This is a genomic window from Kineothrix alysoides, assembly GCF_000732725.1.
In the GTDB taxonomy this organism is placed as follows: Bacteria; Bacillota; Clostridia; order Lachnospirales; family Lachnospiraceae; genus Kineothrix; species Kineothrix alysoides.
In genome coordinates this window covers 346,030-403,700 of sequence record NZ_JPNB01000002.1, presented here as the reverse complement: position 1 = coordinate 403,700, position 57,671 = coordinate 346,030, and the positions used below count along the sequence as shown (strand labels likewise).

49 protein-coding genes and 1 riboswitch (2 of these 50 only partly in view) are annotated in these 57,671 nt (G+C 45.1%); of the genes, 38 read left to right on the top strand and 11 right to left on the bottom strand.

Annotated elements, in window-relative coordinates; genetic code table 11:
- The 4 genes from CC90_RS23205 to CC90_RS0112845 form a co-directional block, all read left to right on the top strand.
- Positions 1-407: the final stretch of an ABC transporter permease subunit gene (locus CC90_RS23205; protein ID WP_031391174.1), read on the top strand. 1,045 nt of this gene lie to the left of the window's left edge; only the last 407 of its 1,452 coding nucleotides appear in the window; its start codon lies off the left edge, out of view; the stop codon is at positions 405-407.
- A gap of 11 nt (positions 408-418) precedes the next feature.
- Positions 419-1,384: a carbohydrate ABC transporter permease gene (locus tag CC90_RS0112855; RefSeq protein ID WP_031391173.1), complete on the top strand. Its 966-nt coding sequence runs from the start codon at positions 419-421 to the stop codon at positions 1,382-1,384.
- A gap of 79 nt (positions 1,385-1,463) precedes the next feature.
- The gene (locus tag CC90_RS0112850; protein WP_031391172.1) at positions 1,464-3,257 is read left to right on the top strand and encodes a type 2 periplasmic-binding domain-containing protein; all 1,794 of its coding nucleotides are present in this window, start codon (positions 1,464-1,466) and stop codon (positions 3,255-3,257) included.
- 82 nt (positions 3,258-3,339) lie between these two features.
- Complete coding sequence (locus tag CC90_RS0112845; RefSeq protein ID WP_031391171.1) at positions 3,340-3,963, top strand: YesL family protein; 624 nt, start codon at positions 3,340-3,342, stop codon at positions 3,961-3,963.
- A gap of 79 nt (positions 3,964-4,042) precedes the next feature.
- On the opposite strand, the gene CC90_RS0112840 is transcribed toward CC90_RS0112845, so the two are convergent.
- A complete protein-coding gene (locus tag CC90_RS0112840; RefSeq protein ID WP_031391170.1) occupies positions 4,043-5,620 on the bottom strand; it encodes a response regulator in 1,578 nt (525 codons plus the stop codon).
- A gap of 169 nt (positions 5,621-5,789) precedes the next feature.
- Here CC90_RS0112840 and CC90_RS0112835 point away from each other — a divergent pair, with 169 nt between their 5' ends.
- The 14 genes from CC90_RS0112835 to CC90_RS0112765 all read left to right on the top strand — a co-directional run bounded on the left by CC90_RS0112835 (position 5,790) and on the right by CC90_RS0112765 (position 22,835).
- Complete coding sequence (locus tag CC90_RS0112835) at positions 5,790-7,520, top strand: type 2 periplasmic-binding domain-containing protein (protein WP_108702642.1); 1,731 nt, start codon at positions 5,790-5,792, stop codon at positions 7,518-7,520.
- On the top strand, positions 7,504-9,546 hold the full coding sequence (locus CC90_RS0112830; RefSeq protein WP_031391168.1) for a beta-galactosidase: 2,043 nt from the start codon (positions 7,504-7,506) through the stop codon (positions 9,544-9,546). Before CC90_RS0112835 ends, CC90_RS0112830 begins: the two co-directional genes overlap by 17 nt.
- Before the next feature lie 792 nt (positions 9,547-10,338).
- Positions 10,339-11,814, top strand: coding sequence for an alpha-L-fucosidase (locus CC90_RS0112820; RefSeq protein WP_031391167.1), 1,476 nt, complete (start codon positions 10,339-10,341; stop codon positions 11,812-11,814).
- Positions 11,815-11,846: 32 nt separating this feature from the next.
- Positions 11,847-14,033, top strand: a complete 2,187-nt coding sequence (locus CC90_RS0112815) for a glycoside hydrolase family 3 protein (RefSeq protein ID WP_031391166.1) — start codon at positions 11,847-11,849, stop codon at positions 14,031-14,033.
- Positions 14,034-14,409: 376 nt separating this feature from the next.
- Entirely contained in the window at positions 14,410-15,099 is a 690-nt protein-coding gene (locus tag CC90_RS0112810) for a F0F1 ATP synthase subunit A (protein ID WP_031391165.1), read from the top strand.
- A gap of 39 nt (positions 15,100-15,138) precedes the next feature.
- Positions 15,139-15,369: an ATP synthase F0 subunit C gene (gene atpE, locus CC90_RS0112805; RefSeq protein WP_031391164.1), complete on the top strand. Its 231-nt coding sequence runs from the start codon at positions 15,139-15,141 to the stop codon at positions 15,367-15,369.
- Positions 15,370-15,475: 106 nt separating this feature from the next.
- Positions 15,476-15,925, top strand: coding sequence for a F0F1 ATP synthase subunit B (atpF, locus tag CC90_RS0112800; protein WP_031391163.1), 450 nt, complete (start codon positions 15,476-15,478; stop codon positions 15,923-15,925).
- Positions 15,906-16,409 (top strand): ATP synthase F1 subunit delta, encoded by a 504-nt coding sequence (gene atpH / locus CC90_RS0112795; RefSeq protein ID WP_031391162.1) that lies wholly within the window; start codon positions 15,906-15,908, stop codon positions 16,407-16,409. The genes atpF and atpH overlap by 20 nt, the downstream gene beginning before the upstream one ends.
- A gap of 5 nt (positions 16,410-16,414) precedes the next feature.
- A complete protein-coding gene (gene atpA / locus CC90_RS0112790) occupies positions 16,415-17,917 on the top strand; it encodes a F0F1 ATP synthase subunit alpha (RefSeq protein ID WP_031391161.1) in 1,503 nt (500 codons plus the stop codon).
- A 6-nt stretch (positions 17,918-17,923) separates the two neighbouring features.
- Positions 17,924-18,817: an ATP synthase F1 subunit gamma gene (atpG, locus tag CC90_RS0112785; protein WP_031391160.1), complete on the top strand. Its 894-nt coding sequence runs from the start codon at positions 17,924-17,926 to the stop codon at positions 18,815-18,817.
- Between the two features lie 12 nt (positions 18,818-18,829).
- The gene (gene atpD, locus CC90_RS0112780) at positions 18,830-20,221 is read left to right on the top strand and encodes a F0F1 ATP synthase subunit beta (RefSeq protein WP_031391159.1); all 1,392 of its coding nucleotides are present in this window, start codon (positions 18,830-18,832) and stop codon (positions 20,219-20,221) included.
- A gap of 15 nt (positions 20,222-20,236) precedes the next feature.
- On the top strand, positions 20,237-20,644 hold the full coding sequence (gene atpC, locus CC90_RS0112775) for an ATP synthase F1 subunit epsilon (RefSeq protein WP_031391158.1): 408 nt from the start codon (positions 20,237-20,239) through the stop codon (positions 20,642-20,644).
- 366 nt (positions 20,645-21,010) lie between these two features.
- Positions 21,011-21,448 (top strand): MarR family winged helix-turn-helix transcriptional regulator, encoded by a 438-nt coding sequence (locus CC90_RS0112770; RefSeq protein WP_031391157.1) that lies wholly within the window; start codon positions 21,011-21,013, stop codon positions 21,446-21,448.
- 22 nt (positions 21,449-21,470) lie between these two features.
- Positions 21,471-22,835 carry a citrate/2-methylcitrate synthase gene (locus CC90_RS0112765; protein ID WP_031391156.1) on the top strand — a complete coding sequence of 455 codons (1,365 nt, stop codon included), beginning with the start codon at positions 21,471-21,473 and terminating at the stop codon, positions 22,833-22,835.
- A gap of 5 nt (positions 22,836-22,840) precedes the next feature.
- On the opposite strand, the gene CC90_RS0112760 is transcribed toward CC90_RS0112765, so the two are convergent.
- From CC90_RS0112760 to CC90_RS0112735, 6 genes are all read right to left on the bottom strand, one after another.
- Positions 22,841-23,980, bottom strand: a complete 1,140-nt coding sequence (locus tag CC90_RS0112760) for a glycosyl hydrolase family 18 protein (RefSeq protein WP_031391155.1) — start codon at positions 23,978-23,980, stop codon at positions 22,841-22,843.
- 133 nt (positions 23,981-24,113) lie between these two features.
- Positions 24,114-24,266 carry a hypothetical protein gene (locus CC90_RS22395; protein ID WP_035315704.1) on the bottom strand — a complete coding sequence of 51 codons (153 nt, stop codon included), beginning with the start codon at positions 24,264-24,266 and terminating at the stop codon, positions 24,114-24,116.
- A gap of 85 nt (positions 24,267-24,351) precedes the next feature.
- On the bottom strand, positions 24,352-24,978 hold the full coding sequence (locus tag CC90_RS0112750; protein ID WP_031391154.1) for a nitroreductase family protein: 627 nt from the start codon (positions 24,976-24,978) through the stop codon (positions 24,352-24,354).
- A 32-nt stretch (positions 24,979-25,010) separates the two neighbouring features.
- Positions 25,011-25,442, bottom strand: a complete 432-nt coding sequence (locus CC90_RS0112745) for a pyridoxamine 5'-phosphate oxidase family protein (protein ID WP_031391153.1) — start codon at positions 25,440-25,442, stop codon at positions 25,011-25,013.
- Between the two features lie 2 nt (positions 25,443-25,444).
- Complete coding sequence (locus CC90_RS0112740) at positions 25,445-25,918, bottom strand: MarR family transcriptional regulator (protein ID WP_051869541.1); 474 nt, start codon at positions 25,916-25,918, stop codon at positions 25,445-25,447.
- 183 nt (positions 25,919-26,101) lie between these two features.
- Positions 26,102-27,085, bottom strand: a complete 984-nt coding sequence (locus CC90_RS0112735; protein WP_051869825.1) for a CgeB family protein — start codon at positions 27,083-27,085, stop codon at positions 26,102-26,104.
- Positions 27,086-27,401: 316 nt separating this feature from the next.
- Between CC90_RS0112735 and CC90_RS0112730 the strand changes: the two genes are divergently transcribed.
- From CC90_RS0112730 to galE, 3 genes are all read left to right on the top strand, one after another.
- Complete coding sequence (locus tag CC90_RS0112730; protein ID WP_051869539.1) at positions 27,402-29,441, top strand: methyl-accepting chemotaxis protein; 2,040 nt, start codon at positions 27,402-27,404, stop codon at positions 29,439-29,441.
- Between the two features lie 57 nt (positions 29,442-29,498).
- Positions 29,499-30,722: a UTP--glucose-1-phosphate uridylyltransferase gene (locus CC90_RS0112725; RefSeq protein ID WP_031391149.1), complete on the top strand. Its 1,224-nt coding sequence runs from the start codon at positions 29,499-29,501 to the stop codon at positions 30,720-30,722.
- Positions 30,723-30,845: 123 nt separating this feature from the next.
- Positions 30,846-31,862, top strand: a complete 1,017-nt coding sequence (gene galE, locus CC90_RS0112720) for a UDP-glucose 4-epimerase GalE (RefSeq protein ID WP_031391148.1) — start codon at positions 30,846-30,848, stop codon at positions 31,860-31,862.
- A 93-nt stretch (positions 31,863-31,955) separates the two neighbouring features.
- Here galE and trhA read toward each other — a convergent pair whose 3' ends face one another.
- Entirely contained in the window at positions 31,956-32,606 is a 651-nt protein-coding gene (gene trhA, locus CC90_RS0112715; protein ID WP_031391147.1) for a PAQR family membrane homeostasis protein TrhA, read from the bottom strand.
- Between the two features lie 137 nt (positions 32,607-32,743).
- Positions 32,744-33,010, bottom strand: a complete 267-nt coding sequence (locus tag CC90_RS0112710) for a hypothetical protein (protein WP_031391146.1) — start codon at positions 33,008-33,010, stop codon at positions 32,744-32,746.
- A 545-nt stretch (positions 33,011-33,555) separates the two neighbouring features.
- Here CC90_RS0112710 and CC90_RS0112700 point away from each other — a divergent pair.
- The 3 genes from CC90_RS0112700 to CC90_RS0112690 all read left to right on the top strand — a co-directional run bounded on the left by CC90_RS0112700 (position 33,556) and on the right by CC90_RS0112690 (position 35,822).
- Positions 33,556-34,209 (top strand): GTP pyrophosphokinase, encoded by a 654-nt coding sequence (locus tag CC90_RS0112700; protein WP_031391144.1) that lies wholly within the window; start codon positions 33,556-33,558, stop codon positions 34,207-34,209.
- A gap of 433 nt (positions 34,210-34,642) precedes the next feature.
- Positions 34,643-35,257: a hypothetical protein gene (locus CC90_RS0112695; RefSeq protein ID WP_031391143.1), complete on the top strand. Its 615-nt coding sequence runs from the start codon at positions 34,643-34,645 to the stop codon at positions 35,255-35,257.
- A gap of 1 nt (position 35,258) precedes the next feature.
- The gene (locus tag CC90_RS0112690; protein ID WP_031391142.1) at positions 35,259-35,822 is read left to right on the top strand and encodes a flavin reductase family protein; all 564 of its coding nucleotides are present in this window, start codon (positions 35,259-35,261) and stop codon (positions 35,820-35,822) included.
- 86 nt (positions 35,823-35,908) lie between these two features.
- Here CC90_RS0112690 and CC90_RS0112685 read toward each other — a convergent pair whose 3' ends face one another.
- Positions 35,909-37,141: a Y-family DNA polymerase gene (locus CC90_RS0112685; protein ID WP_031391141.1), complete on the bottom strand. Its 1,233-nt coding sequence runs from the start codon at positions 37,139-37,141 to the stop codon at positions 35,909-35,911.
- A 212-nt stretch (positions 37,142-37,353) separates the two neighbouring features.
- Between CC90_RS0112685 and CC90_RS0112680 the strand changes: the two genes are divergently transcribed.
- Positions 37,354-38,934: a M23 family metallopeptidase gene (locus tag CC90_RS0112680; protein ID WP_031391140.1), complete on the top strand. Its 1,581-nt coding sequence runs from the start codon at positions 37,354-37,356 to the stop codon at positions 38,932-38,934.
- Between the two features lie 133 nt (positions 38,935-39,067).
- Positions 39,068-40,360 carry a UDP-N-acetylglucosamine 1-carboxyvinyltransferase gene (locus CC90_RS0112675; RefSeq protein ID WP_031391139.1) on the top strand — a complete coding sequence of 431 codons (1,293 nt, stop codon included), beginning with the start codon at positions 39,068-39,070 and terminating at the stop codon, positions 40,358-40,360.
- A gap of 89 nt (positions 40,361-40,449) precedes the next feature.
- Here the strand turns inward: CC90_RS0112675 and CC90_RS0112670 are convergent, their stop codons facing one another.
- Positions 40,450-41,526, bottom strand: a complete 1,077-nt coding sequence (locus CC90_RS0112670; protein WP_031391138.1) for an HD-GYP domain-containing protein — start codon at positions 41,524-41,526, stop codon at positions 40,450-40,452.
- Between the two features lie 170 nt (positions 41,527-41,696).
- A riboswitch (SAM riboswitch) is annotated at positions 41,697-41,813 on the top strand.
- A 168-nt stretch (positions 41,814-41,981) separates the two neighbouring features.
- Between CC90_RS0112670 and metK the strand changes: the two genes are divergently transcribed.
- From metK to CC90_RS0112610, 12 genes are all read left to right on the top strand, one after another.
- On the top strand, positions 41,982-43,184 hold the full coding sequence (metK, locus tag CC90_RS0112665; protein WP_031391137.1) for a methionine adenosyltransferase: 1,203 nt from the start codon (positions 41,982-41,984) through the stop codon (positions 43,182-43,184).
- A 747-nt stretch (positions 43,185-43,931) separates the two neighbouring features.
- Complete coding sequence (gene glmS, locus CC90_RS0112660; protein WP_031391136.1) at positions 43,932-45,755, top strand: glutamine--fructose-6-phosphate transaminase (isomerizing); 1,824 nt, start codon at positions 43,932-43,934, stop codon at positions 45,753-45,755.
- Between the two features lie 299 nt (positions 45,756-46,054).
- The gene (locus tag CC90_RS0112655; protein WP_031391135.1) at positions 46,055-49,504 is read left to right on the top strand and encodes a DNA polymerase III subunit alpha; all 3,450 of its coding nucleotides are present in this window, start codon (positions 46,055-46,057) and stop codon (positions 49,502-49,504) included.
- Positions 49,505-49,624: 120 nt separating this feature from the next.
- On the top strand, positions 49,625-50,599 hold the full coding sequence (gene pfkA, locus CC90_RS0112650) for a 6-phosphofructokinase (protein WP_031391134.1): 975 nt from the start codon (positions 49,625-49,627) through the stop codon (positions 50,597-50,599).
- Positions 50,600-50,690: 91 nt separating this feature from the next.
- Positions 50,691-51,470, top strand: coding sequence for a TrmH family RNA methyltransferase (locus CC90_RS0112645; protein WP_031391133.1), 780 nt, complete (start codon positions 50,691-50,693; stop codon positions 51,468-51,470).
- A gap of 17 nt (positions 51,471-51,487) precedes the next feature.
- Entirely contained in the window at positions 51,488-52,282 is a 795-nt protein-coding gene (gene proC / locus CC90_RS0112640) for a pyrroline-5-carboxylate reductase (RefSeq protein WP_031391132.1), read from the top strand.
- A 226-nt stretch (positions 52,283-52,508) separates the two neighbouring features.
- A complete protein-coding gene (locus CC90_RS22390) occupies positions 52,509-53,663 on the top strand; it encodes a cell wall hydrolase (RefSeq protein WP_035315879.1) in 1,155 nt (384 codons plus the stop codon).
- Between the two features lie 372 nt (positions 53,664-54,035).
- On the top strand, positions 54,036-54,479 hold the full coding sequence (locus CC90_RS0112630) for an NfeD family protein (protein ID WP_031391130.1): 444 nt from the start codon (positions 54,036-54,038) through the stop codon (positions 54,477-54,479).
- A gap of 1 nt (position 54,480) precedes the next feature.
- Positions 54,481-55,410, top strand: a complete 930-nt coding sequence (locus CC90_RS0112625; RefSeq protein ID WP_031391129.1) for an SPFH domain-containing protein — start codon at positions 54,481-54,483, stop codon at positions 55,408-55,410.
- Between the two features lie 125 nt (positions 55,411-55,535).
- Positions 55,536-56,531: an ornithine carbamoyltransferase gene (gene argF / locus CC90_RS0112620; protein ID WP_031391128.1), complete on the top strand. Its 996-nt coding sequence runs from the start codon at positions 55,536-55,538 to the stop codon at positions 56,529-56,531.
- A 2-nt stretch (positions 56,532-56,533) separates the two neighbouring features.
- Complete coding sequence (locus CC90_RS0112615) at positions 56,534-57,514, top strand: biotin--[acetyl-CoA-carboxylase] ligase (protein WP_031391127.1); 981 nt, start codon at positions 56,534-56,536, stop codon at positions 57,512-57,514.
- A 50-nt stretch (positions 57,515-57,564) separates the two neighbouring features.
- A protein-coding gene (locus CC90_RS0112610) for a DUF6145 family protein (protein ID WP_031391126.1) crosses the window boundary here: on the top strand, positions 57,565-57,671 show its start. It continues 268 nt past the right edge of the window; 107 of the gene's 375 nt are visible here — the first part of the coding sequence; it begins with the start codon at positions 57,565-57,567; the stop codon falls past the right edge of the window.

The window sequence follows — 57,671 nt, the reverse complement described above, 5'->3', positions numbered from 1 at the left end:
GCTGGGGTCTTTGGAAGGGCGTGGGCTGGAGCGCCATCATATACATAGCGGCAATCTCCGGTATCGACCAGCAGCTTTACGAAGCGGCTACGGTGGACGGAGCGGGACGGTTCCAGAGAATGTGGCACATCACGGTGCCGGGACTGATTCCTACTTTCTGCGTACTGCTTCTTATGGCCGTGGCGAATATTTTGAGCAACGGCATGGACCAGTATCTGGTATTTAAAAATGCGACAAATGTAAACGACATCATGGTATTGGATTTATACGTTTATATGCTCGGTATCGGAAAGGGTTCCATTCCGCTGACTACAGTAATCGGTATGGTGAAATCCATTGTCAGCGTTACTCTGTTGTTTGCAGCCAACGGAATTTCTAAGCTGATTCGCGGCGAAAGTATCGTATAGGAGGTGAGGACATGGCAAAAACAGCACAGGAAAGAGCAGACATAAAGGCGGAGAAAAGATACGAGAAGATGCATAAACGCAGCTTTCATCTGAAACCGGGAGATATTATTTTCAATGTACTCAACTACTTTGTATTCGGATTATTCGCCCTAGCATGTACGTTTCCGTTTTACTACATATTTATCAATACGATAAGCGATAATGACCTCGTAATCAAAGGCGTAATCAACTTCATTCCCAGAGGCTTGCATCTTAGCAACTATATGGCGTTGATTAACGTGAGTGATTTGTCCAATGCGTTTATCGTATCGATAGGAAGAACCCTGATTGGTACGACACTTATGGTTGCAGCTTCCGGTTTTGTCGGCTATCTGGTAACGAAGCAGGAGATGTGGGGGCGGAGATTCTGGTATCGTTTTCTCATTATTACTATGTATTTCAATGCCGGTTTGATTCCGTGGTTCTTAAATATGCAGATGCTAGGGCTGACCAATACGTTTCTGGCATACATCATCCCGGGAATCGTAGTGCCCTACAACATCATATTGGTTAAGACCTACATAGAGTCTATTCCGGCGGAGCTGGAAGAAAGTGCAGCAATAGACGGCGCCAGCTACATGACCATATTCCGGAAAATCATATGGCCCTTAAGCAAACCCATTCTGGCTACTATCGCCATCTTCGGAGCGGTGGGTCATTGGAATTCCTTTACGGATTCGCTGATCTTGATGCAGTCGGCACCGACCTTGTATACCTTACAGCACCGGCTTTACATTTATCTGAATACTGCCTCCAATCTAAAGGCATTAATGGAATCCGGCGGTCAGATCAGCGATGCGGCGCTCAAGTCAGCAATGAGCGGCAAGGTCATAAAGTATACCATTTCCATGGTAACTGTTATTCCTATCCTGTGCATCTACCCGTTCATGCAGCGTTACTTTGAAAAAGGTATCATGCTCGGCGCGGTAAAGGGTTAAGGAAATATAGAGAAGGTAAAAAGGTATCAACCGTAAAAATTACGGTTTCAATACACAAATAAAAGGAGGAAGAAAAAGGATGAAAGCAAAAAGAATTACAGCATTGCTTATGGCAGCCGTAATGACTGCTTCTCTGGCAGCCTGCGGCGGCACCGGCACCACAGCGGCGACGGCTGAGCCTGCGGATGAAGTAGCGAATGAGGAAACAACCGGAACAGATGACGCGGCGGGGGGAGCAGCGGATACAGAGGCGGCAGATTATGATGCCATGCTGGAGGATATTATTCCCGAGGAAACGGTAACGTTAGATGTATTTGACCAGCTTGCAAACTATTCCGGCGAGCAGATCGGATGGTTCGGTCAGGTTATGCTTGAAAAATTCAATGTCAAGCTGAACCTCATTCCCGATCCCGACGGCGTATATGAGACCCGTATGGAATCCGGCAATCTGGGGGACCTCGTTATCTGGGGACAGGATGGAGATGAATATCTTCAGGCAGTGAATAAGGGGATGCTCTTCGACTGGAATGAGGATGATATTTTGTCTGACTACGGCCCGTATATCAAAGAAAATATGCCTTATGCCCTTGACAAAAACACCAACCTTTCCGGCGGAACTACCTATGGTATCGGCCATGACGTCGCAGTAGACCCTGCGGCTCGTCAGGATTTCATGTATACATGGGACTTGCGTTGGGATCTTTACAAGGAATTAGGCTATCCTGAAATCAAGAATCTGGACGACATGGTTAATGTTCTCGCTCAGATGAAGGAAATCTGCCCTAAAGACGATAATGGAAAGACCACATATGGCGTAGCTTTGTTCGATGACTGGGACGGCGATATGGTAATGTATGTTAAGTCCCTCGTTACTGCGTACTACGGTTACGATGAATTCGGCTTCGGTTTTTATGATCCGGAAGGACAGAAATACATTCCCGTTCTGGAAAAAGACGGCCCATACATGGATGCTTTGAAGTTCTACAATATTCTGTATCGCCAGGGTCTGTTAGATCCCGACTCTCAGACACAGAAATATGACGGTATGCAGGCTGACTATCAGAACGGTACTGCATTTCTCAATATCTTTAACTTCTTGGGTTCTTCCTTCTACAATTCGGAAGGCCATGCGGCAGACGGAAAAGCAATGTTCCCTTGCCCGCCCTCAGAAGCAACGCCTATCTGCTATGGACAGAACGTATACGGTTCGAATAGAATCTGGTCCATCGGCGCGAAAACGGAATATCCGGAACTTTGTATGGCAATCATCAACTGGCTGGCAACTCCGGAAGGCCGTATGACAGCAGAATATGGTCCCAAGGACGTATGCTGGTACTACGATGAGAACGGTAAGATACAGTTTACCGACCTCGGACGTGCGGCTAAGATGGATATTAAGACAGAAATGACCGACGGATATTCCGGTTCCTTCGATGACGGCGGTTTCAAGATGAACAACAGCACATGGGGTATCGATGCGGCAAACCCGGATTCCAATGGTGAAACTTATAACTATAGAAAATGGGAAAGCTTTGTAGCAGAGCCTCAGTCTGACATTGAAGCGGATTGGAGAGATCATACCGGCGCTAAGACTCCGGATGAATATATGGGAACGACCAACTTCAAACTGTCCTTAGGAACAACTTATTCCACATCTCCTAAATCCGATGAGCTTATGGTTCTTTGGAATCAGGTAAAAGAATGTATTAAGATGGAATCATGGAAAGCGATTTATGCAAGCTCCGATGATGAATTTAACAGCATCATCGATAACATGATTACTCAGGCAAAAGACTATGGCTATGATCAGTGCGTTGAGTTCCAGCAGAACGAAGCGTCCTTGAGAAAAGCAGCTGAAGACGCTGTGAAATAATAGGTGATAATGTGTGATAGGATTCTAGGGCTCCAAATACGGGGCCTTAGAATTTCTGGTTTGAAAGGAATGTGGCGGAACGATGAAGTTTTTCAGTGTGGATAGTTCTCTCTATCGTTTTCTATCGAGGTTTTTGGATGTAATGAAGCTGAATTTTCTCTGGATTTTATTCAGTCTCCCCATTTTAACAGCGGGAGCGTCTACGGCAGCAGCTATGTCCGTAGCACTGAAAATGGCAGATGATGAGGAAGGCTATATCGGAAGAGGCTTCGTGAAGGCCTTTAAGGAAAACTGGAAGCAGGGAACCCTGCTGGGAATCATTACTGTCATCGCTTTTTATGCGGTCTATCTGGATTTTGAGCTGGTGCGGACATCCGAGGACGGCTCCGTGCTGCTTCTCATTATAGGAATAGTATCGGTCTTCGTGGCAATCATGGCGCTTTCCTATTCCTTTCCGCTCATTGCCCGGTATGAGAACACTTTATCCGGAACGATTCAGAATTCTCTGCATATTTCGAGAAGGTTTTTCGGACGCACACTTCTTATGCTGGTCATAATCTGGATTGAATTTCTTGTCCTGCAATTTAATGAAATCATGCTGTTTTTCGCAATCATTATCGGGCCAGGTCTGATTATTTTTACGATAGCGGCCTTCAGCAAGCGAATCTTCGTGATGCTTGAGAAGGAAATGGAGACAGAAGCATAGTGCCGACGTTCCGATATTTGGATGACATGTTTTTCATAAGAGTCATGGGAATCTTTGAACAGCATGCAAAAGGAGCGGCTTACAGCGCTCCCTCATCCTCCAGCTTTTTGCGGTATTCGGCGGGACTCATGCCGATATACTTTTTAAATTTCTTATGAAAATAATCTACATTCTTATATCCTACCTGCTCAGAAATCTCATAAACTTTCAGGTTCTTTTCTTTCAGCAGTCCGAGAGACTGATCGATTCGTCTATGGTCTACATAAGAGTTGAAGCTTTCTCCCAGATGTTTATTAAAAATTTTGCCTAAGTAGGCACTGTTATAGCCAAAAAGCGGGGCGATGCTTTCCAGTTTAATATTTTTTTGGAAGTTATGGTCGATATAATAGATGATATCGTCCAAAACGGTATCTCTGGAAGGGTTGCCGGTAGCGCTCATAATCATATCTGTCATCTCTGAAATGTAGAGAATGATTTCATATAAGTGATGGCAGCCTTCAATATGAGAAATGACTTCCGCATTGTTGGGGAAAGGGACATTGGGGTTGCCGTAGGTATGGTTTATTTTTTCCTTGATGCGCAGATATAGGTCTGTAAGAAATAGCTTGACGGAGGAAATGTCGTTTTTCACCTCATATAGGTAATCCTCGAGTGCGGACAGGGTTTCTGCCACCATGCGCCGGTTGAAGGCCAGCAGATATCCTGTCAGCCTATTGCTGTATTCCGTTAGAAGTCCGTTGTTTATTTCATGGTTGAGGCTTTGCACATCGGGAAGCTCTTCGAATCCCAGCGTATGCTGTCCCTGAATACAGAAAAATCTTCTGTTTTTAAGTGCCGAGGCTTCCTCATAGGAAAGGTGTATATCTTCCAAGGATGACACCGGACGTCCGTATGCCAGAAAGAGGGAAGCAAGCGGACTTCCGCTTTGTGGGCATGAGTCTTCGTAGTGCAACAAAAAATCCTGAAATTTATTGATGGCAAAGCTTCCTTTTAAAAGAATTATTTCATTATTATCTTTTTTGAAATAGTCGAAAGTATGATTTCCTTTATTGGTTATCTTCAGCAGTTCGGCAAAGCTATAGCCGGGGTCTGAAGGATCACTGCTGAACTTTTCATAGATGACTACCTGATAAATGTCTAAGGTCAGATGCAGTTCTTCCAGTTCCGATTCTGAAAGGCCGGGAGGTTGTTCTGAATCATACATCCCGGTAATGACTTCGTAAATGATGGATTCCCTGGCCTTGCTTTTGAACAGTGCGATGTTATCGGACTTGTTCTTTTCAGCGATAAGAATTTCCTTGACTTTCTCCACCGCGCCCTGAAGCTCCGCCTCCTCAATGGGTTTTGTGAGATAGAAGCTGGCACCGTAACGGATGGCCGTCTGGGCGTAAGCAAAATCGGAATAGCCGCTTAAGATGATAAATTTTCCCCGATAGCCGTTTTCCCTCGCAATACGGATTATATCCGTACCGTACATTTTAGGCATGCGGATATCTAAGAGAACAAGGTTTGGTTCGGTCTGCAAAATGGCCTGCAAGGTTTCCTCGCCGTTAGCCGTTTCCCCGCAGATGGAAAAGCCCATAGATGCCCAATCCATAATATATTTAAGCCCTTCCCGAATACTCGCTTCGTCGTCTGCAATCAACACCGTATACATAGTCTACCTCCCGATTTAACTACAGTATAAATGAGCATTTTGACCTTGTCAATTTTTGAAAAATCTATAATTTACCAGGTATATATTGTTTAATTTTTTCGTATTTTATTCGCTGAATTGTTGTTATAATTTAAGTAAAAAGCTTTGTTTCAGTGAAAGAGGTGTGTGCATGAAAAATGGAAAGTATTGTGCTGTTATGTGTATCGTCTGCCTTCTGTTTCTGATGGGTTGCGGGTTAAAGATGGACCTGGGCTATGATGAGCCCCTTGTTGTGGATGTATTTGACAGCGTAGCTAATTACGAAGGGATGCAGTCCGGGTGGTTCGGTAAGGTGGTGAAGGACGATTTCAATATGGAATTAAATCTGATTGCCCCGAATGTGGCGGGAGGAGGCAACACCCTTTTCGACATACGTTCGGCAGCGGGCAATCTGGGGGACTTGATCATATGCAACGGAGAGGATGACACGCTTCAAAAGCTGGTGAATTCCGGCCTGGTGCTGAATATGGAGCCTTACTTAAAAGATAAGGAAATCATGCGTTTTGAGAAGGCGATAAGAGACGTGAACAAGGACTTGTCCCCGGACGGTATTTATGCGATTCCCTCAGAGGTATCACTGAATTCTCCGCTGACGCCCAGCGAGGGCTTGGAGCCTACCTACGGGCCGTATCTGCGCTGGGATTTGTATAAGGAACTGGGATATCCCGAAATCGGCACCTTGGAGGACTTGCTTCCCATACTCGTGCAGATGCAAAAGCTGGAGCCCTTTGCAGAAAACGGGGAAAAAACTTATGCTTTTTCCTTCTTCAAAGACTGGGACGGCAATATGATGAATGCAGCGAAGCAGCCTTGCTGCTTTTATGGCTGGGATGAGCTGGGATTCCTCCTTCTGAAGGCGGATAGCGATGAATACCAGAGCATCATCGATTCGGATTCCATGTACGTACGCGTCCTGAAATGGTACTTCAATGCGAACCAGTTAGGCTTAGTGGACCCCCAGTCGCCGACCCAGAGCTATAATGATGTGGCACAGAAGTATGAGAATGGGCAGGTATTGTATTCTCCATGGCCCTGGGTGGCGCAGATCAAATACAATACGCTGGCCAGAAAGCAGGAAGGAAAAGGCTTCATGATAGCGGATATGGCGGATATGAACATATACTCCTACGGCTGTAACCAAAGCGGAAGCCGTAAAACAGTCATACTGGTAGGCTCACAAGCCAAAGACCCGGAGCGGCTGATGGATTTTGTAGACTGGATGTATTCCTCGGATGGCATACGCAGTATTGGCCCGCTCAGTTCAGCGGGAACCGCAGGACCGGAGGGACTGTGCTGGGAGTACGATCAGGCGGGAGAGCCCCAGCTTACAGAGTTTGGCAAGAGGGCGTTGGCCGACGGGGAAGTAGAGACACCGGAGGAATGGGGAAGCGGAACGTGGGCGGAAGGAATCTCCGTATTGAACTTCATGCCGGTGGCACCCTGTGAGGTGGATGAGGACGGCTATCCATATGCTTACAGACTGTGGAATTCCGTGCAGAAAATGGAAGAAACAGCCTTGGAAAAAGACTGGGAAGAGGTCATGCAGGCGGATAACACCCGGGATTTCCTCATAAAGAACGAAAAGATGGTTGTTTCCCCGGGCTGCAATTTCACATATACAATCAGCTCGGAAATAGAGACGCTGCGGGGGCAGTGCAGGAATGTGATTCAGAAATATTCATGGGAAATGATATTTGCCGAGGACGAGGCCGAATTTTATCAATTGTTGAGCAAGATGCAGAATGAAGTGCTGAGCCTGGGCTACGAGAAGGTAGTAGAGGTGGATATTAAGGATGCCTTAAGCTTTCAGGCGGAGCGCGTCAGAGTGGTGGAGGAATACGAAAATGATAGAGAGCAATAAAGTAAAAAAGATTCTTTACGGAGGGGATTATAACCCGGAGCAGTGGCCCGAGGATATATGGGAAGAGGACATGAGGATGTTTCGTCTGGCAAACATCGATGTGGTGACCTTAAATGTGTTCAACTGGGCGATGCTGCAGCCTCAAGAAGATGTTTACGATTTCAGTAAGCTGGATAAGATAATGGATATGGTAAGGACAAACGGCCTAAAGGTCTGCATGGCTACCTCCACAGCAGCTCATCCCGCATGGATGGCCAGAAAATATCCCGACATTCTGCGCACTGAGCACAACGGGATAAGAAGGAAGTTCGGCAGCAGACACAACTCCTGCCCCAACAGCCCCACCTATCGAAAATATTCCGTTCTTCTGGCGGAGAAACTGGCCGACAGATATAAGGACTACGACAACATCGTAGCATGGCATGTTTCCAACGAATACGGCGGGGAATGCTACTGCGGGAACTGTGAAAAGGCCTTCCGTACCTGGCTGACGGAAAAATACGGCACCATAGAGGAACTGAACCGCGTATGGAACATGTCCTTCTGGGGACACACCCTTTATGATTTCGAAGATGTAGTGGCACCCAACATGCAATCGGAAGAATTTCTCTGGGATACAGTGAGAACGAATTTTCAGGGAATCTCGCTGGACTATCGCAGATTCATGTCGGACAGCATGCTATCCTGCTACCGCATGGAATACGAAGTATTAAAAAAGCATATGCCGGATGTCCAGGTCACCACTAACCTGATGGGCTTCTACAAACCCCTGGACTATCAGAAATGGGCCCGTTATATGGACTTCGTATCATGGGATAACTATCCCTCCTTCGACACGCCAGTCTCAGAAAGCGCCATGAACCACGAGCTGATGCGCGGATTAAAGCAGGGAAAACCCTTCGCCCTCATGGAACAGACCCCGGGAGTAAGTAACTGGCAATCCTTCTGCACGCTGAAACGCCCGGGAGTTATGCGCCTCCTAAGCTATCAGGCAATAGCCCACGGCGCCGACACCGTGATGTTCTTCCAGATGCGAAGAAGCATCGGAGCCTGCGAAAAGTATCACAGTGCGGTCATAGACCACGCAGGACACGAAAACACGAGAGTATTCCGGGAAGTAGCGAAGCTGGGAAAAGAACTGAGCAAAATAGGCAGCCAGATTCTCGGAACGAGAACCTCAGCTAAAGCGGCAATCGTAATGGACTGGGACAACTGGTGGGCATCCGGATATTCTGCCGGTCCAAGCAGGCTCATTGACTATAAAAAGGAAATCTTCTGCTACTACAGAGCGTTTTACGAAAACAACATCCCGGTTGACATTATCAGCGTAACGGATGACCTATCTCCCTACCGCCTGGTAACAGCTCCCCTCCTATACATGTGCAAGGAAGGCTTTGACGAAAAGCTCTGCGCCTACGTGAAAGACGGCGGTTCCTTCCTTACCACATATTTCAGCGGCTACGTAGAAGATCACGACCTCGTAATAACCGGCGGCTATCCCGGAAAGCTAAGGGACATTCTCGGCATCTGGGTAGAGGAATCCGACGCCATTCCCGAAGGAAAGCATAACTCCTTCCTATACAAAGACGAAACCTATCCCGCCGAGGTACTCTGCGACCTTCTTCACTTAGAAGGAGCCGAAGCGCTCAGCCGGTACCAGGAAGACTTCTACGCAGGAATGCCCGTACTGACTGTCAACCGTTACGGAAAAGGCCGGTCCTACTACGCAGCAACCCGTTCCAACCCTGATTTTTACCGCACCTTCATCAAAGACATATGCGAGGAGACGGGGATTCCCTCACTGCTCGAGACACCGGAAGGCATAGCGCCCGGTATTGAGATTTCACGCCGCGAAAATGAGACGGCCGAATTTTTGTTCATATTAAATCATAATGATGAGGCGGTTGATTTAACATTAACGCTAAATGCTCCATCAACTGACATTTTGAGCGAAAGTACCTATTTACCCGGGGCTTCCATCACTGTTCCAGGCAAAGATGTGGTGGTGTTGAAGAGGGTGAAGTGAGGGAGGTTGTGAAATTTCCTGCACAATCGTGAGGCTGTGAAGGGAAAGAAGGGTATGGCAAAAGGTTTCCGGCTCTGATTATGCAGGACACTGCGCTGAGCCAAAAGCAGAAATTCTTTCAGCAGAGGCTTCAAGAATTTCTTTGTCTCAGCTCCGTAGCATAAAATCGCCGGAAACCTTTTCCATACCCTTCTTTCCCTGCTGTAGTTTTTTGAATTGTGCAGGAAATTGCCAAGGTTTTCGAATGCCTCATTTCACCACCTTCGGTGGGAGAGAAGAAAGAAGAAGTGTACCGAAACATAGTGAAATGAGGAGCCAAAACTGTAAATCGTGCAGAGACACAGTGAAATGAGGAGCTAAAACTGTAAATCGTACCGAAACACAGCGAAATGAGAAGCCAAAACTGTAAATCGTGTTGAAATACAGTAAGATGATAACAAGGTAAGAACGCGGATAACTGTCTGTGCAGCCGTAACCTCAACTCTACCGCAGCCCAGTTCGTAACGTAGCGCGAGGCTTTCTGCGGGGGTTCTGGTTTGGAGTCGTGTAGTAAGCGGGCGTATTTTCTTAATGAAACCGTTCAGGAACCAGGGCAAACACCGCATGGATGCGGTGTTTAGGCAGCATAGTACATGGATGTACTTTGCTGCCGACCCGTCCGCGGCCATCACCTTTCCGGTTCCATTTAGAAAATACGCCCGCTTACGTCAGACGAGAAACCAGAACCCCCGCAGAAAGTCTCTCACAACCCACCAACCCACCCCCACAAATAGAAGAAAGTGAGACTCAAACATGAACAACAAACAATTCCTATCCCAAATAGAAGCCGCCATTCAAAGCGGCCCCTACTCCCCCACATGGTCCTCCCTGTCAAAATACGAAATCCCCCAATGGTTCAAAGACGCCAAATTCGGCATCTTCATCCACTGGGGCCTCTACAGCGTTCCTGCCTTTAATAACGAATGGTATTCCTGCAACATGTACATACAGGGAACGCCTGAATACCAGCATCATATTGACACATATGGCCCTCATAAGGAGTTTGGCTACAAGGATTTTATTCCCATGTTCACTGCTGAGAAATTCAGCGCTGAGGAATGGATAACTGCTTTCAGGGAAGCCGGGGCGAAATATGTTGTTCCTGTTGCGGAGCATCATGATGGATTTCAGATGTATCCTTCGGAGCTTTCACATTTCAATGCAGCGGAAATGGGGCCTAAGAAAGATATTATAGGAAGTCTGAAGGAAGAGGCGGAAAAGCAGGGGCTTGTATTTGCTGCTTCTTCACATAGGGCGGAACACCAATGGTTTATGGGGAACGGTAAGGATTTTGAAAGCGATATAAAGGAGCCGTTGGAAAGGGGGGATTTTTACTGGCCCTCGGTACAGCAGCAGCCGGATCAGCAGGATATTTTGTCAGAGCCTTATCCGGATGAGGAGTATTTGGAGGATTGGTTGCTTCGAACGTGCGAGCTGATCGATAAGTATCATCCCAGACTTCTTTATTTTGACTGGTGGATACAGCATGAGGCATATAAGGAGCAGGTCAGGAAGATGGCTGCTTACTATTATAATAGGGGGGCGGAGTATGGCTTTCCTGTGGGGATTTGCTATAAGCAGGAGTCCCTTGCTTTTGGGAGCGGTATTGTAGATGTGGAGAGGGGGAAGCTTTCAGAGGCGAAGCCTTATCCTTGGCAGACAGATACTGCTATTGCCCGTAATTCATGGTGCTATACGGAGACTCTCGACTATAAGAGTGGGAGAGAGATTATATGTTATCTGTGTGACGTGGTCAGTAAGAACGGCAGTTTGCTGTTGAATGTAGGTCCGAAGGCGGATGGTACGATTGATAGCAAGGATGGGGATATATTGAAGGAGATTGGACAGTGGCTTTCTGTAAATGGAGAGGCTATTTATGAAAGCAGATGTTGGCGTTTTGCGGAGGAAGGGCCTACTGAGGAGCGTGAGGGGCAGTTCAGCGATGGGCAGGAAACGGTTTATACTCCGCAGGATTTCCGGTTTACGGCGGCCCATGGGAATATTTATGCTATTTGCATGAGTTATCCGGCAGACGGCAGGGTGACCATTCGTTCCTTTTATAAGGAGAGGGATTTGAATAAGCCGGTTTTTCAAGGGATTCTTCGAAGGGTATCGGTCTTGGCAAGTGAAGAAGAGATATCCTTTGTGAGGGATGAGTTGGGACTTCATTTTCAGACGAAGACGGTTAAAAGCGATTATCCGGTAGTTATTAAAATAGAAGTGGAATAATTTATGGATTTGGAAGGAGCAGAGGTATAAAGATGAAGATAAGCATAGAGAATAAGGAAAAGGCGGAGCTTTTGTTAAAGCAGCTTACGCTGGATGAGAAAATAGGAATGATTCATGGAGACGGGCTGTTTCGGACGAAAGGAGTAGAGGGGCTGGGGATACCGCCGCTTTACATGTCCGACGGGCCTATGGGAGTTAGGGCGGAGTGGAAAAATGATGCGTGGATTCCTATAGGACATTCTCAGGATGCCTGCTCTTATTTGCCCAGTAACTCCGCAATCGCGGCTACTTGGAACAAGGAGCTGGCATATGAATGCGGCAGTGTGTTAGGGGAAGAGGCCAGAGGCAGGGGGAAGGATATTATTTTGGCTCCCGGTATTAACATTAAAAGAAGTCCGTTAAACGGCAGAAATTTTGAATATATGAGTGAGGACCCTTATCTGACCGCGAAGCAGTGTGTGGAGGTCATTAAGGGAATTCAGGAGCATGACGTGGCGGCATGTGTGAAGCATTTTGCCATGAACAGCCAGGAAACCGAGCGGTTATGGGTGGATGTAGAGGTAGAGGAGAGAGCTCTTCGGGAAATTTATCTCCCGGCTTTCCGGGCGGCGGTGGATGAGGGTAATTCTTATTCCCTGATGGGAGCCTACAATTTGATACGCGGGCAGCACTGTTGCGAAAGCAAGCTGCTTTTGAACGAAATATTGAGGGAAGAATGGGGCTACGAAGGATTGGTTGTTTCTGACTGGGGTGCGGTGCATAAGACAAAAGAGGCAGCGGAAAGCGGGCTGGATGTGGAGATGTCCGTAACGAGCAATTTTGATGAATATTTTATGGCACAGTCTTTAAAGAAGGCCGTAGAGGACGGAGAGATAAGCGAAGAGCTCGTGGATGAGAAGATTCGCCATGTCCTTTGGCTGATGCTGGAGCTCCATATGTTTGATGTGGATAAAAAGGAAGGAAAGACGGTAAAATGTGAAAGGAAGCGAGGCTGCTATAATACTCCCGAGCATAGGGGAAAAGCGTTAGAGGCAGCGCGGGAATCTATCATTCTATTAAAAAATGAGGGTAATTTGCTTCCTCTTAAAAAAGAAAAAATCGACAGACTGCTCCTTATCGGAACGAATGCAGACCGAATTCACTCAAACGGAGGGGGAAGCGCAGAAATAAAAGCACTTTATGAGATCACACCTTATATGGGACTGTCGAACCAGTTAGGCGGAAACTGTGAGATTAAATATATAGAAGGATATTTTGAAGAAAAGAAAATACAAAGCGAGGAAAACTGGCAGGAGAGCAGCCTCGAGGCGGACGGCGGAAGAAAACGCACCGAGGGTATAGAAAGCGAAGCCGTTTTGAAGAAAAGAAAAAAGCTGCTTGAGGAAGCCGTGAAATATGCGGAGGAATACGAGCACGTTATTTTTGTGGGAGGGCTGAATCACGAATATGACGTAGAGGGACAAGACAGAAGCGATATGAAGCTTCCTTATGGGCAGGATGAGGTGATGGAGGCAGTTCTTGAGGCGAATCCGAATACGGTTATAGTAATGATTGCAGGCTCACCGATAGAAATGAGCAGGTGGGAAAAAAAGGCGAAAGCTATCGTACTTGGCTTTTATGCGGGAATGGAGGGCGGCAGTGCCCTGGCAGAAGTACTGTTGGGGGAAGTTAACCCTTCGGGCAAGCTGCCGGAAAGTTTTCCTTTTACCCATGAGGATTGCAGTGCCCATAAGATAGGAGATTTTGCGAAGAAGGATTTGCTTCATTATAAAGAAGGGATCTACGTGGGATATCGTTATTATGAGAAGAACATGCTACCTGTTCAGTATTGCTTCGGTCACGGTCTTTCCTATACGGAATTCAGCTATGGCAACATGAAAGCCTGCAAGAAGACCGACGGGCCGGACTGGCGGATAGCGGTAAGCTGTGATGTTAAAAATACCGGAGAAAGAAAAGGAAAGGAAATTGTACAGCTTTATATTAAGGATAAAATGAATCAGGTGGATAAGCCGGTAAAAGAGCTTAAGGGTTATGAGAAAATAGAACTGGAAGCGGGTGAAACGGGCAGAGTGAGCTTTTGTCTGAGGGAGGAAGATTTTTCCTATTACGACGAAAAGGCGAAGAAATTCAAGATGATTTCCGGGAACTATGAGCTGATTCTCGCGGCTTCCCTTACGGATGAGCGTCTGAGGCAAGAGATAGAGCTTTCATTTTCATAAAATAGCAAAACGGAAAAAATTTGTGAAATTTGTTCTCTTTTATGTGCTCATTTTAATAATAAAATTTTAAAATATAAAGATTTATGAAAACAAGATTAAAAACTAACAAAGATGATGGCCTCTATTTCAGCGAAATTTAATAAAAATTAACAAAGTTAAGAAAATGTTAAGAGATTGCAGCAGGTCAACCTGAATAATTGACAAAGCAAAAAGCGCGTAATAGAATGACATCAATTACACAAAAAAAGACAGTAAATGACATTTAATTTCGTACAAATAGTAGCGGTTATCTTCCATGTTGTGTTATAATGGATGAAAATACGGTAACCGTATATCGAGGGGGAAGAATGTACGGAGAAGAAAGGATGTGAGGAGCATGGATGCTTTCGTTGAGTCCTTACTGGAAGAACTGAATTGTGAGGTCGTATTTACGATTCCTCTTTTCGGTGGAATTCCCGTTATGGAGTCAGTGGTGGTCACTTGGATAATCATGGCAGTTTTGACGCTGACTTCGATTATACTTGTGCGGAACCTGAAGGTGGAAAATGTAGGACGAAAGCAATTGATGTTAGAGACGGCCATCGGAGGTTTGTATGATTTTTTTGAGGGGTGTGTTGGACACCATGGGAGAAAGTACATTCCGTATCTGATCACTGCAGCGCTATACATCGGTATGGCAAACTTAATGGGATTGTTTGGTTTTAAACCTCCAACAAAGGATTTGAATGTAACAATCGCACTGGCTCTCATAAGCATTATGCTGATTGAGATATCGGGTCTGAGACAAAAAGGATTTAAAGGTTTTTTAAAAAGCTTTGCTCAGCCTATTGCGATAATGCTTCCTATCAATATTTTGGAAATATTTATCCGGCCATTATCCCTTTGCATGCGACTTTTCGGTAACGTGCTGGGAGCTTTCGTAGTAATGGAACTGATCAAATTGCTCTTACCTGCTGTTGTGCCAGTTGCTTTCAGCTTGTACTTCGATATTTTCGACGGTTTGATTCAGGCGTATGTTTTCGTATTTCTGACTTCTTTGTTTGTCGGAGAAGCTTTAGAAGATTAATAAAAAAATAAAATTTTGGAGAGAAAAGGAGTATTTATTATGGATTCAACATTATTAGTTGCTATTGGAGCAGCAATTGCAGTTCTTACAGGTATTGGTGCAGGTCTTGGTATCAGTCTCGCAACCGGAAAAGCAGCGGATGCTATCGCAAGACAGCCTGAGGCAGACGGCAAGATCAGAACTACTTTGCTTATCGGTTGTGCACTTGCGGAAGCAACAGCTATTTACGGTTTCGTTATCGCTTTGCTGATTGTTTTGTTATTGAAATAAGTTTAATGTCTGGAGCGTTTCCAGATGAGTGCTCTTTACTCAGATGAGTGTTATTTACTCAGATGAGTGTTATTTACTCATTAATATGAGAAAGGCGGAAGGCAATATGCTGAATATAAGCTTCTGGAATATTGTATTTACCATTATAAATGTGCTTGTATTATACTGGCTTATGAAAAAGTTTCTGGTAAAACCCGTAATGGGAATTATTGAAAAACGTGAGCAGCTGATTCAAGGACAATTAAGCGATGCGAAAAAAAATCAAGAGCATGCTTTAGAATTAAAAGAACAGTACGAAACAAAGATGGGAACAGCGGAAAAAGAAGCTGAAGAAATTGTGTTGCAGGCAAAGGAGCAGGCTCTGAGTGAAAAGGTTCTGATCATGGAAGAAGCTAAGACAGAATCCGACAGACTCATGGAAAGAGCGAAGAAGGAAATCGTGGGCGAGCAGGATAGAGCAAGACGGGAAGCAGAAAGCCAGATTGCCGGCCTTGCTTTGATGGCAGCCAGAAAAATATTAAAGTCGGGTGAGATAAATGACGCAAACAGCCAATAATTATGGAAAAGTGTTGTACGAGCTTTCCATACCGAAAGAAGAGGTAGAGCAAACGGCGAAACTGTTTGAAGAAGAGCCGAAGCTGCTTAATATCCTGCAGAACCCTACCGTTTTACGGAAAACGAAATATGCGGTAATCGATCGGATTTTTGATGGGAAAATGTCCGCGTTTTTAAAGCTTTTATGTAAATATGGACGGATTGGTCAACTTACGGACGCATTTATTGCCTATCGCGAGTATTATGAGAAGCAGCATGGAATCTTGCATGGACAAGTGTATTATGTAAATCCTCTCGAGAAAACGGAGAAAGAACGGATAGTACAATTTCTGAAAGAGAAGTTTTCGTGTGAAGAAGTACTGTTAGAGGAAGAGAAAAACGAATCTCTTCTTGGCGGCTATCTGTTGAAAGCAGGCGGGATAGAATTTGACTTTAGTTATGAAGGCCGTCTGCATCAATTGGAGAAAAAATTAATTGGGAGGTGAACGCTGTGAGTGCAATCAGTGCAGCAGACATTATTTCCATCTTAAAAGCAGAGGTAGAAAATTATAACTGGGATGCCGGAGAGCAGGAAGTTGGTTCTGTTATTTGGGTAGGAGATGGAATTGCTACGATATATGGTATCGACCATGCCATGTATGGTGAGATTGTCGTATTTGATAACGGTGTCAAAGGCATGGTACAGGACATTCGAAGAAATGAAATCGGATGTATTCTCTTTGGCAGCGATACTGGAATAAAAGAAGGTACCAAAGTAACGAGAACGAAGAAAAAAGCAGGTATCCCTGTGGGGGAAGGCTATATCGGAAGAATCATCAATGCGCTGGGTGAACCGGTGGATGGAAAGGGAGAGATTCCCGCCAAGGATTACAGACCGATAGAAGAAGAGGCCCCGGGGATTATTCAGCGTAGATCAGTAAATACTCCTTTGGAGACGGGAATCTTATCCATTGACTCCATGTTTCCTATCGGACGCGGACAAAGAGAGTTGATTATCGGAGACAGGCAGACAGGAAAGACTTCCATCGCGGTGGATACGATTATCAACCAAAAAGGAAAAGGCGTTATATGCATTTACGTTGCTATCGGACAAAAGGCATCCAGCGTGGCAAAATTGGTTTCCACTCTGGAACATCACGGCGCTTTGGATTATACGATCGTGCTCGTGTCTACAGCCAGTGAACCGGCTTCGCTGCAATATATATCACCTTATGCGGGAACGGCGCTGGGCGAGTATTTTATGTATCAGGGAAAAGACGTGCTTATGGTTTACGACGATTTATCCAAGCATGCGGTGGCATATCGTGCACTGTCCCTTTTGCTGGAGCGTCCGCCCGGACGTGAGGCATACCCGGGTGACGTATTCTATCTTCATTCCAGATTATTGGAGCGTTCCAGCCGTTTGAACGATGAATTGGGAGGCGGTTCCATCACGGCTCTTCCTATCGTAGAGACACAGGCAGGCGACGTATCCTCCTATATTCCTACGAACGTTATTTCCATTACCGACGGACAGATCTTTTTGGAAAGCGACTTGTTCTTTGCCGGTATGAGACCGGCGGTCAACGTAGGCTTGTCCGTATCCCGTGTAGGCGGTGCGGCACAGACGAAGGCTATGAAAAAGGCTTCAGGAAGTATCCGTATCGATTTGGCACAGTATAGGGAAATGGAAGTATTTACCCAGTTCAGCTCCGATTTGGACGATAACACGAAGCAGCAGCTTCAGCATGGTAAGGTGCTGATGGAGCTGTTGAAGCAGCCTTTGGCACATCCGCTCTCCCTGCATGAGCAGGTAATGACGCTTTGCCTGGCGAACAACCGTGTTTTCGATTCGGTAGAGGTGAAGAAGGTAAAGGAATACCAGAAGGGAATACTGGAATTTATAGATAGAAAGCATCCTCAGATCGGATTCGAAATCGAGGAGAAAAAGGCTTTAACGGATGAGTTGGTAGAGCAGATTATCGAGGCGGCCAAGGAATATAAGAGCAGGTGATAGCATATGGCAAGTATAAAAGAAATCCAAGTCAGGAAGAAAAGCATACAAGACACGATGAAGATCACCAATGCTATGTATATGATTTCTTCTTCGAAGCTTAAAAAAGCCAAAAAGAATCTGGAAGCGACGGAACCTTATTTCTACACGCTGCAAAATACTATGAGCCAGATACTCCGTCACATTCCTGATATGAAGAACATTTACTTCGACCAGCATGAGGAGAAGGATCCGGAAGAAAAAAGGATCGGATATATCGTAATAACCGCCGATAAAGGTTTGGTAGGAGCTTATAACCACAATATCCTGAAATTGGCGGAAGAACAGCTGCAAAGCTGTGCGAAGCCGGTATTGTTCGTCTTGGGAGAAGTAGGGCGCCAATATTTTAAACGTAAGAAAATCGATATCGAAGAGGAATTCCAGTATACTGTTCAGAACCCTACGCTCGGAAGGGCAAGAAAAATTGCCGAAAACGTGCTGGAGATGTACAGGGAGGGCAGGCTGGACGAGGTCTACATCATCTATACGAAGATGGCGAGCTTCATGCAGGCGGAAGCCGAGACGGTGAAGCTGCTCCCTTTGAAGAAATCGGATTTCTATATAAATCCTCTTGTTGACATGCGCATGGAGGAATTGGCAATGAAACCGGACGCTTGTACAGTGGTTAATCATATCGCGGCGGATTATTTTGTGGGCTTTGTTTACGGAGCGCTGGTGGAGTCCTTCTGCAGCGAACAGAATTCCCGAATGATGGCGATGGAAGCTGCCGTGGACAATGCGGAGGAAATGTTATGGGAACTCGATATCATGTATAATAGAGCAAGGCAGGCGGTGATTACGCAGCAGATCACTGAGGTAATCAGCGGTGCGAAAGCCCAGAAGAAAAAGAAGTTAAGTTAGGAGTCGGAGCATATGAAACAAGGAAAAATAGTTCAGGTAATGGGCCCCGTTGTGGATGTGGAATTTGAAGATAATGACTTGCCCCGTATCAAAGACGCTTTGGAAGTAAAAAACGGAGAAAAGCGTTGCGTTATGGAGGTGGCACAACACATCGGAAATAATATGGTGCGCTGCATCATGCTTGCTTCCAGCGAAGGACTTAGCAGAGATATGGAAGTAACGGCCACGGGAAGCGGAATAAAGGTGCCGGTAGGCGAAAAAACCTTAGGACGCCTTTTCAATGTGCTGGGAGAAACTCTGGACGACGGCGCATCTTTGGAGGGCGAAGAAAAATGGGTTATCCATAGGGATCCCCCGGCATTCGCGGATCAGAGCCCCGCAGTGGAAATCTTAGAGACCGGAATTAAGGTTATCGATCTTTTGACCCCTTATGCTAAGGGCGGTAAGATCGGACTTTTCGGCGGTGCCGGCGTAGGTAAAACGGTACTTATTCAGGAATTGATCCGTAATATCGCCACAGAGCACGGAGGATATTCCATTTTCACCGGTGTTGGTGAGCGTTCCAGAGAGGGTAACGATCTGTGGACGGAAATGAAAGAATCAGGAGTTTTGGAAAAGACAGCTTTGGTGTTCGGACAGATGAACGAGCCCCCCGGAGCGCGTATGCGCGTGGGCGAGGTGGGACTTACCATGGCGGAATATTTCCGCGATAAGGTAGGCAAAGATGTACTTTTGTTTATCGACAATATATTCCGTTTTACGCAGGCAGGTTCAGAAGTATCGGCATTGTTGGGAAGAATGCCCTCTGCGGTAGGTTATCAGCCGACTCTTGCAACGGAAATGGGTGAATTGCAGGAGCGTATCACTTCTACAAAAAATGGTTCGGTTACTTCCGTGCAGGCTGTTTACGTGCCGGCGGACGATTTGACTGACCCGGCACCTGCCACAACCTTCTCCCACCTGGATGCGACTACGGTACTTTCCAGAAAAATCGTGGAGCAGGGTATTTACCCGGCGGTAGACCCGTTGGAATCTACTTCCCGTATTCTGGAAGCGGATGTAGTAGGTCAGGAGCATTACGAGACGGCGAGACGCGTTCAGGAAATGCTTCAGAAGTATAAAGAGCTTCAGGATATTATCGCGATCCTCGGTATGGAGGAGTTGTCAGAAGAAGATAAGGTGACAGTATACCGCGCCAGAAAGGTGCAGAAATTCTTATCTCAGCCTTTCCACGTAGCTGAGAACTTTACCGGTATATCCGGAAAGTATGTGCCGGTTGCGGAGACCATCAAGGGCTTCCAGGCTATTCTTGACGGAGAGATGGACGAGTACCCGGAAAACGCATTTTTCAACGTCGGAAATATCGACGAGGTAAAAGAAAAAGCAGCATCTATGGCTAAATAAGAGAGAGGTGTTGATATGGAGACATATAGTTTAAAAGTAATGGCGGTGGACAAGACTTTTTTTGATGGCCACTGTGCATCTCTCATTATTCCTTCTCTTGATGGTCTGGTAGGAATTCTGGCACACCATGAGAACATGGTAATTGCCGTAAAAGAAGGAGAAATCCGGATTACGCTTGAGGATGGAAGCGAAATAGAAGCTTTGGTGGGCATCGGCTTTTTTGAAATAATGAACAACCGAGCCACTCTTCTCGTACAGACGGTGGAGCGACCGGAAGAAATAGACGTCGCGAGAGCCAGAGAGGCGGAGGAGAGAGCGATGGAGCATCTGCGCCAGAAGCAGAGCCTTCGCGAATATTACCACACACAAGCAGCGTTGTCCAGAGCTATGAGCAGGTTGAAGACAGCGAGCAAACACAAATAATAAATGTAAATTGAATTGCAATAGGAGGGCACCAAAGTACGATATGGATTCGTGCTGAGGCGGCCTCCTATTTTTAGTAAATAGGAAAGTGTTTTCATTACATAAAAGCGGCAGCATAGCTGTGTGCGCGGAACAAAAGATGTACTGCCGAAGCATATGGCCGCGAGAGCGTGCAAAACACATTTTTGTTCAATAGGAGGTGGCCTCTCATAAAAAAATATTGACAGATAAAAGCAGATGTGTAAAAATTGTTTATAAGTGAACTGTTCTTTTCCAAACTGTTTATAATAAAACGATTCGTTTGAGAGCGGTTCGCCCGTTGTCGGCAAAAAAAATTTTGGGCGGTCATCATGAGAGGAAATAATTGTGAATAACGATTTTGAGACGTTGTTAAACGGTCAGCAGTTTAAGAAGCTTTATGAGAAAATGAGCAACCTCATTACGGAAAAGTACGGATTGCACAAGATAGAAATAGAAATCCTGCTTTTTCTGCGAAACGGAAGATATGATACGGCGAGGGATATTGCGGAGAATAAGTTTTTTTCCAAGGCTCATATTTCTCACGCCATCGAGCATTTGACTGAATGCGGCTATTTGACGGGAAAGGCGGATGAACAGGACAGAAGATGCATTCATCTGGAACTTACGAAGGATGCGGAGCCGGTCTGCGAAGAACTGGAGAAATTGAGGAAAGGTCTTGTGGACATTATTTATAAGGATGTCACAGAGGAAGAAAAGAGGGTGATGTTACAGGTAGGAAAGAAAATTGCACACAATATTAACAAGGAACTGGGAACTTTTTAAGAAATAGAAAAGGAGAAGAACTATGAGAAACAGCAAGAAAGAGCAACTAGATAATTATACCGCGAAATACAGCAAAATCTGTATAGAAAATGGTAATATAGACAGCCCCTTGTTCGACGAGTACGGCGTAAAACGAGGATTGAGGGATAAAAATGGTGAAGGCGTTCTTGCGGGTCTCACAAATATTTCTTTGATAAAATCTCAGGAAATCATAGATGGAAAAAGGATGCCCTGCGAAGGGCGGCTGTTGTATCGAGGCTACGATATCATCGAATTGGTAAAGGGTTTTGAACACAGCAAAAGATATGGCTTTGAGGAAATAGCCTATCTCCTTTTGTTCGGAAGCCTTCCGAATGAGATGCAGATTAACGAGTTCAAGGAGAATCTGTCGCTGACGTGCACCTTGCCGACGAATTTTACGAGAGATGTAATTATGAAAGCCTCGAGCAAGGATATTATGAATTCTCTTACTAAGAGTGTGCTGACACTGGCTTCTTACGATAAGCAGGCTTCGGATTTGAGCATCGAGAACGTACTTCGCCAGAGTATGAGCCTGATCAGCGTTTTCCCCATGCTTTCAGTTTATGGGTATCATGCGTATAACCATTATGAATGCGACGAAAGTTTTTATATACATAGGCCGGATGCAAATTTATCCACGGCTGAGAACATATTAAGAATGCTGCGTCCGGATAAGAAATACAGCGAATTGGAGGCAAGGGTTCTGGATATTGCGCTTGTTCTCCATATGGAACACGGCGGTGGCAACAACTCAACCTTCACCACGAGAGTGGTTACCTCCTCCGGCTCCGACACCTACTCTGTAATCGCGGCGGCTCTGTCTTCTTTGAAGGGGCCTAAGCATGGCGGCGCGAACATCAAGGTAGTGGAGATGATGGCGAACATTAAGAAAAATGTTAAGGACTTAGATGATGAAGAAGCGATGAAGGATTACCTTGCCCGCATGCTGAACAAAGAGGTGTTCGATAAGAGCGGCCTGATTTATGGTATGGGGCATGCGGTATATTCCATTTCGGATCCGAGAGCGACGATATTCAAGGGATTCGTGGAAAAGCTTGCGGCTGATAAGAAGAGAGATGAGGATTTCAAGCTTTACTCCATGATAGAGCGCCTTGCGCCGGAGGTAATCGGCGAAAAGCGCAATATTTACAAGGGAGTAAGCGCCAACGTGGACTTCTACAGCGGCTTTGTATACAGCATGCTGGATATTCCGTTGGAATTGTACACCCCCATATTCGCTATGGCGAGAATTGTAGGCTGGAGCGCACATCGTCTGGAAGAGCTTATCAATGCGGATAAAATTATCCGTCCCGCTTACAAGACCGTTATGACGGAAAAAAAATATATGGATATTGATGAAAGATAAAACAGCTATTCTTTAACGATATTGAAGGTGTCTGCCAGCAGCAGCCAGTTAGCCCGAAATAGATTCATAATCGTCCAATAGCCCACCCCCCGCAGACCATATTCCTGTACGAGAGAGAATTTCTCTCTCATGCTGCGGACATCTTCGAACCAAACTTCGTGAGCTAACCCTTCACTTTCGTAAGTGAAGAAGGGTGACATGGCCACTTGGTCGAACTGGATGGGAACGTTATTATCGATAGCGATCTGCACAGCTTCTGTGTTGCTGATTGTGCGTGCCTTTGTTACCCCTCGCTCGTAGGGGAGTGTCCAGTCGTAGCCGTAGTTAGGGATTCCCAGATTGATTTTCTCGATTGGAATCCTCGTAATGGCGTAGTCTACCACCTCCCGCACCTTATTGATAGGGGCCACAGCCATGGGAGGACCGTAGGTATAACCCCATTCATATGTCATAAGGAGCACGTTGTCTGCAGCCGCTCCCAAAAGCCCATAATCTTTTCCCCCGTAAAGCAGTCCCGGCTGGTTATCTGAGGTCTTGGGTGCGAGGGCTACGGAGACAGGATAGCCCACGGCATTTACCGCCGCGCGTACATTGGCGACGAACTCTGCAAAGGGAACTCTGTCTTCTGCGAGAATGTATTCAAAATCGATATCCACTCCCTCAAATCCCTTTTGGGAAATCATCGCAAGAAGCTGGTTGATGAGATTTTGCTGCACCGCTACGTCGCTTACCACTACAGTGATCAGGTGATTGTTGAACAAGCCGTCCGGGCCGAAGGGGGTTAGCGTAAGGATGGGAGCAGTACCTTCCTCCTTTGCAAGCGCAATCATCCATGTGTCATCTATGGGCGGAGGAACGAGCTCGCCTGTGGTCGTAAAGCCATAGGAGAATACGGATAAATCGGTGAGATAAGGCAGGGTTTCCGTCAGGTTAAAGCTATTGATGAAAGGATAAGCATAGCCGTTTGTGTAGATGAGTCTTTTGTCGCCGGTGTTTTCCCCTGTGTTGAGTAAAAGAGCTTGCCCTACGGCGAGGCGGTAAGGGGAAGAAAGTTGATTGTTATATATGATGGAATCTGCGGTAACTCCAAAGGCGGAAGCGATAGAATTCACAGTATCTCCGGCGTTTACGATATAAATAGTCATGAGGAAGGGTCCTGAGGTGATTTGTATTATATTATGCGAAATAGCGGTTAGCAGTTACAAATGCGGGGTTCTTTAAAGAGAGATAAAAGAAGAAATTGTATTATAAATAATGGATATGGAGGAGGCGGGAGATTCATTCTCCCGCCTCTTTCGAAATTACCTCGAGAACGTGAATTAAGTCGTAAATAGAATTCAGCCTTACATTACGTCTCAGGATATTATTTTTTAAATCAATGGACAATGTTTCAAATTTTTCCCGAAGTTCCGGGGATACATAGGATGCCATATTATCACCTCGAGAATAGTGTGTGCAATAATTCGGGAAAAGACAGAGGAAAATATTGGAGGTATTTGAGTAAAAATATAGTTTATTACCATATATTTATATGAATTCTGTTATCTATGGAATATTCCTTTTGAATATTATATACTGCATCTTCCGACGGCTTTCCGATACCTATATAACAAGGCATCATATATTCTGCCGGAAAAGATAAGACGCTTCTTACATATTCCTGCTCCTCTCCCAAAGGAATACGTAATGTGCATGCATACTCTTCCGCCGTAGCTGCCAGAAATATATTTTCGATGCAACACCATATAGATGCAAAGGCATTGAGAGAAGACAAATTCTTTGGCTTTAATAAATCATTTTTTTGTTTAAACAAGGGAATTAGTATGCAACTGGCGTTTAATAACATTTGGTATTGCTTCGGTATTGCATTATTGTACATTTTTTTTTGACAGTCATCTTGTAATTTCCATGATTTCGTAATAAAATCCAGACGTTTATCAGATATTTTTTTAGGGATTTTCTTTATTAGTTTTTCGATAGCGGTCTTATCAGTTATAACAACAAAATGCCAATCCCTCATGTGATCATTTGTGGGAGCTTTCATCCCGGCATCGATAATTTTATAGAGAGTTTGCATATCGATTGATTCGTTACTAAAGTCGCGTATAGTTCGCCGTTTATTTATTACATTATAAAAGTCCATATAAATCACCTCTTTCGTTTTCAAAAATGAGATCAGAATTCTTCTATTGATAGGGTTGTGTTATTTAAGCCATGATAATAGTTGACTGCCTCAGCGGTAAATTTAAAAACGCAATAGTCTTCGTCATCAATTCCTTTTGGATAATATATTTCAAATCCGTCTCTCCATAAAAAAGCCTTTGTATCGTGATCAGTACATACCTCCATTGTTCCGGTAAATAATGCACCTTTATATTCATTCATTGTGTCATCGCAATAATATACGGATGCTTTTGGATTGTTGAGAAATTGTTTGGCACGTTTTGAACTTGTATTAGTAGAAAAATAATGAGTTTTTATGCTGCTGTGTTCAAGGACGAGCATGCCTTTTATTTGCGGAAAGCCGTCATCGTTGACAGAGCCTATGTATGCAACGCATGCATTATTACGTAATTTACAAATTTCTGATTTGATTTCTTTTTCCATTTTTATAACTCCCATTTTGTCATATTGTTTAATATCTTGTTAAGACTTTTCTCGAAGGAGATGATTTCATCATCATCAAATCCTTTGTAGAAAATTTCACTCATTTTAATGGACACTTCATCATATTGCTGTTTTAGATTTAAAGTGGCTGCGGTTAGCTTTATTTTGACTGTTCTGCGGTCAGAAGGATCATATACCCGCCGAATATGTCCGGATGATTCCAATCTATCGAGCATACTGGTCAAAGTTGTTTTGGCAAGTCCGGTTTTGCTTGCCAGCTCTTTGATTGGAATATTATCTTCTTCCCATAAGACAAAAAGAATTCGTCCTTGAGCGCCGTTAAATTGATTAATGCCATGCTCAATGAGTAATTTTTCAAATATACGCCCTTGAATTTGTTTGATCTTACTAATAAGAAATCCTCCGTTAGTTTTACTGATCAATTTGTCACCTCCTATTATATAGTATAGTACCATATAGAACTAAATATATCAAGTAATTTTAAGTAAAAGTATAAATAAAATAAACAAACGTAATTGGTATTATTTAAATTAATAATCCGGCAGCGGAATTTTGGACAGAATATTTTTTCCCGTCTAAATCAGAAAAATACATTAATAGAAAACAATATCTTCTACAATGTATTTTTCTTTTGATTACTACAAGGAAATTATTTTTTGTTCTGATAAAACCCGAAGTGCCTCCTTCGCACGGTTAAGATAGCTGTGAAGTTCCACGTCTATCTGTCCCTGCCTGCTGATCTTCTCCCTCTCATCGGGGGAGTTAAGATAATGTTTAATCAGCTCAAGAGTCTGTTCCGGCGAGTCTGAGGTCAGTAAATCCTTGCCCGATTGAAAGAGCCTGTTTATCTCCGGCGTGTCGGAGGTTATCAGAAATCCGCCGGAGCCCATGATCTCATAGGTACGTTGGCTGACCTGACCCAGCTGGTTCTGTAAGCCGAGCATAATAGATGCGGAGCTGTATACCTGATTGGCAAGGGTATAATTCAGATAGCCGTGTATACAATCAGGTGGAATGTCGTTTCCAAGCAAATGAGTCATTTCGGCCCATTTCCGACCCCAGAAATCAATACGGATTCCCTCGGCAATCAATGGAGCTATGAGAATTTTCAGGGAGGTAATACGGTAATGATGAGGATATAACTGCAATACATTGGGATAAGCGTTAGCGACTACAGCAATGTCACACTTATATTTTGTATTGGGTGATGTCTTGTAATGAACGCCGGAATAATAGCCGAAGTCCATGTGAGCAGATTTAAAGCCTAACATTTGATAATACAGGACTCTGCCCTTACAGATGGTAAAGACGAAGTCAGGCTTTAATTCCATAAGCAGAGGAAGAGTAAAGTTGTAGGTATGAGTAGGGTCCTCTGTCGCCCAATATACCAATGGAATTTTCGCATTCTTGCTATAGAAATGAACCCATTTCGCTTTTTCTATCGTGGTTTCGCTGCTCCATCCCAGCATGAAGAGCAGATCCGGATGAAATTCCTCTATTATCATAGGAATTTTTTCCTTCGTCAACGGGCCTGAGATTTTTATCTCACAGCCGGCTTCCCGAAAACCGTTGGGTAATCCGTTTATCAGCATGGGATGACTTTCCAGAAATAATATTTTCAATTTGGATACACCTCGTTTCTTTTCGGTCTGTAACCGAAGCCTATAATACATACTATTCCCTTGACATGCCACATGTGATGATATGCCTGTGTAAAGGCATTGATCAGACATCGTTATGCAAAGCATAAATGATTTTTAGCGTATGTCTCGGATAAGGTATTGTTTTCCCGCATTGTCTTTTATGTAACTTATTTATGTAACGTGAAGGTCAAATTACTTGTGCCTATTTGGAGAATTTGTTATAATTATATCAAAGTCTGCAATTGGATATTTCTTACAAAAGTCAAGAAATAAAGAGACGGTCGGAGGGTTCGCTATGATGAGGGAAACAAAGGATAGGCTTCGCCAAGGGGCGAAAAGTGGGTTGGAACAGGCATTGAATATTACAACTATAAAAGCAGAAATACAAAAAAGTATCATATTGCTCGTTGCCATTTCGCTTGTAATAGTAGGAGTAGTAGCAGCCTGGATGAATTTTTCCTCTATGGAAAGTGTGCTTGAACAGAGCATGGAGGAGACCGTTGAGGAATCCGCTGCCGTAGTGGAGAACAAGCTGGAAGCTAATATGAATCTGGTAGAGGTAGTGGGAAGTATTGCTCGTTTAAGCAATCCTGAGACGGCACTGGAGGATAAACAAAGCCTGATTGACGGCTATGTAGAGGCATACGGCTGGGAAGCGGCTACTGTGACCGATACGGCAGGAGTAAGTATTTTTAACAGCGAGACAAACGTGGGCGCCACAGAATTTTTTAAGAAAGCAATAAACGGAGAGACTGCACTGAGCGACCCCATTTATGATGGAACGACGGGGGCGCTTACCATTTACTGTGCGGCACCTTTATGGGAGGGGGGAAGATTTAATACCTCGATAGTCGGCACTGTAGTTGCGACTTTGGACGGCAGCATGCTGTCCGCCATAGTAAAGGACATCAAGATAAGCAATAACGGCGCTGCTTATATCATCAACAGTGAGGGCAACACCATCGCTCATCACAATTATGACTTGGTGACAAGTGAAAGCAATACTGTAAAAGAGCTGCAGAATAATTCCTCCTTAAAACAGTTAGCAGCTTTAGAGACCAAGATGATGAATGGAGAAAGCGGTTTTGGGAAGTATAGATATGAAGGCGTATCGAAATATATGGCATATATGCCGATAGGAATGAACGGATGGAGCCTTGCGGTAACGGCGCCTGTATCTGATTTTATCCGTGCTACCATATTCAGCATTATGAGTATTTTTATTTCGCTGGCCATTACCATCGCAGTGGCTATCGTGATAGCGAGACGTCTGGGAACGGCCATCGGCGATCCTATCAACCAATGTGCGGAGAGACTGAAGCTCCTTGCAGAGGGAGACTTGATCAGCGATTTTCCTGAGATAAGTACGCAAAATGAAACCTTTATCCTGGCGGATTCCACTAAGACGATTGTGAGCCGTATGCAGGAAATCATCGGTGATATCGCATATCTTCTTGCGGAAATGGCTAAAGGGAACTTCGATGTTAAGTCGAAAATAGGAGACGATGCATATGTAGGCGCCTTTCAACAGATTATTTTGTCCATGAGAGCCTTGACGATGGATTTAAGCAGCACTTTGACGGAGATTCATGAGGCTTCCCTGCAAGTAGAGTCAGGTGCGTCGCAGATGGCGGAGAGCGCACAGGGGCTTGCAGAAGGAGCAGCCGATCAGGCTGGTTCTGTAGAAGAACTTCTGGCTACGGTAGCGGAAGTATCCGGACATGTGGAGGAGAATGCGAAGGCTACCGACAATGCCCACGGCAGGGTGCAGGCGGTTGCCGAGCAGGCGAAGATCAGCCAGGGGAAGATGGACGAGATGACGGGAGCCATGCAGAAAATCGAAGATACCTCTAACCAGATCAGTAATATTATCGGAGGCATCGAGAATATCGCATCCCAGACCAATCTTCTATCCTTAAATGCCGCAATTGAAGCGGCCCGCGCAGGGGAAGCGGGGAAAGGCTTTGCAGTCGTTGCGGATCAGATACGGAAGCTGGCTGAACAAAGCGCGGAATCGGCAGTGGATACGAGGAAGCTGATTGAGGCTTCTATTGCGGAAGTGAACAACGGCGGAGCGATTACGAGAGATACTGCGGAATATTTGAGGAAAGTATTGAAAGGCTTAGATGAGATTCTGGAATCGGTCGGAGAGGTAAGAATCGCCTCTGATAAGCAGGCTGCAGCGATAAAAGAGATAGAGGCAGGGGTAGGGCAGATTGCTCAGGTAGTGGAAAGCAATTCCGCTGCGGCGCAGGAAACGTCGGCTACCAGCGAGGAGCTTTCCGCGCAGTCGGAGAACCTGAATTCCCTGGTGGGCCGTTTTACGTTAAGTTAAAAAATATATATTTATGGTCCCAATTTATGAACCGTGAAGAAAGGACGGACTGTTTGAATGAATTACAAAGAAGCGTATGAAAAGCTGGAGAAGTACGGGCAGCTGCACGTGCTCGATTACTATGAGAGGCTGACGGTGCCGGAGAAGGAGGCACTGCTTGAGCAAATTGATACCACCGATTTCAAAGTTCTTAAGTATTGCAAGAACAATACTACGAATCAGAAAGGGGAGATATCTCCCTTGACGGCCATGCAGCTTGCGCAGATCGATGAAAAGAGAGAAAGTTATACGGCCATCGGTCTTGAGGAAATTAAGAAGGGGAAGGTCGCGGCGGTGCTTTTGGCAGGAGGAATGGGAACGCGGTTGGGTTCTGACTCCCCCAAGGGAATGTTCGATATAGGAATTACCCGCCCGGTTTATATTTTTCAGAGAATCATTGAGAATCTTTTGGATGTAGTGAAGGCGGCGAGGACGTGGATTCATCTGTTTATCATGACCAGCGATAAGAACCATGAGGTTACCATGGAGTTTTTTGAGGAGAAGGAATACTTCGGCTATAATAAAGATTTTGTGACGTTTTTCAGACAGGAAATGGTACCTGCCTCGGATTACGAAGGCAAGGCATACATGGAAGAAATAGGAAGAATTTCCACCTCTCCCAACGGAAATGGCGGTTGGTTTACCTCTATGAACAAATGGGGACTGGTGGATATTGTGAAAAAAGATGGCATCGAATGGCTGAATGTATTTGCGGTGGACAATGTGCTCCAGCGTATTGCGGACCCCTGCTTTGTAGGTGCCGTAATTGCTAACGGATGTGTTTCGGGAGCCAAGGTGGTGAAGAAAAAGACGCCGGACGAGCGTGTCGGTACCTTGTGTCTTGAGGATGGAAAGCCCTCTATCGTGGAGTATTATGAGCTTACCGAAGCGATGAAGGAAGAAAAAGACGAACGAGGAGAACCTGCCTACAATTTTGGCGTTATCTTGAACTACCTTTTCCGGGAAAGGGATCTGGAAGCCATAGAGGAGAGCAAGCTTCCCCTTCATGTGGTGGAGAAGAAGATACCCTATATAGACAAAGAGGGAAACACGGTTTTGCCGGATAAACCCAACGGTTATAAATATGAAACCTTGGTGCTTGATATGATTCATCAGGTGGACAATTGCCTTTCTTATGAGGTGGAAAGAAACAAAGAATTTGCTCCTATTAAGAACGCCATGGGTGTGGATTCTGTAGATACGGCCAGAGAGCTGTGCAAGGAAAATGGAATTATTTTATAGTATTTAACATTTTGACAGCCATTAGTAACATTGCCATATTGAAAAAAAATGGTATGGGAGTAAACTTAAGGATAAGAAACAAGACAGTAAGAAACAGTATTTAATTAGGCAGGAGGTAAGAAAATGGCAGTATTAGTCACAGGAGGCGCCGGTTATATCGGAAGCCATACGGTAATAGAATTGCAGGGTGCGGGTTATGATGTAGTGGTTTTGGATAATCTGAGCAATTCCAGCGAGAAGTCATTACAACGGGTGGAAAAGATTACCGGCAAGAAGGTGCCTTTTTATAAAGCGGATATTTTGGACAGAGAGGCGTTAAACCTCGTATTTGAAAAAGAAAAAATCGATTCCTGTATTCATTTCGCAGGACTGAAGGCGGTAGGGGAATCCGTAGCGAAGCCGTGGGAATACTATGAGAATAATATTGCAGGAACGCTTACCTTGGTGGATGTGATGAGAAAGCACGGAGTGAAGAACATCATTTTCTCCTCCTCTGCAACCGTATACGGCGATCCGGCCATCATTCCCATTACGGAGGAATGCCCGAAGGGACAGTGCACTAACCCCTACGGATGGACCAAATCCATGCTGGAGCAGGTATTGACGGATATGCAGAAGGCCGACCCGCAGTGGAATGTTATCATCCTTCGTTATTTCAATCCTATCGGAGCTCATAAGAGCGGTACTATCGGTGAAAATCCTAACGGTATCCCTAACAACCTGATGCCCTACATTACGCAGGTGGCAGTAGGTAAGCTGAAAGAGCTGGGCGTATTCGGCAATGATTACGACACTCCCGACGGAACCGGCGTAAGAGATTATATCCACGTAGTGGATTTGGCAGCAGGCCATGTAAAGGCCCTTAAGAAGATAGAGGAAAAAGCCGGACTTAGCATTTACAATCTGGGGACAGGAGTAGGTTACAGTGTGCTTGATCTTGTGAAGAATTTCGAAGAAGCTACGGGAGTGAAGATTCCCTATGTCATCAAGGACAGACGTCCCGGGGACATCGCAACCTGCTATTCGGATGCAGGCAAGGCGAAAAAGGAACTGGGCTGGGAGGCACAGTATGGAATCAAAGAAATGTGTGCAGATTCATGGAGATGGCAGAGTAATAATCCTGGCGGATACGAAGAATAAACAAAAATAAAAAAAATAAAAAATGAGCGATGTAGCTGTTCCGGCATACACCGCTCGTTTTTTTGGCCCAATTATTGTATATGGAAAAGCATTTTATAAAACATAACGATACATAAAGATAAAATGACAAATGCTCCCGCCCATAACGAACAAATGAAAAATCTCATGTGAGCCGAAATATGCGTGCTTCGCATTGAAAATGGGAAGCTTCAGTGCGTATATAACGCCGCCCACCGTATAGATGACACCTCCTGCCAGCAGCCAGAGGAAAGCACTCTTAGGCAGAGTGTTCCACAGTGGTCCGAATACCCAGAGACAAACCCAGCCCATAGCGATGTAAATCGTGGAAGAAAACCACTTCGGACATGTAATCCACAGTGCTTTAATGAGAATGCCGAAAAGGGCGATTCCCCATACTACTGCAAGCAGCGTATAGCCGAGCGGACCTCCAAGTACAATCAGGCATACAGGGGTATAGGAGCCTGCGATAAGCACGAATATCATCATATGGTCTATCTTGCGGAATATCCTCAAAACCTTATCAGACACCGTCAGCGAATGATAGGTGGCGCTGGCCCCGTATAGAAGAATCATGCTCAGCATAAATACGGCCATTGCTGTAAAAGCGGCACTGCCCGAAGCTGTAGCGGCTTTTATCAATAGAGGGACAGCGGCAAAAACCGCCATCATCATTCCAATAAAATGGGTAATTGCGCTACCCGGCTCACGAATTGTTATTTGCATTATATCTACCTCCTCACACAAAAAGATGCGGTGTTTAAAAATGTAACATGTAGTAATGAAAACTACATAAAGCATGATTAGATACTACAACTTATTGTGTGGAATGTCAATAAAAATATGCAGATAAAATAAAAAAACTAATCCTCTTCTATTACGTGAATTTCAAGGTAGTCGAAATCGATAGTTTCGATAAAATTATCTTGAGTGAATCGCACTTTATCGTGGCGTTTGAATTCCTGAACGGTGGAATCCAGCCAGATAGGTTTACCTAAGTCGAACTGATAAACGATTTCATCCATCGCATGAAATATCTTATGCGTCCTCGAGTCTTGGCTGTCATCGCATATGACGGTGTCCCGCAGTTGTCTATTGTCCTTGAATATTTTTGCCCATAGTCGAAACATGTTATAAAACTTCCTTTCGTAAGAGTAATGGTAGATAATTATAATATCATATTATTGGCGAAGAAATATAGTGAAACATTGTGTTAAAAGTGAATTGGAAAATAATAGGGCAGTAGCTACAGAAATTTTATGATTGATATGTGATACCAATAGCTGTTAATGTGAACAGGGGTTATGTGAAAGAAAAAAGCAGAAAAGCAACAGGTAATGCACAAGAGGCTCAGTTCCATAACGTCGATAGTTATTTTAAGAAGTGTATTTATACCGTTTGTAATTATTGGAAGAAAGTAGGCGAGACAAAGAGCAGAAATATTGCCAATGCCACAATGGAGGAAATAGGAATATTTCATTTTTTTCGGCATATGAATATATGGTGTGAGTCAAAGGCAGGAACACAATACCGAGTATAAATATACAATAAAGATTAAAAAAAAATAAAGTTTTTGTGAAATATGCACATTTGGATAAAAATATGGTATAATGTTCTTGGTAAAATATTTCCTGTCAAGATGGAAATAGGATAAATTAAGTAAGGCGGAAAATAAATGGAACTTAGAGTAGAACGAGACAGCGATGTGGATAATTGGAAAGAGGTTATATTAATTTACAACTCGGCGTTGAAACAAATATCCACTAAGCTGGAAATATTGAACGATGAATTTCAGCACGTACATAGATACAATCCGATCGAGCACATCAAATTCAGAATAAAGACATCGGAGAGCATCGTCAAGAAACTGAAAAAGAACGGCTATGAATCCACTATTGAGAATATGGTAAAGTATGTAAACGATATTGCGGGAATAAGAGTTATCTGTTCCTTTACTTCCGATATTTATGAGATAGCGGATATGATAAGTCACCAGAGCGATATTAAGATTATTTCGGTGAAGGATTATATCACTGCGCCGAAGCTCAGCGGGTACAAGAGTTACCATATGCTCGTAACTGTTCCTGTATATCTTTCAGACCGTATCGTAGATACGAAGGTCGAGATTCAGATACGTACGGTAGCCATGGACTTCTGGGCCAGTCTGGAGCACAAGATTCATTACAAGTTCGAAGGAAACGCGCCGGTCAACATTAAGGATGAATTGATAGAATGTGCCAAGATGGTTTCCGAATTGGATGCAAGAATGCTTCTGCTCAATGAGAAGGTACAGAGCTTGAGCCAGGAAGATGATTGTGATGAGCGCTAAATGCATAACGTGAAAAACGAGAAAAATCAAATATGAAAGTATTATATGAAACGGCGTGGCTTCGGCTATGCCGTTTTGTAAGTTCATGTTCTTCATTTATGTTTGTCCTAAAATGAGGAGTGCCCAGACACCTTTCGGCATCTGGGCTATTATGAAAAAATTTATCTATATGTGTAATGAAAAACATTACGGTCTCTCTCGTCTGTTATGTGATTAGTATAGCAATTATTTATGAACAAACTATGAACGACATGTAAAAAGAACGTTAATATTTACAAAACTAAAAAAGATATACAAATAAATTATAACAAATTGCACAAAAAGTTTGGAACGGTTGTAAATAAAAACGAAAAATGATAAGATATTAAGCAGAAAATACGGGAAGAAAAAACAGTCGGGGAACGGTAAACAGACCATGTTTGGAGGAAAATGGATGGACAATTTTATGGATAAAATAGCTCAAAAATTGAGTTCGCAGGAGGCGATACGCGCGAACTCTGCTGCAGATGCCGCGCAGATAGAAAAGCTTGAGGCACAGGTAGAGGAATACGATGCCTGTATGAAGGAGATGCGGAAACTGAATCTGAAAAATATCGAGAATGAGCAGAAAATCAAGGAGCTGCTAGGGAATAGTATAGAGCAGCTTAATAAGCTCTTCAATGAGAACAGCCTTAGATTGAAAATGCTGACGGAAGAATGCATTGCCAAGATTCAGGCTGCGAAGGGCGAAGAGGAGAAGGCTGCTGAGGAGACATCATTAACGGAGATAAAGGAGACGGCAGCCGCGAATATGGCGAAGTTGGAGGAGCTTTTTAAAGAGTCCGACGATTTTGTACATAAAGAAAATGTCAAAGTATACCGGAATGTACAAGCAGTGGTCGTAGAGGAGCTGGAGAAGCAGACGAAAGTTCTTATGGATAGCGAGATGAAGGCTGTTAATACGAATAAGAAAATGGATAAGAGTGCTTTGGCTATTGGAGTCATTACCCTTGTGGTTTCACTGGCCAACATGGGACTTTTGATTGCTCATATACTGGGGGTTTTCTAATATGGGAAAACAGAGCTGGAAGCCGGGAAATATGCTTTATCCCCTTCCTGTGGTGATGGTGAGTGTGGCGGATAAGAACGGAGAGAAGAATATATTTACGGTAGCGTGGGCAGGAACTGTTTGCAGCGATCCGCCAATGGTATCTATATCGGTGCGGCCGGAGAGGTACTCCTATCATATGATAGAAGAGACCGGAGAATTTGTGATCAATCTGACCACGGAAAAGTTGACTTATGCTACAGATTACTGCGGAGTAAGAAGTGGAAGTAACATAGATAAGTTTAAAGAACTGGGGCTGACAGCAGCACCTGCTGATGTCGTAAGGGCACCTTTGCTGGTGGAAAGTCCGGTGAATATTGAGTGTGTGGTGAAGGAAATCAAGAAGCTGGGCACTCATGATATGTTTATCGCGCAAGTGGTGGCTGTGCATGCGGATGAGGAATTTATGGATGAGAAGAATAAATTCCATTTCGAAGCGGCGTTGCCTATTGTTTATTCTCATGGCGCTTATATGTCCCTTGGGAAGCAAATAGGGACCTTTGGGTATAGTGTGAAAAAGAAGTAATGGTACTTTACTATTAAATAAAAAGCCTTCACGGCCGCGTCTTTGAACGTTGCCGCGAAGGTACTTTTGTGTGAGTAGAAAAGAGCTCATAAATTATCGTCATGAAAAAGACTTCCCCTTATAACGGAATCCGGTCCGAATTTCTTTCGGATGGAATCCAGCGCTATGTCCAGTTTTTCCTGTTTTTTGGAAGTTGATTCGCCCGATATCTCTTCCTGAATATCGAACAGGCTTAATTGAACAGGTTCCTCGTCGGAAACCAGTTTGGATGTCCTTATGCCCAGAAGCCGGAGGGGGGTTCCGTTCCAGATTTCGTCAAAAAGAGAGCAGGCAGTTTTGTAAATAACATCTGTAGTACAAGTTGGGGAGAGCAGAGTGGTCTGGTGGGACACGCTCTGGAAGGTATTATATTTCAGCTCGGTGCTCACCATGCCGGCTAGCTGTGCGGATTTCCTAAGTCTGCCGGCTACCGTTTCGGAAAGGCTTAAAAGGACTTTGCAGGCTTCTTCCTTTGTACTGACGTCTTCTCTTAATGTGGTGGAGTTGCCGATACCTTTTGCATTTATCTGTTCTGAGATTACTACAGAGCTGTCGATTCCGTTGGCATATTCCCACAGTAAGATGCCGTGACTTTTTAAATGGGCCGATAATATTAAGGTATCCGCCCTGGCGAGATCACCGATGGTAAGGATCTCCAGCTTACGCAGTGTTTCGGCGCTGGAGCGGCCGCACATATATAAGGAAGAGACTGGAAGGGGCCAAAGCTTTTCTTGGATTTCATCGGCATACAGAGTATGAACCAGGTTCGGCTTCTTGAAGTCGGAGGCCATTTTTGCGAGTACCTTTCTGTTGGATATTCCTACATTTACGGTATAGCCGAATTTCTCGTAAACATGATCCTTTATGATGCAGGCGGCTTCCGCAGGAGAGGCATATTTGCCTGCTATGGGGGTATAGTCCATATAGCATTCGTCCACGCTGACCTGCTCTAAGTCAGGACAGATATCGTATAAGAAGGCCATAAGTTCCTGAGATTTACGGTGGTAAAGTCCGTGGTCCGGCGGGGCGATTGTAAGATGGGGACATTTTCGCAGCGCGCTTACGATGGGCTCCCCGGTCTTTACATGGTAAGTCTTGGCCGGTATTGATTTTGCTAACACGACTCCCCGGCGGCGTTCCATATCTCCTCCGATGATAGAGGGAATTTCCCTTAAGTCCTGTGTATCTCCTTCTTCCAATTTTTTCAAGGCGCTCCAGCTAAGGTAAGCAGAATTCACATCGATATGAAAGATAGTTTTTTCTTTATTTTCCTTATTCATGCCGGAGCCTCCCATAATTTTTTAGTATCTTGCAACAACTATTTTAGCATTGTTTTCACATTTTGACATTAGCAATAATTTAACATTTCCTTTACAACTAAAATAAATGCTGATAAAATAAAAATGTTACGATTTTATTACGAAAATACTTTGTTATAAATTTTATATAAAGCGCAAAGCCGACGCATTTTGAAAGGGTCATGGTTATCGCTATGAAAAAAATTACGAAATATTATAAGAGATTACAAATACGTTCCATTAAAATAGCTGTGTTGGCTGTTATTGCCAGCATATTTTTTATGCCCTCCTATACTAAAATCGAAAGTACGGGAGATAATATGTTTACAGTGTTTTTGAACGGAACGGATGTAGGAAAAGTCGGTGATCGCTCGGTGGCGGAGGAAGCTTTGAAGGAGGCGAGAAAGGCGCTTGCAGGCGATGGTGAAGAGCTGGTTTTGATTGACAGCGATCTGGAGCTTTCGGGAGAAGAGGTGCTCTGGGGACATATCGATGATAAGTCCGTTCTTGTGGATAATATGGAGCATGTTCTGGGAAACAATATTAAAAAGACGCTGCACCGTTCCTATACGGTAAAGATAAACGAATATACTGTCAACCTTGCCAGCAAAGAAGAGGTACTGCAGCTATTGCAAGCTTCTATCGATAAATATGATTCTGAAGATCAGTATTATGTGGATCTCATACTGGATTGTTCGAGGGAACTGAATGTTTTGACTACCAGTGTGGTTTCCAAGGAACAGCAGCAGGAGGAAAAGGCGGAGCAGGAGGTACTTGCCTCCGTTGGAATTTATGAAAGGCTGGATGAAATCTTCGATGCGGTAGAACCTGCGGGTGAGAAGGATTTTTCCGATTATGAGCTGGGGCTTATGTCGTTAGAGTTCGCGGATTCGGTGGAGGTGGTGGAATCCTATCTTTCAGAGGATGAATTGATGCCTCTTGAGCAGGCCATCGAAGAGGTTACCAAGGATCAGGAGAAGAATCAGATATATGAAGTAGTATCGGGAGACACTTTGTCGAAAATCGCGTCGGAAAATAATCTGACGATAGAGAAGCTCATCGAGATGAACGATACGATCGAAAGCGAGACCTCTACCATCCGGGTAGGAGATGAAATCATCGTAACGGTGCCGGAGCCGGAATTGTCGGTAGAACGACAGGAGGAGGTGTACTATGAAGAGGATTACGAAGCGGAGATAATATACGTGGATAACGACAACTGGTATACTACGGAGAGCGTGACCAAGCAGGAGCCGTCGGCGGGACACCGAAAGGTGGTGGCGCTTGTTTCCTACAGAAACAATGCGGAGACGGCCAGGGAAATCGTAAAGGAAGAGGTTACCTATCAGGCGATACCCAAAATCGTGGAACGAGGAACGAAGATACCTCCTACTTATATCAAACCGATTTCCGGCGGACGTCTTTCCTCCGGCTTCGGAGCCAGAAGCAGACCGACCAAGGGAGCTAGCACCTATCATAAGGGGATAGACTGGGCGACTCCGGTAGGAACCGCAGTTATGGCCTCCTCCGCGGGAACGGTTGCGAAGGCTGGATGGGGAAGCGGTTACGGGTATGTGGTGTATATCAATCATGCGGATGGAAGGCAGACCAGATATGGACACTTGAGTAAAGTTCTCGTTTCTGTAGGACAGACGGTATCGCAGGGACAGAAGATTGCCCTTAGCGGCAATACAGGAGTCAGCTCAGGGCCTCATGTTCATTTTGAGATATTGATTGGCGGCAGTCAGGTGAACCCTTTGAAGTATCTGAATTAAAAATAATGCACCATTTACAAATGGGCAATTTATGGTATAATCATAAAGATAAGATTGATGGTTAACTTTTGCTGCCCTAAGCAGGTGCGGCGAAGTTTTAAATAGAAATTAGGGATTAAATAGAGGGTACACCATGGAACAGTATGCAATAAAGGGTGGAAATCCGTTAGTGGGCGAAGTGGAAATAGGCGGTGCTAAGAATGCGGCGCTTGCTATTTTGGCGGCAGCTATTATGACGGACGAGACTGTAGTAATAGAAAATGTGCCTGACGTTCGTGATACGAATGTGCTGATTCAGGCGATGGAAAGTATCGGAGTCATTGTAAACAGAATAGACAGACATACGGTAAAAATAAATGCATCCCACATTCACAATCTTGTTATCGAGGATGATTTTATTAAAAAAATCAGGGCTTCCTACTATTTGCTGGGAGCCTTGCTTGGAAAATATAAAAAGGCGGAGGTGGCGCTGCCGGGCGGCTGCAATATCGGTTTAAGGCCGATAGACCAGCATATCAAAGGCTTTCGCGCTCTGGGCGCCGATGTCAGGATTGAGCACGGCCTCATTATTACCGATGCGGAAGATCTTCGCGGAAGCAACATTTATTTGGACGTGGTTTCAGTGGGCGCTACGATTAATGTTATGATGGCGGCCGTTATGGCGGAAGGAAAGACGACGATTGAGAATGCTGCGAAGGAACCACATGTGGTCGACTTGGCGAACTTTTTGAATAGTATGGGAGCTGACGTCAAGGGTGCCGGTACCGATGTGATACGAATTAAAGGAGTTCCGAAGCTTCATGGCAGCGAATATACCATTATTCCGGATCAGATAGAGGCAGGAACGTTTATGTTCGCAGCGGCGGTTACCAGAGGGGATGTTACTGTGAAGAATGTCATCCCGAAGCATTTGGAATCTATCAGCTCTAAGTTGTTGGAAATCGGCTGTGAGGTGGAGGAATCGGACGATGCGGTGCGAGTAGTATCTGCAAAGGCATTGACCCATACCCATGTGAAGACCCTTCCTTATCCCGGATTTCCTACGGATATGCAGCCTCAGATTGTAGTTGCTCTTGGACTTTCCGCAGGGACGAGCATCGTAACGGAGAGCATATTTGAAAATCGTTTTAAATATGTGGATGAACTTACCAGAATGGGAGCGAATATCAAGGTGGAAGGCAATACTGCCATTATCGATGGTGTAGAGCGCTACACAGGAGCGAGCATCTCTGCTCCGGACTTGCGTGCAGGTGCGTCACTTGTGCTGGCAGGGCTTGCGGCGGAAGGAGTTACCGTGGTGGACGATATTAGATTCATTGAACGGGGATATGAGGATTTTCATTTGAAACTTAAGGCTCTCGGCGCTCAGATAGATAAGGTGAATACGGAGCGCGAATTGCAGAAGTTCAAACTGAAAGTAGGCTGAGGCCATCAGGCGGAGGAAATGATAAAACGATAAAAAAGACACATGAGCAGGAATGCTTCTGTGTCTTTTTAGGCGTTGTCACTTGTTTTCTATAATATCGCATCGATAAATAAATGCGGCTCTTGCGAAAGGTTAATATATTTATCTCCGACCTTAATGGTGGGTTTGGACAGCTTATGCGGATTGATATATACAATTTTTCCCGATTCTCCGTTAGTAAGCCGGACGTCATGCAAAAGATAAGTGTCCACGATATTTTCCAGGAATGGGAGAATGTATTTCGAGTCGTACTTTTGGAATCCCTCGTTCTCGAAGGTCTCGATTACTTTAAAGGGACACAGCGGACCGCGGTAAACCCGGGCGCTTGTCATAGCATCGTATACGTCGGCAATAGCTACCATTTTGGCGTAAGGATCGATGCTGTCGGAGGTAAGTCCCAAAGGATAGCCTGAACCGTCACAGCGCTCGTGATGCATTAATGCAGCGTTCTTAATATGGATATTTAGCGGATGATTTTCCAGCATTTTGTAGGATTCTTTGGGATGCGTCTTAACTACACCAAACTCCCAGGCGGTAAGCTTTCCGGGCTTCTTGAGAATTTTTTCCGGCATTTTAATTTTGCCGATATCGTGTAAAAGACCGCTTAGCGTAGCGGTCCGGATTTCTTCTTCGTCCATACGCAGCCAATGGGCAAAAATATTACAAATCAAACCTACGTTCATGCAGTGTACATAGGTTGCGTCGTCTAACTGACGCATGCTGTGAAGCATATCGAATACGTTGACATATTTATTCTCAGAAGAAAGCAAAGATAAAGCGTGTTCCACCAACTGGTCTGCATCCAGCTCGCCGCTATCACCTACGAAATTATCTATGACATCCTTAAAATGCTCTGTTTCTTTTGTGAAGTCCTCTTGAAAATGCTGGAATTCAGGAGATAGCTTCAGGCGCTCTGAATAGGAGGTGTCCTCTTTGACCTGAGTCTCCGGGGTCTCTATGACCTCGTCCTCAATCCTCACATTGATGATGGAGTAGAATTCTAACTTTGTAATCGCTTTATCTGTCAGAATCAACCCCTTCGGCAGAATTAGGTGATTGTTGTAGTTGAAGACATCCTCACCCGTTACCATACCCGGTATTAGCGCCGATGTGTTTACTCTCCTCATGTTTCTCCCTCCGAAATATAATATTTTACCCCGATAACATTTATTATAATTTAACGAATGTTATAAGAATTATAGGATTTTTGACGAATATTGTCAATAAAATACATTGACAAAATAATAAAACTATTGTATTTTAAAAGCAGATATGAAAATTCCATATTGTAAAGAGTCTCTTATTCAGAGTGGTGGAGGTACATAGGACCTATGAAGCCACGGCAACCCCTATCGAGGAAGGTGCCTACCTGAGCGAGTAATTTGCCGTAATACGGCAGTTCGAACGATAAGAGGATTTGATTATCGATTATCGAGTCCGCTTCTTGTAAGCGGACATTTTATATTATTGGAACTTTTTCCCATAATATAAGGCGACGAGCAATACGTTTTGTGAATTGCTCCGGCGCGCTGTAATTAGGAAGCAGTTTTATTAACAACCTACATCATAAGGAGGAATTAAAATGGAAAAGTTTTTATTCACATCAGAATCCGTGACAGAAGGACATCCTGACAAAGTTTGCGATGCCATTTCCGACTCTGTACTAGATGCGCTAATGGAAAAAGACCCTATGAGCCGTGTTGCCTGCGAAGTAGCGACCTGCACCGGCTTTGTACTGGTAACAGGAGAAATTACAACGAACGCATACGTGGATATACAGAAAATAGCTCGTGAGGCAATTAAGGAAATCGGCTATACGAAATCGGAATACGGTTTCGACGGCAATACCTGTGCGGTATTGGTAGCTATCGACGAGCAGTCCTCTGATATCGCAATGGGCGTGGACAAGGCGTTTGAAGCGAAGCAGCAGGAAGCGGCTGAAAACAAGATGACCGATGCACAGATCGAAGCCATCGGCGCCGGTGATCAGGGCATGATGTTCGGTTATGCAACGAACGAGACAGAGGAATATATGCCTTATTCCATCTCCCTCGCTCACAAGCTGGCTCTTCAGCTTACCAAGGTGCGCAAGGACGGAACTTTAAAGTATTTAAGACCCGACGGAAAGAGCCAGGTTTCTGTAGAATATGACAAGAACGGAAAGCCTCTGCGTCTGGAAGCTGTAGTACTTTCTACACAGCATGACGAGGAAGTAACTCAGGAGCAGATTCACGAAGATATCAGGAAATATGTATTCGATGTAATTCTCCCGAAGGAATTGATCGATGCGGATACGAAATTCTTTATCAATCCTACCGGCCGTTTCGTTATCGGCGGACCTCACGGAGACGCTGGACTTACGGGACGTAAGATCATCGTTGACACCTATGGCGGTTATGCCCGTCACGGCGGCGGCGCTTTCTCGGGCAAGGACTGCACCAAGGTGGACCGTTCGGCAGCTTACGCAGCCCGTTACGTAGCGAAAAACATCGTGGCAGCCGGCATTGCCGAAAAGTGTGAGATTCAACTTTCTTATGCCATCGGCGTAGCGCAGCCTACCTCTATCATGATAGATACTTTCGGAACAGGAAAAATTGAAGACGAGAAGCTGATAGAGATCGTCCGCGAAAACTTCGACCTGCGTCCGGCTGGTATTATCAAAATGCTGGATCTTCGCCGTCCGATCTACAAGCAGACCGCCGCTTACGGACACTTTGGCCGCAACGACCTGGATTTGCCCTGGGAAAAGCTGGACAAGGTGGATATACTCAGGAAATATTTATAATATAAGCGGAAGCCTTATATAAAGGCTGTATATTTAAAGAATATGTATTCAAGAATTATATATAATTAAAAATGTGCCGACATGGAAACACTGACGTTTCTGTGCCGGCACATTTTCTCTAAGTAATAATAAGATATATAAAAAGAAAAAACTTACAGGAAAATTTGCAGCAGAGCAAAGTACGGTTTTATCATGTTTGGTGTGCATACATGCTGCAGTTTAGCCAAGGGCTGAATTGTAACCAAATAACAGGACAGAGCCGCGATAAAAAAGTATTGCGACAAAAAGTGATGTAACAAAAAGCGCTGCGACAAAAAGTTTACAGAAAAAAAGAAGTATGATATAATCCCACAAGTAGTCAGTACCTTGAAAATTGAATAGACGATTGCATTTATTTCAGATACACAAACCTGATGTGTATCGGTAATAATACTTGGAAAGCCCCAAAAGGCTTGCTAAGTATACAATAATTTCCTATATTTTCCCATCTAGCGCCATGCACCTGTCCTGAGCGAAAAGGCAGGTTAACGAGGGAGGAAGGTTATCGAAATTTCGGCGGATACCTTCCCGTACTCCTCCGGTGCGAGATATACCGGCAAATATGCGGGCAACTGCAAAACAAAGACGGTATAACGGAGGGGCGGCCATATAAAAGTATGGTTTGCCTGATAATATAAAAATAAATGAATAATTATTGATTCATTATTGAAAATAAGAATTATGAATAGAGAAAGATGAGGAAAATTTATGTGTGGAATTATTGGCTATACAGGTAAAAATGCGGCGAAGGATATTATGCTTGATGCCTTGGAAACGTTGGAATACAGAGGCTATGACAGTGCAGGTATCGCAGTATGCGAAGACGGATCGAAGCAGACACAGATTTATAAATGTGCGGGAAGAGTAAAAGATTTAAGGAATCTGTGCGAAAACGAGACGATAGAAGGCAACTGTGGTATCGGTCACACCAGATGGGCAACCCATGGCGGAGTGAGTGATGAGAATGCACACCCCCACAAGTACGAAAAGGTAACGGTAATTCACAATGGAATCATTGAAAATTACCGTGATCTGATCAGAAAGTACGATTTATACGACAAGCTTCATTCTCAGACGGACAGCGAGGTAGTAGCGGCGGTACTTTCCCATTTTTACACAGGAGACCCATATTTGGCCATTCAGAAAACTGTTTTGAAGCTCAAAGGAACCTTTGCGCTCGGAATTATGTTCGAAGATATGCCGGGTCTTATTTTTGCGGTCAGAAATGTTAGTCCCATTGTAGTCGCTAAGATGGAAGGCGGTACTATGCTGGCTTCTGACGTGACGGTCTTGGGGCAATACTCCAAGGATTATTTTGTGCTGCCCGAAGGTCATATACTGACGCTGAAAGCGGACGGTGCAGAGCTTTATGATCTATCAGGAGAGCCCGCAGAACCGGAATGGCTGACGATAAGCTGGGACACCAACAGGAGCAGCAAGGGGGGCTATCCCTTCTATATGGAAAAGGAAATCATGGAGCAGCCCGAGGTAATCGCAGAAACCATAGAGCCCAGAATCAAAGACGGAATCCCGGACTTTACAGAGGATGAAATACCCGACAGTTTATTCAAAGATTGTGACCGTGTCTGTGTAATAGCCTGCGGGACGGCAATGCATGCAGGTCTGGTAGGAAAGGCGTTGATGCAGTCTCTCGTGCGGATGCACATCGACGTAGAGCTTGCCAGCGAATTCATGTACACGGATACCGTTGTGGATGAAAAAACGCTGGTAATCGCCATTTCCCAATCAGGAGAGACCATCGACACCCTCAAGGCATTAAAATATGCTAAGAGAAACGGTGCAAAGACTCTATCCATCGTAAATGTAAGAGGAGCCTCCATTGCCCGTGAAAGTGAGTACGTTATCTATACCAATGCGGGGCCGGAAATCGCAGTAGCGAGCACTAAGGCATATACGACACAGCTGGCCGTTCTCTATCTGATTACAGGGCGCATGGCTTACGTGCGGGGAATCTTCGATACCGACCAGGCCGGAGAGTTTGCAAACGAGCTTCTTCGCGTACCTCAGGTTATAGGGCAGGTACTGGACAGACGAGAAGAAATCCACTACATTGCCAGAGGTATTTTAAATGCCAAGGACGTATTCATGATAGGAAGAGGTCTGGACCACTCCATTCTTTTAGAAGGTTCCTTGAAGTTGAAAGAAATATCCTATATTCACTCAGAAGCCTATGCGTCGGGTGAACTCAAACACGGTACTATTGCCCTGATTACCGAGGACACCCCGGTAGTTGCCGTAGTGACGCAGGATAAAGTCCAGTCCAAGGAATTTTCCAACATCAGGGAAGTCCAATCCAGGGGAGCGGAAGTCATCCTTTTCATGAAAGAGACCTACTCTTTGGACAAAGAGACCTCATGGGGAGGCGTCTTCAAGCTCCCTGCCATACGTGATGAATTCATGGTAATGCCGGCCTCAGCAGCCCTGCAGCTCCTCGCTTATTACGTCTCTCTGGACAAAGGTCTGGACGTAGACAAACCGAGGAATCTGGCGAAAGTGGTAACCGTAGAATAATTGATTTAAGAAAAGCTGGGAAGATTCATCGTCCGCCATTTAACCGGACGATGGAACAGGAAATTATAAAAACCTCCGTCAGGTTTTGTGTATCTGAAATCAATGCAACGCTTTCTTTTCTTTAATTTTTAGATGCTCCATCAAACCATCTATGGTACAATAATAAAGTAAGATAGATGCGCAGCTACGCGCGCGGAACAAAAGCTGTGCTGCTGAAGTATTTGGTCGCGAGAATATGCGAAGCACACTTTTGTTCTCAACATTTTCACATATGAATAAAGGATTAAGGAGCATCCCTCATGGCATTCACTCATTTACATGTCCACACGGAATACAGCCTTTTGGACGGTTCCAATAAAATAAAAGAATACGTAAAGCGCGTCAAGGAACTCGGCATGGACAGCGCTGCAATCACTGATCACGGCGTTATGTACGGTGTCATCGACTTCTACAAAGAAGCGAAAGCTGCAGGAATCAATCCCGTTTTGGGCTGCGAAGTATATGTAGCACCGGGTTCCCGTTTCGATAAAGAGATTACCGGAGGCGAAGACAGATACTACCATCTCGTACTCCTTGCAGAGAACAACACAGGCTATGCCAACCTCATGAAAATTGTCAGCCGCGGTTTTACCGAGGGCTATTACTACAGGCCCCGCGTGGATATGGAAGTGCTGAGGGAATTTCACGAAGGAATCATAGCTCTTTCCGCCTGCCTTGCCGGTGAAGTGCAGAGAAATATATCCAAGGGCCTGCCGGAGGAAGCCAGAAAAGCGGCTCGCAAATACGAGGAATGCTTTGGCAAGGGCAATTATTTTCTGGAATTGCAGGATCATGGAATACCGGAGCAGAAGACGGTAAATGCTGCTCTTTTGCAAATGAGCAAGGAGCTGGACATCCCCCTCGTTGCTACCAATGACGTGCATTATACCTATGCGGAAGACGTGAAGCCCCACGACATTTTGTTATGTATACAGACGGCCAAGAAGCTGGCCGACGAAGACCGCATGCGTTACGAAGGCGGACAATATTATGTTAAGAGCGAGGAAGAAATGAAGGGGTTGTTCTCCTATGCGTGGGAGGCGGTGGAAAATACCCAGAGAATCGCAGACCGCTGCCATGTGGATATCGAATTCGGAGTGACCAAGCTGCCCCGTTTCGAAGTGCCTGAAGGTTACGATTCCCTAACCTATTTAAATAAATTATGTTATGACGGCCTGAACGAGCGCTATGGAGAAGTCAGTGAAGAGCTTAAAGAGCGCCTGGATTACGAGCTGGGCGTTATCCGCTCCATGGGATATGTGGATTATTTCCTTATCGTATGGGATTTCATTAATTATGCCAAGATGAACGATATCATAGTCGGTCCGGGGCGAGGTTCAGCGGCGGGAAGTATCGTTGCTTATTGCCTGAAGATTACGGATATCGACCCGATAAAATATAACCTGCTGTTTGAACGTTTCCTGAATCCGGAGAGAATATCCATGCCGGATATCGATATCGATTTCTGCTTCGAAAGAAGGCAGGAGGTCATCGATTACGTGGGACGTAAATACGGTACGGACAAGGTGGTGCAGATCGTCACTTTCGGTACCATGGCGGCGAAGGGTGTTATCCGCGACGTAGGAAGGGTTATGGACTTGCCTTATGCTTATGTGGATACGATTGCCAAAATGATACCCAATGAGCTGAATATTACCATTGAAAGGGCGCTTAGCGTCAATCCGGAATTCAGAAAGCTTTACGAGCAGGATGAACAGGTGCATTATCTTATCGATATGTGTAAGCGTCTGGAGGGTCTGCCCAGACATACCTCCATGCATGCGGCGGGAGTGGTTATCTGCAGCATGCCTGCAGAGGAATTCGTTCCCCTTTCCAGAGGGAGTGACGGTTCCATCACCACACAGTTTCCCATGACCACCATCGAGGAACTGGGATTGCTGAAAATGGACTTTCTGGGACTGCGCACTCTTACGGTCCTCCAGAATGCGGTACGCCTGATTGAGAAGGGGCACAATATCAAGCTGGATATGAACGAGATCGATTATGACGATAAAGCGGTGCTTTTCTCCATCGGAACCGGCCGTACCGACGGAATATTCCAGTTGGAAAGCGGCGGTATGAAAAGCTTTATGAAGGAGCTAAAGCCCCAGAATCTGGAGGATATCATAGCGGGAATCTCCTTGTATCGTCCAGGTCCTATGGATTTTATTCCCAAATATATACAAGGAAAGAATAACCATCATGCCATTACCTATTCCTGCCCTCAGTTAGAGCCTATACTTAATCCAACTTACGGCTGCATCGTTTATCAGGAGCAGGTTATGCAGATTGTGCGTGATTTGGGTGGTTACACCCTTGGCAGAAGCGATTTGGTAAGACGTGCCATGAGCAAGAAGAAGCAGTCCGTAATGGAAAAGGAGCGCAGTACCTTTATCTACGGAAACGAAGAGGAAGGCGTTCCGGGCTGTGTGGCTAACGGCATAGACGAAAAGACGGCGAGCAAAATATATGAGGATATGATGGACTTTGCCAAGTATGCTTTTAATAAGTCTCATGCGGCGTGCTATGCGGTGGTTTCCTATCAGACAGCCTATTTAAAATATTATTATCCCGTGGAATTCATGGCGGCTCTTCTTACCTCCGTCATAGACTTTTCCAGCAAGGTTTCGGAATACATTATGACCTGCAGGAGCATGGGAATCGCTATCCTGCCACCCAATATCAATGCGGGAGAAGCCGGATTTTCCGTAAGCGGGGGTTCCATACGATATGCCCTTACGGCAATCAAAGGTGTAGGGCGCCCGGTGATCGACGCGGTAGTAAAGGAAAGGGAGGATCGCGGTCCCTATACGAACTTGAACGATTTTATCGTCCGTATGGCAGATAAGGATATGAACAAGCGAACCGTGGAAAACTTTATTAAATCGGGAGCGCTGGATGATCTCGGCGGCACGAGAAAACAGTTTATGAACGTATACGTACAAGTCATGGACCATCTGCATCAGGACAAGAAGAATAACATGGCGGGACAGATTTCTCTCTTCGATATCGTATCCGAGGAGGAAAAAGAGGATTACGAAATAAAAATGCCGGATGTAGGGGAATATTCCAAGGAAATGCGCCTCGCATTCGAAAAAGAAGTGCTGGGCATCTACGTCAGCGGACATCCGCTGGAGGAATACGAGGACGTATGGAAGAAGAATACGACCAATACGACGGCAGATTTTCTTCTGGATGAAGAAAGCGGCGAGACTGAGGCTAAGGACGGCGAGTCCGTTACCATCGGCGGCATTATCGCGGATAAAAAAATAAAATATACAAAGAATGATAAAGTGATGGCCTTTTTGCAGGTGGAAGACTTGGTAGGAACGGTAGAAGTGATTGTATTTCCCAAGGACTATGAGAAGAATTCCAATAAGCTCATGGAGGATAACAAAGTCTTTATCAAAGGAAGGGTTTCCGTTGAGGAAGACAAGGACGGGAAGCTGATCTGCGAGAGAATTACCGGTTTCGATGAAATAACGAAAAAGCTTTGGATCAAGTTTGCCACCAAAGAAAACTATGACCAGGCGGAGCAGGGGCTTTTGGAGATTCTGGCGGCTTCGGACGGCAAGGATGCGGTATGTATTTACGTGGAGAATCCGAAAGCGGTAAAAAACCTGCCCGCAAACAAAAGTGTGAATGCGGATAGGGAGCTGGTGGAAAAGCTGGAAACTTTGTATGGTAAAGACAACATAAAAGTGACGTAATTTTGTACAAGGCTAAAAACACGAAGAAAATATATTGAAAACGGTTTCGAAACAAGGTAGAATGTAGTAGGTTAATTATCTATCAAAGCATCTGGGTAAACGGATGGAAGAGGTGTAAAAATGGCAAAAGAGATAAAAACGATTGGAATATTGACAAGCGGAGGAGATGCGCCGGGAATGAATGCGGCGATTCGTGCGGTAGTAAGAAAGTCGATAGCCAACGGGGTAAAGGTAAAGGGGATAAAAAAAGGTTATCAAGGACTTTTAAACGAAGAGATTATAGATTTGGAGAGAAACAGTGTCTCAGATATTATACAAAGGGGAGGTACCATCCTCGGAACAGCGCGCTGTGTGGAATTTAAGACTCAGGAAGGGCAGGAGAAAGGTGCACAGATTTGTAGAAAGCACGGAATAGACGGACTCGTGGTCATAGGCGGGGACGGCTCCTACCGTGGTGCGCAGGATTTGGCCAGAAAGGGAATCAACACCATTGGGATTCCGGGAACGATCGACTTGGATATCACCTGCACCGACTATACGATCGGCTTCGATACCGCAGTGAATACAGCGATGCAGGCCATCGATAAGGTGCGCGATACGTCTTCTTCCCATGAACGCTGCAGCATTATTGAGGTAATGGGCAGAAACGCAGGTTATATCGCTCTTTGGTGCGGTGTGGCTAATGGCGCGGAGGATATTCTTCTTCCTGAGAAATACGATTACAACGAGCAGAGAATCATCAACAATATTATCAATAACAGAAAGCGCGGAAAGACCCATCATATCATTATCAATGCGGAGGGAATCGGTCATTCCACCTCCATGGCGAGAAGAATAGAGGCGGCTACCGGTATCGAGACCAGGGCAACCATTTTAGGTTACATGCAAAGAGGCGGAAGCCCCACCTGCAAAGATCGTTTTTATGCGTCTATTATGGGTTCCTATGCGGCAGATATCCTTTGTGAGGGTAAGAGCAACCGTGTGGTAGGCTATCAGAAGGGCGAGTTCCGTGATTTCGATATCGAAGAGGCACTTGCGATGCAGAAGGGAATACCGGATTACCAATATGAGGTGAGCAGGGCGCTATCGATGTAAAAGGCTTAATAGTAACGATAAACATGTTTTTATGGCGGACTCGCATGGAAGTGCTGGTCCGCCTATTGTAAATATGCAGACGGTGGAAAGTATGATAACGAGCGTAACCAACAAAAAAGTGAAAAGCATTGTACAGTTGAATAAAAAGGCTGGACTGAGAAGAAAAGAGGGCATCTTCATCGCAGAGGGTATTAAAATGTTTCTGGAGGCACCTTTAGAGAGTGTTCTGGAGGTCTATGTGTCGGAGGGCTTCCACAAAGTTTCACAGATAGAGCAAAAACTGAAGCAGTGCGGATATGAAACAGTATCCGAGGAAGTTTTTTCTAAGATATCGGACACCCAGACTCCACAGGGAATCTTATGTGTACTAGGGCAGTCTCACTACTCGTTGAAGGACATGCTGGAAGGTCAAGAGGTGCCGCTTTTTCTCATTGTAGAGGGACTTCAGGACCCCGGCAATCTGGGAACCATCCTTCGTACCGGAGAGGGAGCAGGGGTGAGCGGCGTGATTATGAGCAAGGATACGGTGGACATATATAATCCGAAGACAATACGTTCCACCATGGGATCCATATATCGTGTGCCATTTTTTTATGCAGATGATATCGTGCAGACAGTAAAGGCGCTGCAAAAGGACGGAATCAAGGTATACGCAGCACATTTAAAGGGAGAGAAGAGCTACTCCCGGTGCGATTATACGGGAGGCACGGCCTTTTTAATTGGGAACGAAGGAAACGGGCTGTCGGAGGAACTGTCTGAGGCGGCGGACAATTATATAAAGATTCCTATGAAAGGGCAGGTAGAGTCACTGAATGCCGCAGTTTCCGCTTCGCTGCTTATATATGAAGCGGCAAGACAGCGGGAAAATTAAAAACGGAGGGATGAGAAATGCAAATAGGATTTATTGGACTTGGAAATATGGCGAAGGCCATCATAGGCGGTATGCTGAAACAAAATATCGTGACGCAGGAACAAATCGTCGGCACGGCTAAAACAGAGACAACGATGGAGAAGATGCGCAAGGAATTCGGCATCCGCACGGCGGGAAGCAATAAAGAGACAGCGGCGGGAGCAGATGTACTTATTCTTGCGGTAAAACCCATTTTTTTCCCCGAAGTAATAGAGGAAATACGGGATGAAATAACGGAAGATAAGCTGGTCATCAGCATTGCGGCGGGAAAGACCATGGAGTGGATAGAGAAGGAGTTTAAAAAGCCCGTAAAGCTCATTCGCTGCATGCCCAATACCCCGGCGCTGGTGGGAGAGGGCTGTACGGCGGTATGTGTCAATTCCTCGGTGAAGTGTGAGGATGAGGAGTTCTGCTTAAAGCTAATGGGAAGCTTTGGCAAGGCGATCTCTATTCCGGAGAGGCTGATGGACGCGGCAGGAGCAGTTTCGGGCAGTTCTCCTGCTTATGTATTTATGTTTATAGAAGCTATGGCGGATGCGGCGGTGGCGGCAGGAATGCCGCGGAAACAAGCCTATGAATTCGCTTCCCAGGCGGTGCTTGGAAGCGCAAAAATGGTATTGGAGACCGGAATACATCCGGGAGAATTAAAGGACATGGTATGTTCTCCCGGGGGCACCACGATCGAGGGAGTCAGAGTGCTGGAAGAAAAAGGAATGCGTTCGGCGGTGATGGAGGCTTTGAGCGCTTGCGTGGAGAAGTCGAAAAAGTTATAAAATTTGTAACATATATGGAGAAATAAGGAAAAATTATCACATAATTTTTACATGACAAGTGTATAAAATCAGGAAAAACAGCGTAAACTTGACAATGACTGCTTCATTTGTTATTATTATTCGCGTAATAAAATTAACAAATTTGTAATAATTACATATGATAGCAGTAGAGTAAGTGTTCTTAGCAGGAAGTGTTTGCATGGAGCATAAACTTGGAGGGAATGAAATGTCAAGAAGCATAAAGCTGTTTTATAGACTGTCAGGTATTGTGTTGGCGCTTGTTATGGTGATGTCCATGGATATCAAGGCGGCAGCCGGTGAAAACACTACGGGCAGCAAAGAATATTTGGATTCGCTTACCGTAGGAGTGGCTAAGATTCTGGATCCCAGCACGGAAGCCAGAGGTGAAAGCAGTGTATCGGAGAACTCGGTACAGGTATCTGCTAATAGTGCTGTTGCAAAAGAGACCGTGCCCGATATTACAGTTCAGGAACAGAAGACGGAACCTGCCGCACAAAAGGAACCGGAATCGGATCTCGTTATGGCAGATGTACAAAACGCGTTGAATGTGCGGGCAGAGGCCGGCGAAGATGCGGAAAAGGTAGGCTTGTTATACAAGGACTGCGGCGGCAAGATTTTGGAGCGCAGGGATGGATGGACGAAATTGCAGTCAGGTTCTTTGGTAGGCTGGGCTAACGATGAATATCTCCTCTTTGGCAATGATGCCGAGAAAATGGCGGGAGAGGTAGGCAATCTTATCGTGACCATAGAGACGGATGCGTTACGGGTGCGCAAGGCACCTAACACCGAGGCGGGTATATATGTGGTGATGGCACAGGACGATGAACTGGATGTGATTCAGGTGATGGACAATGACTGGATCAGCGTGGCATACGGCAATGAAATAGGCTATGTTTCATCTGAATTCGTGAACCTGGACTTCCACATTGACGAAGGAGAGACCGTTACCGCGATTAAGGCGCGGGAAAAAGCGGAGGCGGAAGCCAAAGCGAAGCTTACGGCTGATCAGGGAGCTGTTGTGGTGGGTGCGGATGATACAAGACTTCTTGCCGCTTTGATTTATTGTGAAGCAGGAAATCAGGGCTACGAAGGACATCTGGCAGTGGGAGCTGTAGTCATGAACCGTGTAAGGAGCGGGGCATATCCCAATTCCATTACGGGCGTCATTTACGCTTCGGGCCAGTTTACTCCGGCACTTAACGGAAAGGTAGCGAAGGTTTATGGAGGAAATATTCCGGATAGCTGCATAAAGGCAGCTCAGGAAGCGATAGGCGGAGCGACCAATGTAGGAACAGCAACCCATTTCAAGAGGGCCGGCGTCCATGACGGAATCGTAATAGGAGACCATGTATTCTGGTAAGCAATAATTTTTTGAAGATAAGGTTTTGTGCATGCACAATATGCACAAAACCTTTTTTTATAAATAGGAAAGTGCACTTATTACATAATGTTACATAAAAAATAAATGTGCATCCACACGCACGGAACAAAAGCTGCGCTGCCAAAGTGCTTGGCTGCAAAAGTGAGCGAAGTACACTTTTTATGTAATAGGAAAGTGCATCTATTACATAAAAAATAAATGCGCAGCCATGCGCGCGGAACAAAAGCTGTGCTGCCAGGATGCTTGGCTGCAAAAATGAGTGAAGCACACTTTTGTTCTGTGTAAATGTAATATTGAATAAAGTGCCGAAATATAGTAAGATATAAGAAAGTCATGGAAGGGAGACTGATTATGAACTACACTATTTTATGGCTTATTGCATTGGTTTTGTTTATAGTAATTGAAATAGGCACCATGGGACTTACCACTATCTGGTTTGCGGGGGGTGCTCTTGTGGCGGTAATCGCTGCGGTTTTCGGAGCTCCGGTGGCTTTGCAGATAGTTCTTTTTTTGGCGGTATCTCTTGTGCTTCTTTATTTTACAAGACCTTTAGCGGTAAGGTACTTCAACAAGGACAGGGTGAAGACGAATGCGGAGAGCCTTGTGGGTAGACAGGCAATTGTTACCAGCGAGATTGATAATCTGCAGGGAATCGGGCAAGTGACTGTTAACGGACTGGAATGGTCCGCTCGGATGTCGGAAGATAATGTGAAGCTGGCAGCCGGAAGCGTAGTGAACATAGTTGCTATTAACGGAGTGAAACTCATTGTTGAGGAGAAAAAAGAGGAGAATTAATATGATAACATTAGCTATTGTTCTGGTCATACTTATTTTAGTTTTGGTATCTTGCATCAAGATCGTGCCGCAGGCAAATGCGATTGTTTTGGAAAGGCTCGGCGCTTATCAGAGTACGTGGTCGGTAGGACTTCACTTTAAAGTGCCGTTTGTTGATAAAGTAGCGAAGAAGGTAAACTTGAAGGAGCAGGTAGCAGATTTCGCGCCTCAGCCGGTTATTACAAAGGATAACGTAACGATGCGTATCGATACGGTAGTATTTTTCCAGATCACAGATCCGAAGCTATACGCATACGGAGTGGAGAATCCGATTATGGCTATCGAAAATCTGGCGGCGACAACACTGCGTAATATCATCGGTGATATGGAGTTGGACCAGACGCTCACTTCCAGAGAAATCGTTAATACGAAGATGAGAGCAACTCTCGATTCAGCCACTGACCCGTGGGGAATCAAGGTAAACCGTGTGGAGCTCAAGAATATTGTTCCTCCGGCGGCTATTCAGGATGCCATGGAGAAGCAGATGAAGGCAGAACGTGAACGCCGCGAGTCTATTCTGAGAGCGGAAGGCGAGAAGAAGTCCACGATTCTCGTAGCGGAAGGCCAGAAGGAATCAGTGATTCTGGAAGCAGAGGCTCATAAGCAGTCCGCAATCCTTGGTGCAGAAGCAGAGAAGATGAAGATGATCCGTGAGGCAGAAGGTGAGGCAGAGGCGATTCTTACGGTACAGAAGGCGACGGCAGACGGTATCCGAATGATACGTGAAGCAGGTGCAGATCAGGCAGTTCTTACGCTTAAGAGCCTTGAAGCATTTGTGAAAGCAGCGGATGGCAAAGCAACCAAGATTATCATTCCTTCCGAGATTCAGGGAGTGGCAGGTCTGGTTTCCTCCATTAAGGAAATCGCTACAGATAGTAACGTTAGCAAATAAAAATAAAGCTTATTGATTCCGGTAGTTGGAAGAAAGTTTCCGGCTGCCGGAATTTCATAACGCTGTAAATATTAGAACGGGAAAAGATGCTCGTTCGGTACATTCAGGAAAGGCAGGAAGCGCACATGGATTTGAAGGGACGTCATTTTTTGAAGCTATTGGATTTTACGCCGGAGGAGATTACATATTTACTCGATTTATCGGCAGACTTAAAGGATAAGAAGAAAAAAGGAGTTTTGACCCAATGGCATACGGGAAAGAATGTGGCGCTTATTTTTGAAAAGACGAGCACGAGAACGAGATGTGCGTTTGAAGTGGCGGCCCATGATCTTGGTATGGGAACTACTTACCTCGATCCGGTAGGCTCTCAGATAGGAAAGAAGGAGAGTATTGCAGATACGGCGAGAGTGCTTGGAAGCATGTATGAGGGCATTGAGTATCGCGGATACGGTCAGGAAATCGTGGAGGAATTAGCGAAATATGCGGGAGTTCCTGTGTGGAACGGTCTGACCAACGAATTTCATCCTACGCAGATGCTGGCGGACCTATTGACGATCAGAGAGCACTTCGGATATTTGAAGGGCATCAAATTGACTTATATGGGTGATGCCCGTTACAATATGGGAAATTCCCTAATGGTAGCCTGCGCGAAGATGGGGATGCATTTTACGGCATGTACGGCCAAGAAGTATTTTCCTGAGAAGGCGCTGGTGGAGGAATGCCAAAGGATAGCGGCGGAGACCGGTGCTACGATTGAACTGACGGAAAACGTGGAGGAAGGAACAAAGAATGCGGATGTCATCTACACGGACGTATGGGTTTCCATGGGAGAGCCTGCGGAGGTTTGGACAGAGCGTATCGAGGAGCTTTCACCCTACCAGGTAAACAGTAAGGTAATGAAGAATGCAGGGGAGAAAGCGATATTCATGCATTGCCTGCCTGCTTTCCACGATTTGAAGACGGCAATCGGGAAGGAAATGGGAGAGAAATTCGGCATTACGGAAATGGAAGTGACGGATGAAGTATTCGAGTCTGCGGCTTCTATCGTATTTCAGGAGGCGGAAAACCGCATGCATACAATTAAAGCGGTAATGGCGGCAACGATTGGGGTTATGGAATAAGTATGAAGACAGAGATTTTGACGCTCCTTAGAGAAAGTGAGAATTACGTTTCCGGGCAGGAGCTTTGCAACCGATTTGGCGTGTCGAGGACAGCAGTCTGGAAGGTAATGAAGCAACTGAAGGAAGAGGGCTATGTGATAGAGGCGGTCCAGAATAAGGGCTATAAGCTTAAGGCCAATCCGGATGTGCTTACCTTAAGCGAATTAAAGAGCCGCATCCATAATCAGTGGGCGGGAAATACGCTTTATTTCTACGAAGAAACCGGCTCTACGAATATCGATGCAAAGCGTCTTGCGGAGGAAGGTGCCCCCCATGGGACGGTGGCGGTCGCGGATAAGCAGAATGCTGGAAGAGGAAGGCGGGGGAGAGTATGGCAGTCTCCTGCGGGAAAGGATATTTATTTTACCCTTTTGCTCCGGCCCGATTTTGCTCCGGACAAGGCATCGGGCCTTACGCTCGTCATGGCACTTTCTGTGGCGCAGGCGGTGGAAGCCTTCTGCGGGTTGACAGTAGGAATCAAATGGCCTAACGATATTGTAGTAAACGGCAAGAAGATTTGCGGAATACTGACAGAAATGAATGTGGAGCCGGGTTATATCCAGTATGTAGTCATCGGTGCGGGCATCAATGTGAATCTGGAACAGTTTCCGGAGGAAATAAGCAAAACGGCAACGTCGCTGTTTCTGGAGAGCAGGACGCAGTGGCCCCGGGCCGAACTTTTGCAAAACGTCTTGAAGCGCTTTGAATATAATTACGAGGTATTTTTGCAGACCAAGGATTTGACGGGGATTAGGACGGAATATATGAAGCATCTGGTGAATGTGGACAAACAAGTGCGTGTGTTGGACCCTGAAGGGGAATTCGAAGGAATTGCCAGGGGAATCGATTCGTCGGGCGAACTGCTGGTAGAGAAGGAAAGCGGGGGAATCGTAAAGGTATATGCCGGAGAGGTATCGGTAAGAGGCTTGTACGGGTATGTATAATGTCCGGCGGTATCGGGAAATAGTCTGTGAAAGGAGCACATTTTATAGAAATGGAAGAGAATAGAATTGTTTTATGCGGTGCAAATTCTTATGAGCAGAAATATTATTTTAACGATAGGTTTGATGGGATTCCCCAGTCTATCAAGGATGAGCTGCA

What these genes read in the sequence shown, in the direction of transcription:
- CC90_RS0112855 (WP_031391173.1), top strand. Translation starts at nt 419, where the DNA reads ATGGCAAAAACAGCACAGGAAAGAGCAGACATAAAGGCGGAGAAAAGA.
- CC90_RS0112850 (WP_031391172.1), top strand. Translation starts at nt 1,464, where the DNA reads ATGAAAGCAAAAAGAATTACAGCATTGCTTATGGCAGCCGTAATGACT.
- CC90_RS0112845 (WP_031391171.1), top strand. Translation starts at nt 3,340, where the DNA reads ATGAAGTTTTTCAGTGTGGATAGTTCTCTCTATCGTTTTCTATCGAGG.
- CC90_RS0112840 (WP_031391170.1), bottom strand. Translation starts at nt 5,620, where the DNA reads ATGTATACGGTGTTGATTGCAGACGACGAAGCGAGTATTCGGGAAGGG.
- CC90_RS0112835 (WP_108702642.1), top strand. Translation starts at nt 5,790, where the DNA reads ATGAAAAATGGAAAGTATTGTGCTGTTATGTGTATCGTCTGCCTTCTG.
- CC90_RS0112830 (WP_031391168.1), top strand. Translation starts at nt 7,504, where the DNA reads ATGATAGAGAGCAATAAAGTAAAAAAGATTCTTTACGGAGGGGATTAT.
- CC90_RS0112820 (WP_031391167.1), top strand. Translation starts at nt 10,339, where the DNA reads ATGAACAACAAACAATTCCTATCCCAAATAGAAGCCGCCATTCAAAGC.
- CC90_RS0112815 (WP_031391166.1), top strand. Translation starts at nt 11,847, where the DNA reads ATGAAGATAAGCATAGAGAATAAGGAAAAGGCGGAGCTTTTGTTAAAG.
- CC90_RS0112810 (WP_031391165.1), top strand. Translation starts at nt 14,410, where the DNA reads ATGGATGCTTTCGTTGAGTCCTTACTGGAAGAACTGAATTGTGAGGTC.
- atpE (WP_031391164.1), top strand. Translation starts at nt 15,139, where the DNA reads ATGGATTCAACATTATTAGTTGCTATTGGAGCAGCAATTGCAGTTCTT.
- atpF (WP_031391163.1), top strand. Translation starts at nt 15,476, where the DNA reads ATGCTGAATATAAGCTTCTGGAATATTGTATTTACCATTATAAATGTG.
- atpH (WP_031391162.1), top strand. Translation starts at nt 15,906, where the DNA reads ATGACGCAAACAGCCAATAATTATGGAAAAGTGTTGTACGAGCTTTCC.
- atpG (WP_031391160.1), top strand. Translation starts at nt 17,924, where the DNA reads ATGGCAAGTATAAAAGAAATCCAAGTCAGGAAGAAAAGCATACAAGAC.
- atpD (WP_031391159.1), top strand. Translation starts at nt 18,830, where the DNA reads ATGAAACAAGGAAAAATAGTTCAGGTAATGGGCCCCGTTGTGGATGTG.
- atpC (WP_031391158.1), top strand. Translation starts at nt 20,237, where the DNA reads ATGGAGACATATAGTTTAAAAGTAATGGCGGTGGACAAGACTTTTTTT.
- CC90_RS0112765 (WP_031391156.1), top strand. Translation starts at nt 21,471, where the DNA reads ATGAGAAACAGCAAGAAAGAGCAACTAGATAATTATACCGCGAAATAC.
- CC90_RS0112760 (WP_031391155.1), bottom strand. Translation starts at nt 23,980, where the DNA reads ATGACTATTTATATCGTAAACGCCGGAGATACTGTGAATTCTATCGCT.
- CC90_RS22395 (WP_035315704.1), bottom strand. Translation starts at nt 24,266, where the DNA reads ATGGCATCCTATGTATCCCCGGAACTTCGGGAAAAATTTGAAACATTG.
- CC90_RS0112750 (WP_031391154.1), bottom strand. Translation starts at nt 24,978, where the DNA reads ATGGACTTTTATAATGTAATAAATAAACGGCGAACTATACGCGACTTT.
- CC90_RS0112745 (WP_031391153.1), bottom strand. Translation starts at nt 25,442, where the DNA reads ATGGAAAAAGAAATCAAATCAGAAATTTGTAAATTACGTAATAATGCA.
- CC90_RS0112740 (WP_051869541.1), bottom strand. Translation starts at nt 25,918, where the DNA reads ATGGTACTATACTATATAATAGGAGGTGACAAATTGATCAGTAAAACT.
- CC90_RS0112730 (WP_051869539.1), top strand. Translation starts at nt 27,402, where the DNA reads ATGATGAGGGAAACAAAGGATAGGCTTCGCCAAGGGGCGAAAAGTGGG.
- CC90_RS0112725 (WP_031391149.1), top strand. Translation starts at nt 29,499, where the DNA reads ATGAATTACAAAGAAGCGTATGAAAAGCTGGAGAAGTACGGGCAGCTG.
- galE (WP_031391148.1), top strand. Translation starts at nt 30,846, where the DNA reads ATGGCAGTATTAGTCACAGGAGGCGCCGGTTATATCGGAAGCCATACG.
- trhA (WP_031391147.1), bottom strand. Translation starts at nt 32,606, where the DNA reads ATGCAAATAACAATTCGTGAGCCGGGTAGCGCAATTACCCATTTTATT.
- CC90_RS0112710 (WP_031391146.1), bottom strand. Translation starts at nt 33,010, where the DNA reads ATGTTTCGACTATGGGCAAAAATATTCAAGGACAATAGACAACTGCGG.
- CC90_RS0112700 (WP_031391144.1), top strand. Translation starts at nt 33,556, where the DNA reads ATGGAACTTAGAGTAGAACGAGACAGCGATGTGGATAATTGGAAAGAG.
- CC90_RS0112695 (WP_031391143.1), top strand. Translation starts at nt 34,643, where the DNA reads ATGGACAATTTTATGGATAAAATAGCTCAAAAATTGAGTTCGCAGGAG.
- CC90_RS0112690 (WP_031391142.1), top strand. Translation starts at nt 35,259, where the DNA reads ATGGGAAAACAGAGCTGGAAGCCGGGAAATATGCTTTATCCCCTTCCT.
- CC90_RS0112685 (WP_031391141.1), bottom strand. Translation starts at nt 37,141, where the DNA reads ATGAATAAGGAAAATAAAGAAAAAACTATCTTTCATATCGATGTGAAT.
- CC90_RS0112680 (WP_031391140.1), top strand. Translation starts at nt 37,354, where the DNA reads ATGAAAAAAATTACGAAATATTATAAGAGATTACAAATACGTTCCATT.
- CC90_RS0112675 (WP_031391139.1), top strand. Translation starts at nt 39,068, where the DNA reads ATGGAACAGTATGCAATAAAGGGTGGAAATCCGTTAGTGGGCGAAGTG.
- CC90_RS0112670 (WP_031391138.1), bottom strand. Translation starts at nt 41,526, where the DNA reads ATGAGGAGAGTAAACACATCGGCGCTAATACCGGGTATGGTAACGGGT.
- metK (WP_031391137.1), top strand. Translation starts at nt 41,982, where the DNA reads ATGGAAAAGTTTTTATTCACATCAGAATCCGTGACAGAAGGACATCCT.
- glmS (WP_031391136.1), top strand. Translation starts at nt 43,932, where the DNA reads ATGTGTGGAATTATTGGCTATACAGGTAAAAATGCGGCGAAGGATATT.
- CC90_RS0112655 (WP_031391135.1), top strand. Translation starts at nt 46,055, where the DNA reads ATGGCATTCACTCATTTACATGTCCACACGGAATACAGCCTTTTGGAC.
- pfkA (WP_031391134.1), top strand. Translation starts at nt 49,625, where the DNA reads ATGGCAAAAGAGATAAAAACGATTGGAATATTGACAAGCGGAGGAGAT.
- CC90_RS0112645 (WP_031391133.1), top strand. Translation starts at nt 50,691, where the DNA reads ATGATAACGAGCGTAACCAACAAAAAAGTGAAAAGCATTGTACAGTTG.
- proC (WP_031391132.1), top strand. Translation starts at nt 51,488, where the DNA reads ATGCAAATAGGATTTATTGGACTTGGAAATATGGCGAAGGCCATCATA.
- CC90_RS22390 (WP_035315879.1), top strand. Translation starts at nt 52,509, where the DNA reads ATGTCAAGAAGCATAAAGCTGTTTTATAGACTGTCAGGTATTGTGTTG.
- CC90_RS0112630 (WP_031391130.1), top strand. Translation starts at nt 54,036, where the DNA reads ATGAACTACACTATTTTATGGCTTATTGCATTGGTTTTGTTTATAGTA.
- CC90_RS0112625 (WP_031391129.1), top strand. Translation starts at nt 54,481, where the DNA reads ATGATAACATTAGCTATTGTTCTGGTCATACTTATTTTAGTTTTGGTA.
- argF (WP_031391128.1), top strand. Translation starts at nt 55,536, where the DNA reads ATGGATTTGAAGGGACGTCATTTTTTGAAGCTATTGGATTTTACGCCG.
- CC90_RS0112615 (WP_031391127.1), top strand. Translation starts at nt 56,534, where the DNA reads ATGAAGACAGAGATTTTGACGCTCCTTAGAGAAAGTGAGAATTACGTT.